General features: G+C 63.8%; 54 protein-coding genes (2 of these 54 cut by a window edge). 36 read left to right on the top strand and 18 right to left on the bottom strand.

Annotation, left to right across the window (positions count from 1 at the left end):
- From SINAR_RS0125870 to hemC, 3 genes are all read right to left on the bottom strand, one after another.
- Window positions 1-1,187 carry the 5' portion of a COG4223 family protein gene (locus tag SINAR_RS0125870; RefSeq protein ID WP_028001773.1) on the bottom strand. It extends 109 nt beyond the left edge of the window, so the window shows 1,187 of its 1,296 coding nt (coding positions 1-1,187); the start codon lies at window positions 1,185-1,187; the stop codon falls past the left edge of the window.
- 236 nt (window positions 1,188-1,423) lie between these two features.
- Window positions 1,424-2,131 carry a uroporphyrinogen-III synthase gene (locus SINAR_RS0125865; RefSeq protein WP_028001772.1) on the bottom strand — a complete coding sequence of 236 codons (708 nt, stop codon included), beginning with the start codon at window positions 2,129-2,131 and terminating at the stop codon, window positions 1,424-1,426.
- A 4-nt stretch (window positions 2,132-2,135) separates the two neighbouring features.
- Window positions 2,136-3,065: a hydroxymethylbilane synthase gene (gene hemC, locus SINAR_RS0125860; RefSeq protein WP_028001771.1), complete on the bottom strand. Its 930-nt coding sequence runs from the start codon at window positions 3,063-3,065 to the stop codon at window positions 2,136-2,138.
- Window positions 3,066-3,234: 169 nt separating this feature from the next.
- Here hemC and tsaD point away from each other — a divergent pair, with 169 nt between their 5' ends.
- The 5 genes from tsaD (at window position 3,235) to SINAR_RS0125835 (ending at window position 6,834) form a co-directional block, all read left to right on the top strand.
- The gene (gene tsaD / locus SINAR_RS0125855) at window positions 3,235-4,332 is read left to right on the top strand and encodes a tRNA (adenosine(37)-N6)-threonylcarbamoyltransferase complex transferase subunit TsaD (RefSeq protein WP_028001770.1); all 1,098 of its coding nucleotides are present in this window, start codon (window positions 3,235-3,237) and stop codon (window positions 4,330-4,332) included.
- 10 nt (window positions 4,333-4,342) lie between these two features.
- Entirely contained in the window at window positions 4,343-5,341 is a 999-nt protein-coding gene (locus tag SINAR_RS0125850; protein WP_028001769.1) for an NAD(P)H-dependent glycerol-3-phosphate dehydrogenase, read from the top strand.
- Window positions 5,342-5,378: 37 nt separating this feature from the next.
- Window positions 5,379-5,672: a YciI-like protein gene (locus tag SINAR_RS0125845; RefSeq protein ID WP_028001768.1), complete on the top strand. Its 294-nt coding sequence runs from the start codon at window positions 5,379-5,381 to the stop codon at window positions 5,670-5,672.
- A gap of 6 nt (window positions 5,673-5,678) precedes the next feature.
- Window positions 5,679-6,110: an EVE domain-containing protein gene (locus SINAR_RS0125840; RefSeq protein ID WP_028001767.1), complete on the top strand. Its 432-nt coding sequence runs from the start codon at window positions 5,679-5,681 to the stop codon at window positions 6,108-6,110.
- A 67-nt stretch (window positions 6,111-6,177) separates the two neighbouring features.
- Complete coding sequence (locus SINAR_RS0125835; RefSeq protein WP_028001766.1) at window positions 6,178-6,834, top strand: class I SAM-dependent methyltransferase; 657 nt, start codon at window positions 6,178-6,180, stop codon at window positions 6,832-6,834.
- A gap of 69 nt (window positions 6,835-6,903) precedes the next feature.
- Here SINAR_RS0125835 and SINAR_RS0125830 read toward each other — a convergent pair whose 3' ends face one another.
- The gene (locus tag SINAR_RS0125830) at window positions 6,904-7,563 is read right to left on the bottom strand and encodes a hypothetical protein (RefSeq protein ID WP_028001765.1); all 660 of its coding nucleotides are present in this window, start codon (window positions 7,561-7,563) and stop codon (window positions 6,904-6,906) included.
- A 304-nt stretch (window positions 7,564-7,867) separates the two neighbouring features.
- Here SINAR_RS0125830 and sdhC point away from each other — a divergent pair, with 304 nt between their 5' ends.
- The 5 genes from sdhC (at window position 7,868) to msrA (ending at window position 12,044) form a co-directional block, all read left to right on the top strand.
- Window positions 7,868-8,260: a succinate dehydrogenase, cytochrome b556 subunit gene (gene sdhC, locus SINAR_RS0125825; protein WP_028001764.1), complete on the top strand. Its 393-nt coding sequence runs from the start codon at window positions 7,868-7,870 to the stop codon at window positions 8,258-8,260.
- A 10-nt stretch (window positions 8,261-8,270) separates the two neighbouring features.
- Complete coding sequence (gene sdhD, locus SINAR_RS0125820) at window positions 8,271-8,651, top strand: succinate dehydrogenase, hydrophobic membrane anchor protein (RefSeq protein ID WP_028001763.1); 381 nt, start codon at window positions 8,271-8,273, stop codon at window positions 8,649-8,651.
- Window positions 8,652-8,658: 7 nt separating this feature from the next.
- Window positions 8,659-10,500 carry a succinate dehydrogenase flavoprotein subunit gene (sdhA, locus tag SINAR_RS0125815; protein WP_028001762.1) on the top strand — a complete coding sequence of 614 codons (1,842 nt, stop codon included), beginning with the start codon at window positions 8,659-8,661 and terminating at the stop codon, window positions 10,498-10,500.
- Between the two features lie 18 nt (window positions 10,501-10,518).
- Complete coding sequence (locus tag SINAR_RS0125810) at window positions 10,519-11,298, top strand: succinate dehydrogenase iron-sulfur subunit (protein ID WP_028001761.1); 780 nt, start codon at window positions 10,519-10,521, stop codon at window positions 11,296-11,298.
- A 149-nt stretch (window positions 11,299-11,447) separates the two neighbouring features.
- Window positions 11,448-12,044, top strand: a complete 597-nt coding sequence (gene msrA / locus SINAR_RS0125805; RefSeq protein WP_028001760.1) for a peptide-methionine (S)-S-oxide reductase MsrA — start codon at window positions 11,448-11,450, stop codon at window positions 12,042-12,044.
- Between the two features lie 76 nt (window positions 12,045-12,120).
- Here the strand turns inward: msrA and SINAR_RS0125800 are convergent, their stop codons facing one another.
- Genes SINAR_RS0125800 through SINAR_RS0125790 form a run of 3 tightly spaced genes read right to left on the bottom strand, consistent with a single transcriptional unit; the run spans window position 12,121 to window position 15,131 of the window.
- Window positions 12,121-12,762 carry a ThuA domain-containing protein gene (locus SINAR_RS0125800; protein ID WP_028001759.1) on the bottom strand — a complete coding sequence of 214 codons (642 nt, stop codon included), beginning with the start codon at window positions 12,760-12,762 and terminating at the stop codon, window positions 12,121-12,123.
- A 21-nt stretch (window positions 12,763-12,783) separates the two neighbouring features.
- The gene (locus SINAR_RS0125795; protein WP_028001758.1) at window positions 12,784-13,884 is read right to left on the bottom strand and encodes a Gfo/Idh/MocA family protein; all 1,101 of its coding nucleotides are present in this window, start codon (window positions 13,882-13,884) and stop codon (window positions 12,784-12,786) included.
- A gap of 41 nt (window positions 13,885-13,925) precedes the next feature.
- Window positions 13,926-15,131, bottom strand: coding sequence for an ROK family transcriptional regulator (locus SINAR_RS0125790; protein ID WP_028001757.1), 1,206 nt, complete (start codon window positions 15,129-15,131; stop codon window positions 13,926-13,928).
- A 231-nt stretch (window positions 15,132-15,362) separates the two neighbouring features.
- On the opposite strand from SINAR_RS0125790, the gene SINAR_RS0125785 reads away from it, so the two are divergent.
- From SINAR_RS0125785 to lpdA, 15 genes are all read left to right on the top strand, one after another.
- Entirely contained in the window at window positions 15,363-16,664 is a 1,302-nt protein-coding gene (locus SINAR_RS0125785) for an ABC transporter substrate-binding protein (RefSeq protein WP_028001756.1), read from the top strand.
- A gap of 78 nt (window positions 16,665-16,742) precedes the next feature.
- A complete protein-coding gene (locus SINAR_RS0125780) occupies window positions 16,743-17,681 on the top strand; it encodes a carbohydrate ABC transporter permease (RefSeq protein ID WP_028001755.1) in 939 nt (312 codons plus the stop codon).
- Window positions 17,674-18,522, top strand: a complete 849-nt coding sequence (locus tag SINAR_RS0125775; RefSeq protein ID WP_028001754.1) for a carbohydrate ABC transporter permease — start codon at window positions 17,674-17,676, stop codon at window positions 18,520-18,522. Before SINAR_RS0125780 ends, SINAR_RS0125775 begins: the two co-directional genes overlap by 8 nt.
- A gap of 38 nt (window positions 18,523-18,560) precedes the next feature.
- Window positions 18,561-19,631: an ABC transporter ATP-binding protein gene (locus tag SINAR_RS0125770; RefSeq protein WP_028001753.1), complete on the top strand. Its 1,071-nt coding sequence runs from the start codon at window positions 18,561-18,563 to the stop codon at window positions 19,629-19,631.
- A 141-nt stretch (window positions 19,632-19,772) separates the two neighbouring features.
- Window positions 19,773-20,312 (top strand): protease inhibitor Inh/omp19 family protein, encoded by a 540-nt coding sequence (locus SINAR_RS0125765; protein WP_028001752.1) that lies wholly within the window; start codon window positions 19,773-19,775, stop codon window positions 20,310-20,312.
- Window positions 20,313-20,426: 114 nt separating this feature from the next.
- Window positions 20,427-21,581, top strand: coding sequence for a cell division protein ZapE (gene zapE / locus SINAR_RS0125760; RefSeq protein ID WP_028001751.1), 1,155 nt, complete (start codon window positions 20,427-20,429; stop codon window positions 21,579-21,581).
- Between the two features lie 182 nt (window positions 21,582-21,763).
- Window positions 21,764-22,726, top strand: coding sequence for a malate dehydrogenase (gene mdh / locus SINAR_RS0125755; RefSeq protein ID WP_028001750.1), 963 nt, complete (start codon window positions 21,764-21,766; stop codon window positions 22,724-22,726).
- A gap of 33 nt (window positions 22,727-22,759) precedes the next feature.
- A complete protein-coding gene (gene sucC / locus SINAR_RS0125750; RefSeq protein ID WP_028001749.1) occupies window positions 22,760-23,956 on the top strand; it encodes an ADP-forming succinate--CoA ligase subunit beta in 1,197 nt (398 codons plus the stop codon).
- A gap of 6 nt (window positions 23,957-23,962) precedes the next feature.
- Window positions 23,963-24,865: a succinate--CoA ligase subunit alpha gene (gene sucD / locus SINAR_RS0125745; RefSeq protein WP_028001748.1), complete on the top strand. Its 903-nt coding sequence runs from the start codon at window positions 23,963-23,965 to the stop codon at window positions 24,863-24,865.
- 273 nt (window positions 24,866-25,138) lie between these two features.
- Window positions 25,139-28,135, top strand: coding sequence for a 2-oxoglutarate dehydrogenase E1 component (locus SINAR_RS0125740; RefSeq protein ID WP_028001747.1), 2,997 nt, complete (start codon window positions 25,139-25,141; stop codon window positions 28,133-28,135).
- Between the two features lie 120 nt (window positions 28,136-28,255).
- Window positions 28,256-29,503, top strand: coding sequence for a 2-oxoglutarate dehydrogenase complex dihydrolipoyllysine-residue succinyltransferase (odhB, locus tag SINAR_RS0125735; RefSeq protein ID WP_028001746.1), 1,248 nt, complete (start codon window positions 28,256-28,258; stop codon window positions 29,501-29,503).
- Window positions 29,504-29,666: 163 nt separating this feature from the next.
- Window positions 29,667-30,311 (top strand): LysE family transporter, encoded by a 645-nt coding sequence (locus tag SINAR_RS0125730; RefSeq protein WP_028001745.1) that lies wholly within the window; start codon window positions 29,667-29,669, stop codon window positions 30,309-30,311.
- Entirely contained in the window at window positions 30,311-30,811 is a 501-nt protein-coding gene (locus tag SINAR_RS0125725) for a hypothetical protein (RefSeq protein ID WP_028001744.1), read from the top strand. Before SINAR_RS0125730 ends, SINAR_RS0125725 begins: the two co-directional genes overlap by 1 nt.
- Window positions 30,808-31,560, top strand: a complete 753-nt coding sequence (locus tag SINAR_RS0125720; protein WP_028001743.1) for an SDR family oxidoreductase — start codon at window positions 30,808-30,810, stop codon at window positions 31,558-31,560. Before SINAR_RS0125725 ends, SINAR_RS0125720 begins: the two co-directional genes overlap by 4 nt.
- A gap of 36 nt (window positions 31,561-31,596) precedes the next feature.
- Window positions 31,597-33,003 (top strand): dihydrolipoyl dehydrogenase, encoded by a 1,407-nt coding sequence (gene lpdA / locus SINAR_RS0125715; RefSeq protein ID WP_028001742.1) that lies wholly within the window; start codon window positions 31,597-31,599, stop codon window positions 33,001-33,003.
- 44 nt (window positions 33,004-33,047) lie between these two features.
- Here lpdA and SINAR_RS0125710 read toward each other — a convergent pair whose 3' ends face one another.
- A complete protein-coding gene (locus tag SINAR_RS0125710) occupies window positions 33,048-34,124 on the bottom strand; it encodes a TraB/GumN family protein (protein WP_028001741.1) in 1,077 nt (358 codons plus the stop codon).
- Window positions 34,125-34,260: 136 nt separating this feature from the next.
- Window positions 34,261-35,196: a tyrosine recombinase XerC gene (locus SINAR_RS0125705; protein WP_028001740.1), complete on the bottom strand. Its 936-nt coding sequence runs from the start codon at window positions 35,194-35,196 to the stop codon at window positions 34,261-34,263.
- Between the two features lie 176 nt (window positions 35,197-35,372).
- Here SINAR_RS0125705 and SINAR_RS0125700 point away from each other — a divergent pair, with 176 nt between their 5' ends.
- Window positions 35,373-36,296 (top strand): GNAT family N-acetyltransferase, encoded by a 924-nt coding sequence (locus SINAR_RS0125700; RefSeq protein ID WP_028001739.1) that lies wholly within the window; start codon window positions 35,373-35,375, stop codon window positions 36,294-36,296.
- Window positions 36,297-36,575: 279 nt separating this feature from the next.
- A complete protein-coding gene (locus tag SINAR_RS0125695; protein WP_028001738.1) occupies window positions 36,576-37,709 on the top strand; it encodes an AAA family ATPase in 1,134 nt (377 codons plus the stop codon).
- Between the two features lie 225 nt (window positions 37,710-37,934).
- Here the strand turns inward: SINAR_RS0125695 and fsa are convergent, their stop codons facing one another.
- Entirely contained in the window at window positions 37,935-38,588 is a 654-nt protein-coding gene (fsa, locus tag SINAR_RS0125690; protein ID WP_028001737.1) for a fructose-6-phosphate aldolase, read from the bottom strand.
- A 176-nt stretch (window positions 38,589-38,764) separates the two neighbouring features.
- On the opposite strand from fsa, the gene SINAR_RS0125685 reads away from it, so the two are divergent.
- The 7 genes from SINAR_RS0125685 to SINAR_RS0125655 all read left to right on the top strand — a co-directional run bounded on the left by SINAR_RS0125685 (window position 38,765) and on the right by SINAR_RS0125655 (window position 46,789).
- The gene (locus SINAR_RS0125685) at window positions 38,765-40,969 is read left to right on the top strand and encodes a primosomal protein N' (RefSeq protein ID WP_028001736.1); all 2,205 of its coding nucleotides are present in this window, start codon (window positions 38,765-38,767) and stop codon (window positions 40,967-40,969) included.
- A 120-nt stretch (window positions 40,970-41,089) separates the two neighbouring features.
- A complete protein-coding gene (locus SINAR_RS0125680) occupies window positions 41,090-41,476 on the top strand; it encodes an AGROH133_08824 family phage infection protein (protein WP_028001735.1) in 387 nt (128 codons plus the stop codon).
- A gap of 238 nt (window positions 41,477-41,714) precedes the next feature.
- Window positions 41,715-42,281 carry a F0F1 ATP synthase subunit delta gene (locus tag SINAR_RS0125675; protein ID WP_028001734.1) on the top strand — a complete coding sequence of 189 codons (567 nt, stop codon included), beginning with the start codon at window positions 41,715-41,717 and terminating at the stop codon, window positions 42,279-42,281.
- Window positions 42,281-43,810 carry a F0F1 ATP synthase subunit alpha gene (gene atpA / locus SINAR_RS0125670; RefSeq protein WP_028001733.1) on the top strand — a complete coding sequence of 510 codons (1,530 nt, stop codon included), beginning with the start codon at window positions 42,281-42,283 and terminating at the stop codon, window positions 43,808-43,810. Before SINAR_RS0125675 ends, atpA begins: the two co-directional genes overlap by 1 nt.
- A 27-nt stretch (window positions 43,811-43,837) precedes the next feature.
- Complete coding sequence (locus SINAR_RS0125665; RefSeq protein WP_028001732.1) at window positions 43,838-44,722, top strand: F0F1 ATP synthase subunit gamma; 885 nt, start codon at window positions 43,838-43,840, stop codon at window positions 44,720-44,722.
- 24 nt (window positions 44,723-44,746) lie between these two features.
- Window positions 44,747-46,261 carry a F0F1 ATP synthase subunit beta gene (gene atpD / locus SINAR_RS0125660; RefSeq protein ID WP_028001731.1) on the top strand — a complete coding sequence of 505 codons (1,515 nt, stop codon included), beginning with the start codon at window positions 44,747-44,749 and terminating at the stop codon, window positions 46,259-46,261.
- A gap of 123 nt (window positions 46,262-46,384) precedes the next feature.
- Window positions 46,385-46,789, top strand: coding sequence for a F0F1 ATP synthase subunit epsilon (locus tag SINAR_RS0125655; protein ID WP_028001730.1), 405 nt, complete (start codon window positions 46,385-46,387; stop codon window positions 46,787-46,789).
- A 287-nt stretch (window positions 46,790-47,076) separates the two neighbouring features.
- Here SINAR_RS0125655 and SINAR_RS0125650 read toward each other — a convergent pair whose 3' ends face one another.
- Window positions 47,077-48,180: a saccharopine dehydrogenase family protein gene (locus SINAR_RS0125650; protein WP_028001729.1), complete on the bottom strand. Its 1,104-nt coding sequence runs from the start codon at window positions 48,178-48,180 to the stop codon at window positions 47,077-47,079.
- Window positions 48,181-48,304: 124 nt separating this feature from the next.
- On the opposite strand from SINAR_RS0125650, the gene SINAR_RS0125645 reads away from it, so the two are divergent.
- Entirely contained in the window at window positions 48,305-48,736 is a 432-nt protein-coding gene (locus SINAR_RS0125645; protein WP_028001728.1) for an Lrp/AsnC family transcriptional regulator, read from the top strand.
- A 12-nt stretch (window positions 48,737-48,748) separates the two neighbouring features.
- Here SINAR_RS0125645 and SINAR_RS0125640 read toward each other — a convergent pair whose 3' ends face one another.
- From SINAR_RS0125640 to SINAR_RS0125620, 5 genes are all read right to left on the bottom strand, one after another.
- Window positions 48,749-49,633, bottom strand: coding sequence for a DUF6030 family protein (locus tag SINAR_RS0125640; protein ID WP_028001727.1), 885 nt, complete (start codon window positions 49,631-49,633; stop codon window positions 48,749-48,751).
- Between the two features lie 118 nt (window positions 49,634-49,751).
- Entirely contained in the window at window positions 49,752-50,603 is an 852-nt protein-coding gene (locus SINAR_RS0125635) for a metal ABC transporter permease (RefSeq protein ID WP_028001726.1), read from the bottom strand.
- A complete protein-coding gene (locus SINAR_RS0125630; RefSeq protein WP_028001725.1) occupies window positions 50,600-51,460 on the bottom strand; it encodes a metal ABC transporter permease in 861 nt (286 codons plus the stop codon). The genes SINAR_RS0125635 and SINAR_RS0125630 overlap by 4 nt, the downstream gene beginning before the upstream one ends.
- Window positions 51,457-52,392 (bottom strand): manganese/iron ABC transporter ATP-binding protein, encoded by a 936-nt coding sequence (locus tag SINAR_RS0125625; protein WP_028001724.1) that lies wholly within the window; start codon window positions 52,390-52,392, stop codon window positions 51,457-51,459. Before SINAR_RS0125625 ends, SINAR_RS0125630 begins: the two co-directional genes overlap by 4 nt.
- Complete coding sequence (locus SINAR_RS0125620; protein WP_028001723.1) at window positions 52,389-53,294, bottom strand: metal ABC transporter substrate-binding protein; 906 nt, start codon at window positions 53,292-53,294, stop codon at window positions 52,389-52,391. Before SINAR_RS0125620 ends, SINAR_RS0125625 begins: the two co-directional genes overlap by 4 nt.
- Window positions 53,295-53,414: 120 nt before the next feature.
- Between SINAR_RS0125620 and SINAR_RS0125615 the strand changes: the two genes are divergently transcribed.
- On the top strand, window positions 53,415-53,843 hold the full coding sequence (locus SINAR_RS0125615) for a Fur family transcriptional regulator (protein ID WP_028001722.1): 429 nt from the start codon (window positions 53,415-53,417) through the stop codon (window positions 53,841-53,843).
- Window positions 53,844-53,907: 64 nt separating this feature from the next.
- On the opposite strand, the gene SINAR_RS0125610 is transcribed toward SINAR_RS0125615, so the two are convergent.
- Complete coding sequence (locus SINAR_RS0125610; RefSeq protein ID WP_028001721.1) at window positions 53,908-54,825, bottom strand: DMT family transporter; 918 nt, start codon at window positions 54,823-54,825, stop codon at window positions 53,908-53,910.
- A 182-nt stretch (window positions 54,826-55,007) separates the two neighbouring features.
- Window positions 55,008-55,035, bottom strand: partial view of a nucleobase:cation symporter-2 family protein gene (locus tag SINAR_RS0125605; RefSeq protein ID WP_028001720.1) — the final stretch only. The gene runs 1,457 nt beyond the window's last position; only the last 28 of its 1,485 coding nucleotides appear in the window; the start codon falls outside the window, past its right edge; its stop codon occupies window positions 55,008-55,010.

The raw sequence follows: 55,035 nt of genomic DNA, 5'->3' as shown, positions 1-55,035 counted from the left end.
CTCGCAGCCTCAGGGAGGCTGTCCCATTCGAGCGATGCGCCCTTGAGATCGCCGTTATCGAGCTTGTCTTCGATGCGGGCGATTACCGCTTCCGGCGTGTCGCCCTCTACACTGCCGACCGGCCGCACGCGAATGCCCGACATGGCGCTGGAGACGAGACGATCGAAAATGCCCTGGTTGGGATCGGGCTGATGCAGCGCGTCCAGCATCGCGTCCGCCGCCGGCCGGAAGCTGTCCTTGAGTTCAGTCCGCGTGGCGACGCCGGTCGCGGCGACATCGGCCAGTTCCTTGACCGCCGGGTCCTCGGGCGCAATGCTGCGCAAGGCGTCCAGTTCGGCGAGGAACGGCCCGCCGCGATCGATCGCCGTCTTCAGCGCGGTGACGGCTACGGCCTTCGCCATCTCGATATCATTCGCAGGCTCGTTCAGCTTCTGCTCCGCCTGGTCGATACGGCCGGAAAGTTCCGCCTTGGCGGCATCCGCCGCCTGGCGCGTTTCGGCAAGCTCGGTTTTCAGGGCGGCCATTTCGTTCGTCAGGTTGGCGACTTCGGCTTCGAGCGCCTTGACCTCAGGTGCGGCTGCGGCCGCGCCGGGCTCTCGGGCTGCCTGTTCCAGGGCAGCAAGACGGTTTTCCAGTGGGACGACGTCCACGGCTGCCGCCGGGGTCCGGGCCTGAAGCTCGGCCTTGATCGCTTCGATCTCGCCCGCAAGGTTCGGCTCGCCGCCCGTCCGCTCCGGCCCGGGTGCCGGAACGTAACCGGCATATTGCAGCACGCCGGCACCTGCCAGCGCTATGAGGCCGCCGAGGATGCCGGCCGCAAGCGCGCCTGCGCCCGTTCCTTGCCTCTTCTTCGGCTCGGCCATTTCGCCATTGCTCCCATGCGGAAGCTCCGCATCGAAGGCGGCCGCGGCCGCGTCGGCGCGCGCTTCCTCGGTCTCTTTCTCCTCTTGTCGCGGATCGTCCCCCGGCGATCGAGGTTCGCCGATGCCGGTCTCGTTGTTTTCGACTTCGCCGATCCTCACTTCGCCGGTTTCCGCCGCCTCGACTGCCGATACATCCGCCGGCTTGTCCGATCCAGCTTCCCCGTCGGCGGCGGCCGCGGACTCCGCAGTCTTCTCCGCATCGAGATCGATCGTCAGCGGTTCTTTCCCGGATTTCGGGCGGCGCGGCGGCTTTTCCGATGCCATGGTCACCTCTTACCGTTTCATTGCCTTTCAGGCCGTTTCCTTGCCATCGGGCTCTCCGGAGCGGATCTGCGGCAGGAGCTCCCGCAGCTTTCCTCACCTGTTTCTAACGCAAACCTAGTCAGCGAGGATGACGAGGGAAAGCCCCAGACTATGGTTTTTGACGGAAATGCCCCAGATGACCCGAGCAAGGTACGGAATGCAGGCGAAAAACCGGCGTTAAGTTTGCTGATGTGGCCTCAAAGAAGCGTGAAGAGGCTTTCCTCGTCGGGCGCCGCTGCAATCTCGCAGGCAAGGTCGGCCGGCAGGATCTCTCTGATCGGCCAGCTCAGGCACAGGAAGCGGGCCGCAAGGTCCGCGGGTTCAAGTCCGCTCTCCCGCAATCCTGCGACCAAGCGTCGCGCGGTCTCGCGGGAATAGAGCAGCACCGCATCGAAAGGGCCTGCGCGGACGAGCCCGGGCAGGGTCTCCGCAGGATAGTGGACCGGCGTCATCCTGTAGCATTCGACGGTCCTGTGGCCGATCCGCCGCCCGTGCAGTGATCGCTCGAAACCGTCGGTCCGCGGCGAACCGGCGAGATAGGCCAGCGTTCCGCCGAGGGGGAGGTGGGCAGCCACCGTCTCCGCGAGGCCCTCGCCGGTTCCCGGACCGATGCGGATATCGGTAAATCCGAGATCGCCTGCGGCGCGCGCCGTCGCTTCGCCCACGGCGAAGAGCGGTGTGGCAAGGTGCTGCTCCAGCCCGGATCCAAGCGAGCCGAGGACGCGGACCGCCTCCGCACTGGTGACGGCGATCGCCTGGTGGGGCTCACTCAATGCGGCCCGAACCGCCCCGGCGAGATGCTGCGCCTGCATCAGCGGCAGGATGACTGCTTCATGGCCCATGGAACCAAGCCTTGCTGCCGTCCTTTCGGCGGTCGGACGTGGCCGGGTCACGAGCACGCGCATCGGTTCAGCTCCAGCTGGAGAAAAAACCCGGCCCAGCCTTGGCGCGGATCCGCTCGCCTGCCTCCTGCCCAAGCCTCGCCGCGTCCGCCGCTCTGCCGTCGATTTCGATCTGATGGCAGGTGGTGCCGTCGGGCGTCAGGATCATGCCGGCAAAACGGATATGCGTGCCGTCCGATTGGGCGTAGCCGGCGATCGGCGTGCGGCAGGAGCCGTCGAGCGTCGCCAGGAAGCCGCGCTCGCAGGAAACCGCCTCGCGGGTGCGCGGATCGTCGATTGCCGCAAGCAGCGCGTTGGTACGGTCGTCGCCGATCCGGGCCTCGACGCAGATCGCGCCCTGAGCGGGCGCCGGCGGAAATTCCTGCGGATCCAGCAGCTCCGTCGGCACATCCTCCATGCCGAGGCGCTTCAGACCGGCGAAGGCCAGAAGCGTGCCGTCGACCTGCCCTTCGGCAAGCTTGCGCAAACGCGTCTCGACCTGGCCGCGATAGGTGATCACGTCGACATCGGGCCGAAGCCTTCGGATCAGCGCCTGACGGCGCAGCGACGACGAGCCGACGGTGGCGCCTTGCGGAAGATCGATAAGCCTTGCGGCCGAACGGCCGACAAAGGCGTCACGGATGTCCTCACGCGGCAGGAAGGCGGAAAGGAAAAGCCCGTCGGGCAGCTTCGTCGGCATGTCCTTCGACGAATGCACGGCGAAATCGAGGTCCCCTGACAGAAGCTGCTGTTCGAGCTCCTCGGTGAACAGGCCCTTGCCGCCGATCTCCGCAAGCGGCCGGTCTGTGATCCGGTCGCCCTTCGTGGAAAGAATGACGATCTCGAACATTTCCGGCGGCAGACCATGGGCGGCCGCGAGCCGGTCGCGCGTTTCATGCGTCTGAGCCAGCGCCAGCGGGCTGCCGCGCGTGCCGATGCGGAAAGGTTTTGTTTGCATCCTTCGCCATCCGTTGTTACTGCATGGGTTCCTTAGCCGGTACCGGTTTAGGGACAAAACCATGCAGTTCAAAGCGTTACAGCGTCCTTTGTGCGTCTGAAGACGCACGGCGCTGCGTGAGTTCCGTGTAGCCACCTTTCACTGCGACCGCAATCATTGAGTATAGCACGTGACGTCCCCGCCTCTGCGCATCCTCGGTATTGAGACAAGCTGCGACGAAACCGCGGCTTCGGTCGTTCTGCGCGATGAAGAGGGCCGCGGCCGGATTCTGGGCGATGTCGTGTTGAGCCAGCTCGAAGAGCACAGCGCCTATGGCGGCGTCGTTCCCGAGATCGCGGCGCGCGCCCATGTCGAGGCGCTCGACACGCTGATCGAGGAAGCGCTCTTACGCGCCGGCGTGAAGCTGCAGGACATCGATGCGATCGCTGCGACAAGCGGCCCCGGCCTGATCGGCGGGCTCATCGTCGGGCTGATGACCGGAAAAGCGATCGCACGAGCGACGGGCAAACCGCTCTATGCGATCAATCACCTCGAAGGACACGCGCTGACGGCGCGGCTGACCGACGGCCTTTCCTTTCCCTATCTGATGCTGCTCGTCTCGGGCGGCCACACGCAGCTGATCCTCGTCAAGGGCGTCGGCGACTATCAGCGCTGGGGCACGACGATCGACGATGCGCTCGGCGAGGCCTTCGACAAGACGGCCAAGCTGCTCGGTCTTCCCTATCCGGGCGGGCCGGCCGTCGAGCGGGCGGCACAAACCGGCGATCCGCAGCGCTTCGATTTCCCCCGGCCGCTCGTCGGCGACGCCAGGCTCGACTTCTCCTTTTCCGGCCTGAAGACGGCGGTCCGCCAGGCGGCGCAGGCGCTGGAACCGGTGACGGACCGGGACATCGCCGACGTCTGCGCCTCTTTCCAGCGCGCCATTTCCCGCACGCTCAGGGATCGGGTCGGGCGCGGCCTGAAGCGGTTCCGGGGGGACTTCGCTTCGGTGGAGCAACCGGCCCTCGTCGTCGCCGGCGGGGTCGCCGCAAACCAGACATTGCGCCGGACGCTGCAATCGCTCTGCGACGAGCACGGTTTCCGTTTCGTCGCACCGCCGCTGCAGCTTTGCACCGATAACGCCGCGATGATCGCCTGGGCCGGTGCGGAGCGCCTGGCGGCGGGCGTGTCGGCGGACCCTCTCGACGTGGCCCCGCGTTCGCGCTGGCCGCTCGACGCCGAAGCAAAGGCCTTGATCGGCTCGGGCAGACGCGGCGCCAAGGCATGATGGATCGAAGATGACCGGCAGATCGAAAAGCGTGCAAGAGATCGTCATTGTCGGTGCTGGTGCCTTCGGGACGGCGCTTGCGGCCGTTGCTGCAGCCAAGGAAACGGCGAAGGTCACGCTGCTCGCACGCCGGCCGGAGGTGGCCGACGAATGCCGCCGAACCGGTCGAAACGAAGCAGTCCTTCCTGGCGTTTCTCTTCCCGCCGGACTTGCCTTTTCTTCCGAGGCCGCCGTGCTTTCGGATGCCGATATCGTCCTTTTTGCCATGCCGTCGCAGGAGCAGCGAGCGGGTGCCCGCAGCTATGGCACCCGGATCAGGACCGATGCGACGATCGTCACCTGCGCCAAGGGTATGGAGCAATCGACCGGCCGGCTGCTGACCGATGTGCTCGGCGAGGAACTGCCGGGACACAGGATCGGCGTGCTGTCGGGCCCGGGCTTTGCTGCCGACATCGCCAAAGGCCTGCCGACGGCGATGGTCATCGCCGCGCCGGATGGCGTCGCGACCGAACTCGCCGGCGCGCTGTCCGGACCGACCTTTAGGCTTTACCCGTCGGAGGACCGGATCGGCGTACAGCTCGGCGGAGCCTTGAAGAACGTGCTGGCGATCGCCTGCGGCATCGTCGAAGGCGCGGGGCTCGGCGATTCTGCCCGCGCGGCGCTGATCTCCCGCGGCCTTGCGGAAATGTCCCGCTTCATCGTGGCGAAGGGCGGCGAGCCCGATACGGTACACGGGCTTTCCGGGCTCGGCGATCTCGTGCTGACCGCGACGAGCCACCAGTCGCGCAACCTGCGCTTCGGGATAGCGCTCGGCAGGAGCGGTCGCGCCGGGGGCGAGCGCGGCGAACTCGTCGAAGGTGCGTTCGCCGCCTCGGTGGCTGCCCGCGTCGCCCGCGATCTCGGCATCGAAATGCCGGTCACCGAGGCGGTCGCCGCCATCATCGACGGCAAGCTCGACGTCCGAACCGCGCTTGAGCAGTTGATGTCGCGCCCGATAACTCAGGAATGACCTGCCAAACACTCCAGCCAACTCTCCAGGAGGAATGATGCTTTTCGCACTGCTCTGCACGGACAAGCCCGGCGCGCTGCAACTCAGGCTCGACACGCGGCCCGACCATCTCGCCTATCTCGACGACCTCAATGCCCGGGGCATTCTTAAGATCGCCGGCCCGTTTCTCGGAGGCGACGGCAAGCCGACGGGTAGTCTTGTGATCGTCAGGGCCGACACGATCGAAGAGGCGAAGGCGGTCGCCGAGGCCGATCCCTATGCGAAGGCGGGTCTTTTCTCAAATGTCGAGATCAAGGCCTATAACTGGGTGTTCAACAATCCGGAGGCTTGAGGAGCGATGGCGTTCTGGCTCTATAAATCCGAACCGGCCAAATGGTCCTGGCAGATGCAGAAGGATGCGGGCGAGAAGGGTACCGAGTGGACCGGCGTGCGCAACTATCTGGCGCGCAACAACATGCGGGCGATGAAGATCGGCGACAAGGGCTTCTTCTATCATTCCAACGAGGGGCTGGAGATCGTCGGGATCACCGAGGTCTGCGCGCTTTCGCATCCGGATTCGACGGCCGAGGGCGATGCCCGTTGGGATTGCGTCGACATCCGCGCGGTGATGGACATGCCGCGGCCCGTCACCTTGAAGGAGATCAAGGAAAACCCGAAGCTCGCGAAGATGTCGCTCGTTACTTCGATGCGCCTTTCGGTGCAGCCGGTGACGGAAGACGAGTGGATCGAGGTCTGCCGCATGGGCGGACTCGAGAACCCGCCCCGATAGCTTGGGGTTTCAGCGTGACGTGTCCGAACATCGGTCCCAGATCCTCGGATCCCGCTGGGAGACAGTCGTGAAGACCGATCCGGAAAGCTTCATTCGCGCCAACACCGACATTCTTACGCCGCCGCATGTGCCGGAAATCCGCCTGCACCTTGCGGGTGAGGCGCATGAATTGTGGCTGAAGACCGAGGACGAGCTGGAGCAGATCGGCCTGCCGCCACCCTTCTGGGCCTTTGCCTGGGCGGGCGGGCAGGGGCTCGCCCGCTATATCCTCGAACACCCCGAGACGGTGCGTGGCCGCCGAGTCATCGATTTCGCCTCCGGTTCCGGGCTCGTCGCCATCGCGGCGAAGATGGCCGGTGCGAATGAAGTCGTCGCCGCCGATATAGACCCGTGGTCCGGGACGGCCGCGCGGCTGAACGCCGAGCTCAACGGGGTATCGATAGCCTTCACGGGAACCGATATCGTCGGCTCGGAACGGGCCGCCGACATTTACCTTGCCGGCGACGTCTTCTACGACAAGAGCTTCGCCGATCTGCTCCTTCCCTGGTTCGACGCGCTCGAACGTGCCGGTGCCGTCGTGCTGGTCGGCGATCCGGGGCGGTCCTATTGTCCGCGCGCGCGGATGACGGCGCTTGCCACCTACGAGGTGCCGGTGACGCGGGCGCTCGAAGACAGTGAGGTGAAGCGCACGACGGTCTGGCGGTTCGGCACCCTCACGGGGTGACTGCGATTCGCAGGGAATCTCCTCCCCAACCCATTCCCTTGCGGGGACGGGTGGTCCGCAGCGCAAACCCTACGGTCTGACGACGCAGACGCCGTGCTCCCACGAGCATGCGCTGGCATTGACCTGCGGCGAGACGACGATGATCTTCGCACGTTTCGAAGTCGGGCCGGCTGCGACGGTATCCCCGGCAAGATAGGAGTAACCGCCGTCCCGGCTGAAATAGATGCCGTTGCCTTCATCGCGGTAAGCCGAAAGACCGCCGGCATAGGTGCCGATATCCGGAATAGGTGTGGGGAAGTCGTAATTCCCATAGCTGTCGTAACCGGCGGAAGGATATCCGCCCCGACTGATGATCACCACGGGTCCATGGTCCCGCCCGCGACGGGTGTGGCGATGCCTGGGATATCCCGGCCAGGGATATCTCGGACGCACATGACGGGTGCGAGTCTGAACATCGGGCAGGCCCCTGGAAGCAGCGGACGAAAAACCGTCGGCATGCGTCGCGGAGCGGTGACGGCGTCGGTTGCTGAAATGGAAGCCATGGCGGCCATGCCCCTTACCCCAGGCGTGATGCGGCACCCGGTGTTTGAACCGGACATGGCGGGTACGGGTCTCCGCATTAGCGAAACCGTCGCTTTCGGCCGCCCTCACGGGCAGACCGGAGGGCATCGCAAGTGCGAGGGCCAGGACTAGAACTTTGGTCGCACGGACCATTCGAGAGATGTCCATTCCGCGCTGCCTCCGGATCGTCGTTAACAAAGCGTTAAGGCGCATCCTGCGGCAGCCGCCGCGAAATGTCACGGATTCGGTTGGGTTTTTTCGTGCATATCGTTAAAACGCCCGATGTCTCTGCAAGGCCTGAAAATGCCGCTTTCCGTCAAATCGATTAAATTGATTTTGCACTGCAAACACACTTGTCGTGAAGCATTATGGTGATTAAAGGTCCGGATGACTGAATTGCGCACAATCGGTGCGATACCGGACGAAATGAGTCCAGTTTTGGACGCAGATCCGGTCATCCCGCGAGGTTCCGATGACGAATGTCACAAGAAGCCGGCCGCTCTCGCCGCATCTTCAAATCTACAAGCCGATCCCCACCATGGTCATGTCGATCATGCACCGCATCACCGGCGGCGCGCTCTATTTCGGCACGCTCCTGGTTGCCTGGTGGCTGATCGCAGCGGCCTCGGGCGCTGCCTATTACGACTGGGTGAACTGGTTTTTCGGCACGCTCATCGGCAAGGTCGTTCTCTTCGGCTATACCTGGGCCCTGATGCACCATCTGCTGGGCGGCATCCGCCACCTCGCCTGGGATCTCGGTTACGGCTATGAGAAACACTTCGCGACGAGGATGGCGAAGGCCATGATCGTCGCATCGGTGACGCTGACGCTCGTCATCTGGATCGTCGGCTATCTCGCGCGTTAAGGGACTCGACATGAACATGCGCACACCTCTCGGCAAGGTCCGGGGTCTCGGTTCGGCAAAGGAAGGCACGGATCACTTCTGGCGGCAGCGCCTCACGGCCGTAGCCAGCATACCGCTCACGATCTTCTTCATCGTCTTCCTCGCCCATTACGCGGGAGCGCCGCATGCGGAACTGGTGGCGGCACTTTCGAATCCGTTCGTGGCGGTAATCATGGGGCTGATGGTCGTCGCCGGTCTCGTTCACATGAAGATCGGCATGCAGGTCATCATCGAGGACTACGTCCATGGGGAGGGCGCCAAGATAGCGCTTCTCATGCTCAACATATTCTTCACGATCGCAGTCGGCGGGCTCTGTCTTTTCGCCGTCCTGAAGATCGCTTTTGCAGGGTAATTTCGTCATGGCATCGATCAGTTCGCCCGCTGCAAACGGCAAGGCATATCAATATGTCGACCACTCCTTCGACGTCGTCGTCGTCGGCGCCGGCGGGGCGGGCCTGCGCGCGACCCTCGGCATGGCTGAGCAGGGCCTGAGGACGGCCTGCATCACCAAGGTTTTCCCGACGCGTTCGCATACGGTCGCGGCACAGGGCGGCATCGCCGCTTCGCTGCAGAACATGACGCCCGACTGCTGGCAGTGGCACCTCTACGATACGGTCAAAGGTTCCGACTGGCTCGGCGATGTCGACGCCATGCAGTATCTCGCCATGGAGGCGCCGAAAGCGGTTTACGAACTCGAGCACTATGGCGTCCCCTTCTCGCGCAACGAGGAGGGCAAGATCTATCAGCGCCCCTTCGGCGGCCACATGCAGAACTACGGCGAAGGGCCGCCGGTGCAGCGTACCTGCGCTGCCGCCGACCGCACCGGCCACGCGATCCTGCATACGCTCTACGGCCAGTCGCTCCGGAACAATGCCGAATTCTTCATCGAATATTTCGCCATCGACCTGATCATGGCGGATGACGGTCGCTGCACCGGCGTCGTCGCCTGGAACCTCGACGACGGAACGATCCACCGCTTCGCGGCCAAGATGGTGGTGCTGGCGACCGGCGGCTACGGCCGCGCCTATTTCTCCGCGACCTCGGCGCATACCTGCACGGGCGACGGCGGCGGCATGATCGCGCGCGCGGGACTGCCGCTTCAGGACATGGAATTCGTGCAGTTCCATCCGACCGGCATCTACGGCGCAGGCTGCCTGATCACCGAAGGCGCCCGCGGCGAGGGCGGCTATCTCGTCAATTCCGAAGGCGAGCGCTTCATGGAGCGCTACGCGCCGTCGGCCAAGGACCTTGCCTCGCGCGACGTCGTTTCCCGCTGCATGACGATGGAAATCCGCGAAGGTCGCGGCGTCGGCAAGAACAAGGATCACATCTTCCTGCATCTCGACCACCTCGATCCCGCGGTGCTGCATGAGCGCCTGCCGGGCATTTCGGAATCGGCGAAGATCTTCGCCGGCGTCGACGTAACGCGCGAACCGATTCCGGTGCTGCCGACCGTCCACTACAATATGGGCGGCGTGCCGACCAATTACTGGGGCGAGGTGCTGAACGCGGACAGCCAGAACCCGGAGCGCATCGCGCCTGGCCTGATGGCCGTCGGCGAAGCCGGCTGCGCTTCGGTGCACGGCGCAAACCGGCTCGGCTCGAACTCGCTGATCGACCTCGTCGTCTTCGGCCGGGCGGCTGCGATCCGCGCCGGCCAGATCATCGACCGCAACGAGGCGGTGCCGGAGGTCGATACCGCCGCCTGCGATCGCATCATGGAGCGTTTCGACCGGCTGCGGCACGCCAATGGCGCCACGCCGACGGCCGTGCTGCGCGACAAGATGCAGCGCGCCATGCAGGAAGACGCGGCCGTGTTCCGCACGCAGGAGTCGCTCGAATCCGGCTGCCGGCGCCTGTCGGCGATCTGGAAAGAACTGCCGGATGTCAGGGTTACCGACCGCTCGATGATCTGGAACTCGGATCTCGTCGAGACGCTGGAGCTCGAAAATCTGATGGCCAATGCCATCACCACCGTTTACGGCGCCGAGGCGCGCAAGGAAAGCCGCGGCGCGCATGCGCGGGAGGACTACAAGGACGGCCCGCTCGGCGGCCGCGACGACGTCAACTGGCGCAAGCACACGCTTGCCTGGGTCAACGACGCGGGCGACGTCCGGCTCGATTTCCGTCCGGTTCACACCGAGCTGATCGCCGAAGGCATCGATCCCCATAAGATCGAGCCCAAGGCGCGCGTCTACTGATCTCGAGGACTAAGGCACATGGTTGAACTCGCTCTCCCCAAGAACTCGCAGATCACCGAAGGCAAGGTGTGGCCGAAACCGGTAGGCGCGGCGAACCTGCGCGAATACCGGGTCTATCGCTGGAATCCGGACGATGGCAAGAACCCGAGAATCGACACCTATTACATCGATATCGACGATTGCGGGCCTATGGTTCTGGACGGTCTGCTCTATATCAAGAACAAGATCGATCCGACGCTGACGCTGCGACGGTCCTGCCGCGAAGGCATCTGCGGCTCCTGCGCGATGAATATCGACGGTACCAACACGCTCGCCTGCACCAAGGGCATGGATGAGGTGAAGGGCGCCGTGAAGGTGTATCCGCTGCCGCATATGCCCGTTGTGAAGGACCTCGTGCCTGACCTCACCAACTTCTATGCCCAGCACCGTTCGATCGAGCCCTGGCTGAAGACGGTTTCGCCGACGCCGGCCAAGGAATGGCGGCAGAGCCACGAGGATCGCCTGAAGCTCGACGGGCTCTATGAGTGCATTCTCTGCGCTTGCTGCTCGACCTCCTGTCCGAGCTATTGGTGGAACGGCGACCGCTATCTCGGCCCCGCCGTCCTCCTGCAGGCCTATCGCTGGCTGATCGATTCCAGGGACGAGGCGACCGGCGAGCGTCTCGACAATCTGGAAGATCCGTTCCGGCTCTATCGTTGCCATACGATCATGAACTGCGCCCAGGCCTGTCCGAAGGGGTTGAACCCAGCCAAGGCGATCGGCGAGATCAAGAAGATGCTGGTCGAGCGGCGGTTCTGACCTTCCGACCTGCAGATGTTTTCAGCAGCGTTTCAACGGCGGGCCACGGCTCGCCGTTTGCTTTCACGTCCGTCACATCGACGTGTTGCTAAGTGATTTGAAACGCGCGGCGAGGCGGTTAGGTAATAGCCGAGGATGGAGGGCCGCCGATGCTTCGCCTGCTGCTCGGTTTTCTCGTCACTTGTTTCCTGCTGCTGCCGGCGCGGGCGGCTGAGCCGCAATATGCGATCTTCGCCGGCGGCTGCTTCTGGTGCGTCGAGAGCGACTTCGACGCCGTGCCCGGCGTTCTCGAAACGATCTCCGGCTATGCCGGCGGCAAGAGCGCGAACCCCACTTATGAAGATTATGCGAGGAGTGGACACCGCGAGGTGGTGCGCGTGAAGTTCGATCCAGACCGGGTCTCCTATGCGGAGCTCGTCGGCATTCTGTTCCGCACGACGGATCCGACGGATGGGGACGGCCAGTTCTGCGATCGGGGCTTTGCCTATACGACCGCGATCTATGCGCTGAACGAGAGGCAGGCGATGGACGCGAAGGCGGAAAAGATCAAGGCCGAGGCGGAGCTCGGCCGGCCGATCGTCACGCCCGTCGAGGGCGCGGCGAAATTCTGGCCGGCGGAAGACTACCATCAGGATTTCGGCAAGCGGAACCCCATCCGCTACTGGTACTACCGCAACGGTTGCGGCAGGAACCGGACGGTCGAGAAGCTCTGGGGCGATCGCGCCTATGCGGGCGTCGATCATTGATCCGGTTGAGGGCATTCCGACGCTCGGCATTCCCTCGAACCGTCAGGTCCGCAAAGGGGCGACCCGCTGTTTCCTTTCAGCGCGCAGCCCAATTCGCGCCGCGGCGGAAGATCGTGCGCATCTCGGGCACCTCGAACTCTTTCGCCACATGGCCGAGCGAGGAGTAGAAGACCCGGCCCTTTCCATGCCTGCGCTTCCAGACCACCGGCATCACGACGCCTTCGATCCATGAGGCATGCTCGCCGGAGAAGGTCGTCGTCGCCAGCACCTCGTTCGACGGGTCGACATGCATGTAATATTGCTCCGAGGTGTAGGGGAAATCGGAGATGCCTTCCATCAGCGGGTCGTCGGGCCGGGAGATGTTCACGCGATAGTCGATGATGTTCCCCGGGTGGGCCACCCACTGCCCGCCGATGATGAACTGGTATTCGACGCTCTCGCGGAAGGCATCGCCGGCACCGCCGTGATAGCCGGCGATACCGACGCCTCCCTCGACGGCCGCGGCGAGATTCTTTACCTCTTCCTTCTCGATCTTCGACATCGTCATGATCGGAACGATCAGCGACAGGTCGTGGATCGACGGATCGGCGAAGGCTTCGGTCGTGTGTTCCAGATAGACCTTGAACCCGTCCTCCTGCAGTATGTCGCGGATGATATGGGCGCATTCCTGCGGCTCGTGCCCGCTCCAGCCGCCCCAGACGATCAGTGCCTCGCGCATTCTCATTCCTCCTCAACTGGACTAGCGGCCGATGCGGCCGTCGACGAGCGATTCCGACAGAGGTGCCGGCCGCTCGGCCTTCGTGCTGATGCTGATGGTGGTGCCGGTATCGGCCGCCTTGTGGAACGCTTCCATGACCTCCAGCACGTGCAAGGCGAGGTCTCCGTTTGCCCGGTGCTGCCGGCCCGAGCGGATGGCGTGTGCCATGTCGGCCACCCCGATCGAGCGGTAATTGCCGTCGGCATAGGGCTCGTTCGTCGCAGTCTGCTCGAAGGCGCCGCCCTTTTTCAGTAGCTCGATCTGACCGCCGAAATGGTTCGGATCCGGGACGATCAGCGTGCCCTCGGTTCCATAGAGTTCGAGGGGCACATGCCTGTGCCCCGCCACATCGAAGCTCATGCCGATCTGCACGACGGCCCCGTTCTCGAAGGCCATGATGCCGGCGACATGGGTCGGCACGCGGACGGGGATGCGTTCGCCGTTGCGCGCTTCGCTGGTGATGGTCCGCTCCTTCCGTGCCGCCGTGGCAAAGCCGGCAACCTTGGCGACCGGGCCGAGGAGGTTGACGAGGTCGGTGATGTAGTAGGGACCCATGTCGAGCATCGGCCCGCCGCCGACGTCGTAATAGAAGTCCGGATTGGGATGCCAGCGCTCGTGGCCCGGGCACATGAAGGTGGCGGTGCCGCCGACGGGCGTGCCGAGCACGCCGGAATCGACGATTGCGCGTGCCGTCTGATGCGAGCCGCCGAGGAAGGTGTCCGGGGCGGCGCCGATCCGCAGGCCCTTCTCGCGAGCCAGCGCCACCAGCTTGCGTCCGTCAGCCAAGTCGGTGGCGAGCGGCTTTTCGGAATAGGTGTGCTTGCCGGCATCGAGCGCCTGCATGGCGACCGTCGCGTGCGCCTTCGGCACGGTCAGGTTGACGATGAGCTCGATCGACGGGTCCGCGAGGAGATCGGCGATGTCGCGGGCCTTAACGTTGAACTCTGCGGCGCGCTGTTCGGCGAGACTGCGGTTCAGGTCAGCAATGCCGCGGATGTCAAGGATCGGAAAGGCTGCCATCGCCTTCAAATAGGCCGACGAGATGTTGCCGCAGCCGATGATGCCGATACCGAGTTTTTCCATCAGTCTCCTCCCGAAATGATAGGTAAGTTCGGCGCGGGGCATCAAAGCGCCGGCGCCGGTCCGGTCGTCCCCCAGGGGGACTCGTAAAGTTCGCAGAGCGCCACGACGGCCGCCCCCTGGGCCCAGGTCTCGTCGGCCGATTCGTCGAAGACGAGTTCGGCGACCGTCGAGATCGAGGGCGGGATCGCATTCTGAAAGGACCGGCGGATGCTCTCGACGAAAACGGTGCCGAGCGACAGGCTCGAACCGACGATGACGACGCGCGGCGGTCCGAACAGCGTCACGATGTTGGCGACGGCGAGCCCGATCGCCTCTCCGGCCCGCGAGGCGGCCGCGATCAGTGCGTCATCCTCCGCCGCGATCAGCGTCTGCGCATGCGTCATGCCCCGTCCGAGGCGCACCGCTTCGGCGAACCTCCCGTCCATCGGGTGGTCGCCGAGAATAGCGTTCTCCCCAGCGAGCGTCGAAAGGCGGACGGTCCGGCTCTCGCCGACCGCGAGCACGAGATCGCCGAGATTATGGCTCAGACCTCCCGCGCCGCGGAAAAGCTGGCCGCCATGCAGCACGCCGAGACCGAGCGTCTGCTCGAGCGAAACGAGCACCATGTCGTCGAGGTCGCGGGCGTGCCCGAACCAGTGGTGGGCAAGCGTGATGGCATGCGCATCGCTCTCGACGATCGTCGCGACGTTGAGCCTGCTCGTCATCTCGCTCGCGAAATCGACGTCCGTTTCCCGGAAGATCGGGCTGGAGCGGACATGACCGGTGCGGTGTTCGACCACGCCCGGCAGGCCGATGCAGATCGAATCGATATCGTCGAGCGAAAGATCGGCGTCGACCACGCAGCGGCGCACGCCGTCCTCGATCAGATCGGCGATGACGGCGATCGGCTGGCGGTCGACCCGGATCGGCAAAGTCAGATCGGAGAGCACCTCGCCGCGGAAGTTGGTGACGGCGAAAACCATACGGTTGGCGGCGATCTTGGCGCCCACGACCCGGGCGGCCTCCGGGTCGAGCTCCAGCATGACGCGCGGGCGGCCCCTTGCGGCAGCATTGCGGATATCGCCCTCGTGCCGGGTCAGGATGAGGCCGTCGTCAAGCAGCGACGCGGTGATCGCGGAAACGGTGGTCGTGGACAGTTCGGTGCGCTCGCTGATCTCGACGCGTGAAATAGGGCCGTGCCGGCGGATCGTGTCGAGCACGTTGAAGCGATTTATCGCGCGCATCAGTTCGGGATCGGCGGTCTTCATCGGTCTGCAGGATGCTCGCGTGCTCGATTGGCTGGCTGGGCGGGTCAAATCATTTAGCAGGAATACGAATTAAATAACGGGCAATTAGCGCCTCCTGTCAAGCGGAGCGCCCGAAATATTCGCGGCGGCTGTTGACATTTGGCGGCATCTCCTCTGAATTAATCCGCATCGGGGACAAAATGAAGAGGACGTTTTGCCCCCTTCCGGAGGAGATATGGGAGGAGAATGATGATGATGCTTGAACGCGGGTCGGCGTCTCTGCGCGCGACCAGACTTTCCGCGCTTGCTGCCGTAGCCGCCATGGCCCTCTTCGATGCGAGCCACGCATCCGCCGATACGGTGGTCAAGTGGCTTCATCTGGAGACTGTTCCGGCCTATGTAAAAATGTGGGAGGACATCGCTGCAAAGCACGAATCGGAACATGCGGGCGTCGACATTCAGCTCCAGTTCCTGGAAAACGAGGCATTCAAGGCGAAGCTGCCGACGCTTCTGCAATCGGACGACGCGCCGCATTTCTTCTATAGCTGGGGCGGCGGCGTGCTGAAACAGCAATCCGAGACCGGCGCGCTCATGGATCTGACGGAGGCGATGCGCGCCGACGGCGGAGCCTGGGAGAAGAGCTACAATCCGGCTGCGCTCAAGGGCTTCACCTTCGACGACAGAATTTATGCGGTTCCCTTCAAAATGGGAACGATCAGCTTCTTCTACAACAAGGAGCTGTTTCAGAAGGGCGGCGTCAAGGCCGAGGACATCAAGACCTGGGACGACTTCCTCACGGCGGTGAAGACGCTGAAGGAGGCCGGCATCACGCCGATCGCCGGCGGCGGCGGCGACAAGTGGCCGCTGCATTTCTACTGGAGCTATCTCGTCATGCGCAACGGGGGCCAGCAGGTCTTCGAGGATGCCAAGAACAACGAGGGCGAAGGCTTCCTGCAGCCCGCGATCATCAAGGCCGGCGAGCAGCTCGCCGAACTTGGCAAGCTCGAGCCGTTCCAGGGCGGCTATCTCGGGGCGAACTGGCCGCAGACGCTTGGCCTCTTCGGCGACGGCAAGGCGGCGATGATCCTGAGTTTCGAGAATACCGAGGCCACCCAGCGCGCCAATTCCGGCGACGGCAAGGGCCTCGCAGCCGAGAATATCGGCCGCTTTCCCTTCCCCGCCGTCGAGGGCGGGGCGGGTGCCGCCACCGACACGCTTGGCGGCCTCAATGGTTGGGCGGTGAGCAAGAATGCTCCGCCCGAAGCGCTCGATTTCCTGCGTTACCTGACCAATGCGGAAAACGAGCGGCTGATGGCGAGCATCGGCATGATCGTCCCGGCGGCGGCAGGCGCCGAGGATGGCGTCACCAACCCGCTTGTGCGGGCTTCGGCCGACCAGCTCGCGGCCTCGACCTGGCATCAGAACTATTTCGACCAGGATCTCGGCCCCTCCGTCGGCCGCGTCGTGAACGACGTTTCCGTCGAGATCGTCTCCGGACAGATGTCCTCGGAAGAGGGCGCCCGGATGATCCAGGATGCACGCGAGCTCGAATGAGTGCGTAAGCGAGGGCGGCGGGGGATCCCGTCGCCCGGCCTTCCTTCGACCATTCGGAACGACCTTTGCGAGGACCAGATGACCGACGCGACTGCGACGATGAACGCGGTGCCGGCCACGGCAAGCCGCAAGAACGTGCGGTACAGGAGCCCGACCGTGCGCGGGCGCCTGCCGGTGCTCATCCTCTTCCTGCCGCCGGCCCTGCTGCTCTTCACCGTGTTCGTCATCCTGCCGATGGGGGAGGCGGCCTGGTACAGCCTCTATCGCTGGAACGGCTACGGTACCCCGACGCAGTTCGTGGGCTTGCGCAATTTCGAGGTGCTGTTCAACAACGCGGCCTTCTCGCGTGCGCTGATCAACAACGGCATCATCATTCTCGTTTCGGTGCTCCTGCAGATTCCGCTCGCCCTCTGGCTTGCGATGATGCTCGCGCACAGGATCGCCGGCGTCGTCGCCTTCCGTCTGATCTTCTTTCTGCCCTACGTGTTGGCGGATGTCGCAGCCGGGCTCATTTGGCGTTTCGTCTATGATGGCGACTACGGTCTCGTTGCGGCGCTCGCCGGCTTCTTCGGCGTGGCCACCCCTTACGTGCTCGCCGACCGCAGCCTTGCCATCTATGCGGTGCTTGCCGTCATCATCTGGAAATATTTCGGCTTCCACATGATGCTGTTCATCGCCGGCCTGCAGGCGGTCGACCGGAGCGTGCTCGAAGCTGCCGAGATCGACGGGGCGACAGGCTGGCAGAAATTCCGCTACGTGACCCTGCCGCTCCTCGGCTCGACCGTCCGGCTTTCGATCTTCTTCGCCGTCATCGGATCGCTGCAACTCTTCGACCTGATCATGCCGCTCACCGGCGGCGGGCCGTCGAACTCGACGCAGACCATGGTGACCTTCCTCTACACCTACGGCGTCACCCGCATGCAGGTGGGGCTCGGAAGCGCGGTCGGCGTGGTCCTCTTCGTCATCTGCGTCACCCTCGCCTTCGGCTACAAACGGATATTCATGCGCCATGACTGACACGACTTCTTCCGTTCGCATGACCGCAGCCAGCCGCCTCTATCTCTATGTGTCGCTGTCACTGGTGGCGGTGCTGGTCTTGCTGCCCCTGGTCACCACGGCGCTTGGCGGCTTCAAGTCGCTCGGCGACCTGCGCGTCAATCCTTTCGGCCTGCCTTCCGAATGGCTGTGGTCGAACTATCTCGATATCCTTTTCGGCGACCGCTACTGGCGGCAGATGCTGAACTCGCTGTTCATCGCCGCCGCAACGGTGGTGCTGACCGTCATCGTTTCGGCCATGGCCGCCTTCACCTTCGCCCATGTCAGGTTCTTCGGCTCGAACCATTTGCTGAACTACTTCCTGATCGGACTCATGTTCCCGGCGGCAACGGCTATCCTGCCGCTCTTCATCCGCATCCGCGATCTCGGTCTGCTCGACACCTATTGGGGCGTGATCCTGCCCCAGGTCGCCTTCGGCCTCGGCATGAGCATCCTGCTTTTCCGCAATTATTTCAGGAACCTGCCGGAAGAACTCTTCCAGGCCGCCTTCGTCGACGGCTGCGGCTACATCCGCTTCTTCTGGTACATTTCCCTGCCGCTATCGCGCCCCATCGTCTCGACAGTCGGCATCATCACCTTCGTGCACAGCTGGAACAGCTACATCCTGCCGCTGATCATGCTGAACACGGAGACGAAATATCCCTGGCCGCTCGGCATCATGGTCTATCGCGGCGAGTTCGGGACCGATTGGCAGCTCGTGCTCGCCTTCATCACGCTGACGATCCTGCCGACGGTCATCGTCTTCTTTCTCGCCCAGAAGCACATCATCGCCGGGCTTACGGCCGGCGCGGTGAAATCCTGAGCCCCTTCCCCGACCCATCGTTCCAAGGAGAAAAGCATATGGCATCGGTCGAACTCAGGGACATCCGCAAGAGCTATGCTGCGCTCGAGGTGGTCCACGGTGTATCTCTCTCGATCGCGGAGGGTGAATTCATCGCGCTCGTCGGTCCCTCCGGCTGCGGCAAATCCACCTTGCTGCGCATGATCGCCGGATTGGAGGAGATCAGCGACGGCGAGGTGCTGATCGGCGGCACGGTGGTCAATCCGCTGACGCCGCGCGAGCGCAACATCGCCATGGTCTTCCAGTCCTACGCGCTCTACCCGCACATGTCGGTCGCCGAGAACATGGGCTTCAACCTCAAGCTCTCCGGTCTCTCCCGTCCCGAGATCGACAAAAAGGTGGGCGAGGCGGCCCGCATGCTGGCGCTGACGGAGCTTCTCGATCGCAAGCCGAGCCAGCTTTCCGGCGGCCAGCGCCAGCGCGTGGCGATGGGCCGCGCGATCGTCCGTGACCCGGCCGTCTTCCTGTTCGACGAGCCGCTCTCCAATCTCGATGCCAAGCTCCGGGTGCAGATGCGCACCGAGATCAAGGCTTTGCACCAGAAGGTCGCCACCACCTCGATCTACGTGACCCATGACCAGATCGAGGCGATGACGCTCGCCGACCGCATCGTCGTCTTGAACGGCGGCAGGATTGAGCAGGTGGGCACGCCGCTGGAGCTCTACCGCACGCCCGCCAACCTCTTCGTCGCGGGTTTCATCGGCTCCCCGGCCATGAACGTCCTCGACGGAACGGTCGATGCCGAGGACGGGGAGCCGGCGGTGCGCCTCAGCGACGGATCGGCGATCCGCATCGCGCCGGAACGCAAGGTGCGCATCGGCCAAGCGGTCCGGATCGGGTTGCGCCCGGAACATTTCATCGCGGGCGGGGAGGGCAATGCCATTGCCGGCCAGACGCTGCTGGTCGAGCCGACCGGTGCCCAGACGCATGTCCTCTTCGAATTCGCCGGGGAACAGGTAACCGCCGTCGTCGACGGCGACCACCCGGCCCGCCATGGAACACTCTTCAAGGCGGCAATGGACCGCAGCCAGGTTTATGTCTTCGACCGGCAGACGGGCGCGGCCCTCTGAACGGCGGATTCGACGGGCGTCTCAATCCTGCAACTACCGGGCGCCAAAAGGCTTGCCTTGATTTGAAAGGTGGTTTTGCTGTAATTCGGCCTATATTATCGCGTTGCATCATGGTTCGCGGACAATATCGGGGGTGAAGATATGCGGGTTTCACATGCGGCGGTCGGGTTGGCGGTTGTACTTGCGCTGACCGGATGCCAGCGGACGTCCTTCGGTGGTTTCGGTTCTCAGGATGTTTCTCGCGCTCCCGCTCCCCTGCAGGCGCAACCAGTACCTACCGTCTCGACGGGGCAATTGCCGCCTCCGGCCGGTGCGTCGCAGTTCCCGGCCGCGCCGACGGGAGGCACCGCCGCGCCCGGCGCGTCGGCCGGTACGGAAGTGGCCGCAGCCAGCAATGCGCTCGATGTGACGAAAGAGTCCATGGTCGGCAACTGGCGGGTTTCGAGCGCCGGCAGTTCCTGCGACATGTTCCTGACGCTCACCAATCTCGGCAGCGGTTCGCGCGGCGGCACCCGCGGCTGCGCCGGCGAGCTGACGACCATGGGATCGTGGGAAGTGGCGGGCAAGCAGGTCGTTCTCAAGGACCGCAGCGGCAATCCGATCGCTCGGCTCTACAAGACCGCCGATGCGCGCTTCGACGGTTCGACCAACGGCGGGCAGCCGGTCAGCCTCAGCCGCTAACGACCAACTCACGGCCGGTCTTGCGGCCGGACAAGGGGCGGGATGCGGCAGAGCGCCTTCCGCCGCCGCGGCCGCCATCCTCCTCCAAACGGCCATGGCGGCCCTGGACGCATCGTGCTCAACCCTGACGACAGCATCATCCACAAGCTCGAGGCGCTCGTCGCAGCCGGCGAGCGGCAGCGCGACCCCGCTCAGCTCGCAATCGCGAGGAGGCTCGACCGCCTGACGGCGGATCTCCTGGCAAGCCGCCCCTCGCGCAAGACCAATGCGCTCGGCTGGCTCTTTGCGGCGCGCAGGAAGGACCAGCCGGCTGTCAAGGGCCTCTATATCCACGGCGGCGTGGGGCGCGGCAAGACCATGCTGATGGACATGTTCTTCGACGCGGTGCCGATCCAGCGCAAGCGCCGCGCCCATTTCCACGAATTCATGGCCGATGTGCACGAGCGCATCTACAGGCATCGGCAGAAGCTCAAGAACGGCGAGACGAAGCAGGCCGATCCGATCCCGCCGGTCGCCTCCGATCTCTTCGGCGAAGCGCGGCTTCTGTGTTTCGACGAGTTCACCGTTACCGACATCGCCGATGCGATGATCCTGGCGCGGCTCTTCGGCGAACTGTTCGCCAAGGGCTGCGTGCTTGTGGCGACCTCCAACGTCGAGCCGGACAATCTCTATCGCGACGGTCTCAATCGCGGTCTCTTCACGCCGTTCATCGATCTCCTGAAGGCGAATGCCGAGATCGTCTCGCTCGATACGGAAACGGACTACCGTCTCGGCAAGACCGATGGGACGCCCGTGTGGCTGTCGCCGCTAGGCCCGGAAACGGAAGCCGCGATGGACCGCGCCTGGTATCGGGAGACGAGCGGAGCGCCGGTCGCCCCGGCCGAGATCGGCCGCAAGGGGCGAACGATCCGCGTGCCGGCGGCCGCCGGCCAGGCCGCGCGGTTCACCTTTGCCGACCTGTGCGCGCAACCTCTCGGTGCCGCCGACTATCTTGCGATCGTCGCGCAGTACAGCACCATCTTCCTCGACCACGTTCCGCATCTCGGGCCGCACCTGCGCAACGAGACGAAGCGCTTCATCATCCTGGTCGACGCCCTCTATGACCAGGGCGCCCGCCTGTTCGCCTCGGCCGTCGCCGAACCGCAGCATCTGCTGACCGCCAGGAAGGGTACGGAAGGCTTCGAGTTCGACCGCACCGTTTCGCGTCTCATCGAGATGCAGAGCCGGGAATATGCTGCGGCACATCCGGCAAAAACACCGGCGGAATGACGGTCCGCTATCGCAAACTATTACGTTTACGTAAGAATTTTACGATCTAACCGATTGAAATTGTTCCGCCAAAAAGTATCGATTGATATTTTTCCCTTTGCCGTTTAAGGGCTTTCGCGAAGGTTTGGCGTTTGCCGCGTTTCAGGCCTTGACCATTTTGGGATCACAAAGGAAGCACTTTCATGGCGCGCAACAAGATCGCACTTATCGGTTCGGGGATGATTGGTGGCACGCTGGCGCATCTCGCCGGCCTGAAGGAACTGGGCGACATCGTCCTTTTCGACATTGCCGACGGCATTCCCCAGGGCAAGGGCCTCGACATCGCGCAGTCTTCTCCGGTCGAGGGCTTCGATGCGTCGCTCACCGGTGCGAGCGATTATTCCGCCATCGAGGGCGCCGACGTCTGCATCGTCACGGCCGGCGTGCCGCGCAAGCCCGGCATGAGCCGCGACGATCTGCTCGGCATCAACCTCAAGGTCATGGAACAGGTCGGCGCCGGCATCAAGAAATACGCTCCGAACGCCTTCGTCATCTGCATCACCAACCCGCTCGACGCGATGGTCTGGGCGCTGCAGAAGTTCTCCGGCCTGCCGAAGAACAAGGTCGTCGGCATGGCCGGCGTGCTCGATTCCTCGCGCTTCCGGCTCTTCCTCGCCGAGGAGTTCAACGTGTCGGTCAAGGACATCACCGCTTTCGTGCTCGGCGGCCATGGCGACACGATGGTGCCGCTCGCCCGCTATTCGACCGTCGCCGGCATCCCGCTTCCCGATCTCATCCAGATGGGCTGGACCACCAGGGAAAAGCTCGACCAGATCATCCAGCGCACCCGTGACGGCGGCGCCGAGATCGTCGGCCTTCTGAAGACCGGCTCGGCCTATTATGCGCCGGCAGCGTCGGCGATCGAGATGGCCGAAGCTTATCTCAAGGACAAGAAGCGTGTGCTGCCTTGCGCCGCTCATCTCTCCGGCCAGTACGGCGTCAAGGACATGTATGTCGGCGTGCCCACCGTGATCGGTGCCGGCGGCGTCGAGCGCATCATCGAGATCGACCTCAACAAGGGCGAGAAGGAAGCCTTCGACAAGTCGGTCGCGGCCGTCGCCGGCCTTTGCGAAGCCTGCATCAATATCGCACCCAGCCTGAAGTAACCGCCATCCGGCCTATCAGACAGGAAAGAACCCATGAACATCCATGAATACCAGGCCAAGGCTCTGTTGAAGAGCTATGGCGCGCCGGTCGCGGAAGGCGTCGCGATCTTCTCCGCCGACGAAGCCGAAGCGGCTGCCAAGAAGCTGCCGGGACCGCTTTACGTGGTGAAGAGCCAGATCCATGCCGGTGGTCGCGGCAAGGGCAAGTTCAAGGAACTCGGCGCCGATTCCAAGGGCGGCGTACGCCTGGCCAAGTCGGTCGACGAAGTCGTCGCCAATGCCAGGGAAATGCTCGGCAACACGCTGGTGACCAAGCAGACCGGCCCGGCCGGCAAACAGGTCAACCGCCTCTATATCGAGGACGGCGCCGATATCGAGCGCGAGCTCTACCTCTCGATCCTCGTCGATCGCTCCGTCGGTCGCGTGGCCTTCGTCGTTTCGACCGAGGGCGGCATGGACATCGAAGCGGTCGCCGAACATACGCCGGAGAAGATCGTCACCGTCGCGATCGACCCGGACAAGGGTGTGACCGCAGAAGATCTGAAAACGCTGACCGACGCGCTGAAACTCGAAGGCGAAGCGCGTGCCGACGCCGAGAAGCTCTTCCCGATCCTCTACAAGGCCTTCGTTGAAAAGGACATGAGCCTGCTGGAGGTCAATCCGCTGATCGTCATGAAGAACGGCCGCATGCGCGTCCTCGACGCCAAGGTCTCCTTCGACGGCAATGCGCTCTTCCGCCATGAGGATGTGGTCGCGCTGCGCGACACGACGGAAGAGGACGAGAAGGAAATCGAAGCGTCGAAATACGACCTCGCCTATGTCGCCCTCGACGGAAATATCGGCTGTATGGTCAACGGCGCCGGCCTCGCCATGGCGACGATGGACATCATCAAGCTCTACGGCGCCGAGCCCGCCAACTTCCTCGACGTCGGCGGCGGCGCCTCGAAGGAGAAGGTCACGCAGGCCTTCAAGATCATTACTGCCGATCCGGCGGTCAAGGGCATCCTCGTCAACATCTTCGGCGGCATCATGAAATGCGATGTCATCGCCGAAGGCGTGCTTGCAGCGGTCAAGGAAGTCGGCCTCAAGGTGCCGCTCGTCGTGCGCCTGGAAGGCACCAATGTCGAGCTCGGCAAGAAGATCATCAACGAATCGGGCCTCAACGTGATTTCCGCCGATGATCTGGACGATGCCGCCCAGAAGATCGTTGCAGCCGTGAAGGGAGCCTGAGGTTTCATGTCCATCCTGATCAACAAAGACACCAAGGTTCTCGTTCAGGGCCTAACCGGCAAGACCGGTACCTTCCACACCGAACAGGCACTTGCCTACAACGGCACCAAGATGGTCGGCGGCATCCACCCGAAGAAGGGCGGCGAGACCTGGGCCGGCGCCAAGGGCGAGCAACTGCCGATCTTCGCTACCGTTGCCGAAGGGCGCGACGCGACCGGCGCCAACGCTTCCGTGATCTATGTTCCGCCGGCCGGCGCCGCGGCGGCGATCATCGAGGCCATCGACGCCGAAATCCCGCTCATCGTCTGCATCACCGAGGGTATTCCGGTCGCCGACATGGTGAAGGTCAAGGCGCGGCTCGAAAGGTCGTCTTCGCGCCTCATCGGTCCGAACTGCCCGGGCGTTCTGACGCCCGACGAGTGCAAGATCGGCATCATGCCCGGCAACATCTTCCGCAAGGGTTCGGTCGGCGTGCTTTCGCGCTCCGGCACGCTCACCTACGAGGCGGTGTTCCAGACCACCAATGAAGGCCTCGGCCAGACGACGGCAGTCGGCATCGGCGGCGACCCGGTCAAGGGCACCGAGTTCATCGACGTGCTGGAAATGTTCCTTGCCGACGACGAGACGAAGTCGATCATCATGATCGGCGAGATCGGCGGCTCGGCGGAAGAGGAAGCGGCGCAGTTCCTGAAGGACGAGGCAAAGCGCGGCCGCAAGAAGCCGATGGTCGGCTTCATTGCGGGCCGCACGGCTCCTCCCGGCCGCACCATGGGCCATGCCGGTGCCGTCATCTCCGGCGGCAAGGGCGGCGCGGAAGACAAGATCGCGGCGATGGAATCGGCCGGGATCCGTGTTTCGCCGTCGCCTGCCCGCCTCGGCAAGACGCTGGTCGAAGTCCTGAAGGGCTGACGAACTCTCCTGCAGCGCCGCGCGTCCTCCGGGACGCGCAAAGGTCGCTGTGGCACCTTGCAATGGGGCGGTCGGCCAAGCCGCCCCATTGGAGCCACGAAAGATACGATGATGAGCGCCGGGCGCGGCGCAGATGGCGACCAGCCCGAACCGTGCCCGACGCAGCCGGAACGATGCGCCCGACCGTTGAAAAAACGCAGAAGGCAAACATGACCGGGACAAACCCGGCACACCAACTTAAGTCAGGAGGCGGGCGGAAGCCCGCGAGAGACCATGACAAGGCAAGAGGCCAACGAGCAATTCCAGCTCACATCCTTTCTGGACGGCGCCAATGCCGCCTATATCGAGCAGCTCCATGCGCGCTATGAAGCGGACCCCTCATCCGTTTCGGCCGAGTGGCAGTCTTTTTTCAAGGCGCTTGCCGATCGGCCCGAAGATGTGGTGAGAGCGGCCAAGGGCGCCTCCTGGAAGAAGCAGAACTGGCCGATTCCCGCCAATGGTGAACTCGTCTCGGCCCTCGACGGCGACTGGGGCACGGTCGAAAAGGTCATCGAAAAGAAGGTCAAGGCGAAGGCCGAGGAGGTCGCTGCCGCAGCCGGCGTCCCCCTCAGCGAGGCCGAGGTGCATCAGTCGACGCGCGATTCCGTCCGCGCGATCATGATGATCCGCGCTTACCGCATGCGCGGTCACCTGCACGCCAAGCTCGACCCGCTCGGCCTTGCCGACCCGGTCGAGGATTACGACGAACTCTCTCCGAAGACCTACGGCTTCGAAGAGAAGGACTACGACCGCAAGATCTTCATCGACAACGTGCTCGGCCTCGAATACGCGACCGTGCGCGAGATGGTCGAGATCCTCGAGCGGACCTATTGCTCGACCATCGGCGTCGAATTCATGCATATGTCCAACCCGGAAGAGAAGGCCTGGATACAGGAACGCATCGAAGGGCCGGACAAGGGCGTCGAATTCACCCCCGAGGGCAAGAAGGCGATCCTGCAGAAGCTCATCGAGGCGGAAGGCTTCGAGCAGTTCATCGACGTCAAGTACAAGGGCACGAAGCGCTTCGGCGTCGACGGCGGCGAATCGCTGATCCCGGCGCTTGAGCAGATCATCAAGCGCGGCGGCCAGCTCGGTCTCAAGGAGATCGTGCTTGGCATGGCGCATCGCGGCCGCCTCAACGTTCTCTCCCAGGTCATGGCCAAGCCGCACCGCGCCATCTTTCACGAGTTCAAGGGCGGCTCCTACACCCCCGATGACGTGGAAGGTTCCGGCGACGTCAAGTATCACCTCGGCGCTTCCTCGGACCGCGAGTTCGACGGCAATAAGGTGCACCTGTCGCTGACGGCAAACCCGTCGCATCTCGAGATCGTCAATCCGGTCGTCATGGGCAAGGCGCGCGCCAAGCAGGACCAGATAGCGACCGTATTCGAAGGCGACATCATTCCGCTGCGCGAACGCGTCAAGGTCATGCCGCTGATTCTGCATGGCGACGCGGCTTTTGCCGGCCAGGGTGTGGTCGCCGAAATTCTCGGGCTCTCGGGCCTGCGCGGGCATCGTGTCGGCGGCACGGTGCACTTCATCATCAACAACCAGATCGGCTTCACGACGAACCCGGCCTTCTCGCGCTCCTCGCCCTATCCGTCTGATGTGGCGAAGATGATCGAGGCGCCGATCTTCCACGTGAACGGTGACGATCCGGAAGCCGTCGTCTATGCCGCCAAGGTCGCGACCGAGTTCCGGATGAAATTCCACAAGCCGGTCGTCATCGACATGTTCTGCTACCGCCGCTTCGGTCATAACGAGGGCGACGAGCCGGCGTTCACGCAGCCGAAGATGTACAAGGCGATCCGCGCGCACAAGACCGTCGTCCAGCTCTATTCGGACCGGCTGATCGCCGAGGGCCTGATCAGCGAAGGCGAAGTCGAGAAGATGAAGGCCGATTGGCGCGCCCATCTCGAACAGGAATTCGAGGCCGGCCAGTCCTACAAGCCGAACAAGGCCGACTGGCTCGACGGTGCCTGGTCGGGTCTGCGTACGGCCGACAATCAGGATGAGCAGCGCCGCGGACGGACCTCGGTGCCGATGAAGCAGCTGAAGGAGGTCGGCCGCAAGCTGTCCGAAATTCCGGCCGGCTTCAACGCGCATCGCACCATCCAGCGCTTCATGGAAAACCGCGCCAACATGATCCAGACCGGCGAGGGCATCGACTGGGCGATGGCCGAAGCGCTCGCCTTCGGTACTCTCGTCACCGAGGGCACCAAAATCCGTCTGTCCGGTCAGGATTGCGAGCGCGGCACCTTCTCGCAGCGTCATTCAGTCCTCTACGATCAGGAGACGGAAGAGCGCTACATTCCGCTCGCCAACCTGTCGGCGACGCAGGCGCGTTACGAGGTCATCAACTCCATGCTCTCGGAAGAAGCCGTTCTCGGCTTCGAATACGGCTATTCGCTCGCCCGTCCGAACGCACTGACGCTGTGGGAAGCCCAGTTCGGCGACTTCGCCAACGGCGCACAGGTGGTCTTCGACCAGTTCATCTCGTCGGGCGAGCGCAAGTGGCTGCGCATGTCGGGTCTCGTCTGCCTGCTGCCGCACGGCTATGAAGGTCAGGGACCGGAGCATTCCTCCGCCCGCCTGGAACGCTTCCTGCAGCTTTGCGCGGAAGACAACATGCAGGTCGCCAACGTCACGACACCGGCGAACTACTTCCACATCCTGCGCCGCCAGGTGAAGCGCGACTTCCGCAAGCCGTTAATCCTGATGACGCCGAAGTCGCTGCTGCGTCACAAGCGGGCGGTCTCCAGCCTGTCGGAAATGGCCGGCGAGAGCTCGTTCCACCGTCTCCTCTGGGACGATGCCGAGGTCATCAAGGACGGTCCGATCAAGCTGCAGAAGGATTCGAAGATCCGCCGCGTCGTCATGTGCTCAGGCAAGGTCTACTACGACCTTCTGGAGGAGCGCGAGAAGCGCGGCATCGACGACATCTACCTGCTGCGCGTCGAACAGCTCTATCCGTTCCCGGCCAAGGCTCTCATCAACGAGCTCAGCCGCTTCCGCAATGCGGAGATGGTCTGGTGCCAGGAAGAGCCGAAGAACATGGGCGCCTGGTCGTTCATCGATCCCTATCTGGAATGGGTGCTTGCCCATATCGATGCCAAGTACCAGCGGGTGCGTTATACCGGCCGTCCGGCCGCCGCTTCGCCGGCAACCGGCCTGATGTCCAAGCATCTGGCGCAGCTTGCCGCCTTCCTCGAGGACGCGCTGGGGGGCTGACGAAGTCCCCCACGATCTGCCGATCGCCGAGCACTTCCCAGGAAAGTTTGAACGATTTTCCGACCGGAGTGTGTAGTTTCAAAGAACTAGAACAGAAATCTGATCAACGGAACAAAACTCATGGCAACAGAAATCCGCGTTCCCACCCTTGGCGAATCCGTCAGCGAAGCGACCGTCGGCACCTGGTTCAAAAAGGTCGGCGACGCGATCAAGGCCGACGAGCCTATCCTCGAGCTCGAGACCGACAAGGTGACGATCGAAGTTCCGGCGCCGGCCGCCGGCACGCTCAGCGAAATCGTCGCGCAGGCCGGCGAAACCGTCGGCCTCGGTGCGCTCCTTGGTCAGATCGCCGAGGGCGCGGGCGCTGCCGCTGCTGCACCGGCTGCGGCCGAGAAAAAGCCCGAACCCGCTGCCGCTCCGGCTGCCCCGGCTGCCCAGCCGGCCGCCGCTGCCGCGCCGCAGGCGCCCACGTCGATGCCGCCGGCACCGGCCGCCGCCAAGCTCATCGCCGAGAACAGTCTTTCCGCCGATCAGATCGACGGATCGGGCAAGCGCGGTCAGGTGCTGAAGGGCGATGTGCTCGCGGCTGTCGCCAAGGGCATTTCGGCGCCGGCTGCAGCCGAACCCGCCAAGGTCCAGGCCCGCGCGCCGGCACCGGCGGAAGATGCCGCCCGCGAAGAGCGCGTGAAGATGACCCGCCTGCGCCAGACGATTGCCCGGCGCTTGAAGGACGCGCAGAACACCGCGGCGATGCTCACCACCTATAACGAGGTGGACATGAGCGCCGTCATGAGCCTGCGCTCGAAGTACAAGGACATCTTCGAGAAGAAGCACGGCGTGAAGCTCGGCTTCATGGGCTTCTTCACCAAGGCCGTGACGCATGCGCTGAAGGAGTTGCCGGCTGTCAATGCCGAGATCGACGGCACCGAGATCATCTACAAGAACTTCTGCCATGTCGGCGTCGCCGTCGGCACCGACAAGGGTCTCGTCGTGCCGGTCGTGCGCGATGCCGACCAGATGTCGATTGCCGAGATCGAGAAGGAGATCGGCCGTCTCGGCAAGGCAGCGCGTGATGGAACGCTGTCCATGGCCGACATGCAGGGCGGCACCTTCACCATCTCCAACGGCGGCGTCTACGGCTCGCTGATGTCCTCGCCGATCCTCAACGCCCCGCAATCGGGCATCCTCGGCATGCACAAGATCCAGGACCGCCCGGTCGCGATCGGCGGTCAGGTCGTCATCCGGCCGATGATGTATCTGGCGCTGTCCTACGATCACCGCATCGTCGACGGCAAGGAAGCGGTGACCTTCCTCGTGCGCGTCAAGGAAAGCCTCGAAGACCCGGAACGTCTGGTTCTGGATCTCTAAGGAATGGCGGGGGCCGCGTGCCCCCGTTTCCATCTCCACCGATGCCTGTGCCGGGACGCGCGTCTGACGGGCATCGACAGCCACGGAACCAAAGGTTAGGTTTCCGTGGCACGCTATGCGCGCATTCCGGACAGTTGGGTATCGTAAGCACCGGACGCAAACCATGATGAGCTATCTGATCGAACTCGCTTCACTAATGGCGATCTTCTCTTTCGCCATCGTTTCGCCCGGCGCCGACCTCGCGATGGTGCTGCGCCAGTCGCTGGTGCACGGGCGCCGCTCGGCTGTCATCACCTCCTTCGGCATCGGCGCGTCGCTGATGTTCCACGTGACCTACACCGTTCTCGGCCTCGGGCTGATCATTTCGCAGTCGATCTACCTCTTCAACGTCGTCAAATGGTGCGGCGTCGCCTACCTCATCTATATCGGCGTAAAGGCCCTTCGCGCCGGCCAGACGGAAATCGCGGTCGAAGACGCGCCGGAAACCGGCGAAGCCCGTCGGCACCAGTCGGCGCTGAAGGCCTTCGGCCTCGGCTTTGCCGCCAACGCGCTCAACCCCAAGGCGGTCTTCTTCTTCCTGTCGATCTTTTCGACGGTCGTGAGCGCCCATACGCCGATGACGGTCAAGTTCGGCTACGGCCTCGTCATGGCGAGCGCGCTGATCCTCTGGTTCGTCGGGGTCAGCCTGTTCATGACGACGCCGCGGATGCGGGCGGCCTTCACGCGTGCGAGCAAATGGATCGACCGGGCAAGTGGCATGGTTTTCATCGCACTCGGACTGAAGCTGGCGACGGAGAAGGCCGCGTGATGATCTGCGGCCGCAACGTTCTCCTCCTTTCGCTTGTGCTCTCGGCAGGACCGGCGCTTGCAGGCGAATGCACCCAGGCGCAGGCGGTCTATGCCGATCCGGCCGGGACCTATGAGCTGCGCTTCGAGCCCGTCGGATCGGCGGCAGCCGTCACCAGCAATCACTTCAAGGTCAAGATCGGGGACACCGGGCTTTTGCTCGATGGCGTCGTGATGCAGTCGGGCGAACCGCTGAGGGCGAACGGGATCGTCATGAACGACTGCCCGACCGGCGACGTGACGGGCGCGGAACTCGAGGCCTGCACCGTGTGGCAGGGCCCGATCTATACGGTCGACAAGGCCGGCCAGATCGGACTGCTTCAGCCGGAGGACGCGCCCGCTGCCGTCCAGATCCTGCTTCCGGATTTCGGACCGTCGCTGCGCGAATCGAGCGCCTGGGGCGAGGGCAAGGGCAGCACCGACAGCTCCGATGTCTTCCAGTTCAAGGGGTGTGGATCATGAGCGACCGGCCTGTGCTCCTCGTCACCGGGGGCAGCCGCGGCATCGGCGCCGCGGTTGCGCTTGCGGCGGCTGGCGAAGGCTGGAGGGTCGCCGTCAACTATGCGTCCCATCGCGAGGCGGCCGAGGACGTGGTCCGCCGCATCGCGGAGGCCGGCGGCACGGCCGTTTCCGTCCAGGGTGACGTGGGCAGGGAAGAGGGGGTTAAGGACATCTTTGCGGCTGTCGACTCCGCCTTCGGCCGTCTCGACGGCCTCGTCAACAATGCCGGGATCATCGGCCCGCCACAGCGCGTAGACGAGATTTCGCCCGAGCGGATCGAGCGGCTGTTCCGCATCAACGTGACGGGCTCCATCCGTTGCGCCGCCGAGGCGGTGCTCCGGATGTCGACGCGCCACGGCGGACGGGGCGGCTCGATCGTCAATCTCTCCTCCATCGCCGCCGTGCTTGGTGCGCCCGGACAATATGTCGACTACGCCGCAACAAAGGGCGCGGTCGACAGCTTCACGGTCGGGCTGGCGCGCGAAGTTGCCACCGAGGGCATACGCGTGAACGCGGTTCGGCCCGGCATCATCGATACGGAAATTCATGCCTCCGGCGGGCTGCCCGACCGAGCCCGCGAGCTCGCGCCCGCGATCCCGATGCAGCGGCCCGGAACGGCCGCCGAGGTCGCCGATGCAATTCTCTACCTCCTGTCCGACAAGGCGACTTACGTGACGGGAACCATTCTCACTGTCAGCGGCGGGCGGTAGCCCTCCCAAGACCGTCCTCCCAAGAAGGATTATCAAATGGCCTATGATCTCATCGTTATCGGAAGCGGACCCGGCGGCTATGTCTGCGCCATCAAGGCGGCGCAGCTGGGCATGAAGGTTGCCGTGGTCGAGAAGCGCAGCACCTATGGCGGCACATGCCTGAATGTCGGCTGCATCCCCTCCAAGGCGCTGCTGCATGCTTCCGAAATGTTCCATCAGGCTCAGCACGGCCTGGAGGCGCTGGGTGTCGAGGTCGCAAGCCCGAAGCTGAACCTTCAGAAGATGATGGCCCACAAGGACGCGACCGTTAAGTCCAATGTCGACGGCGTCTCCTTCCTCTTCAAGAAAAACAAGATCGACGGCTTCCAGGGCATCGGCAAGGTTCTCGGCCAGGGCAAGGTCTCGGTCACGAACGAAAAGGGTGAGGAGCAGGTGCTCGAGGCGAAGAACGTCGTCATCGCCACCGGCTCGGATGTCGCCGGCATCCCGGGCGTGGAGGTCGCGTTCGACGAAAAGACCATCATCTCCTCGACCGGGGCGCTCGCGCTGGAGAAGGTCCCCGCGAGCATGATCGTCGTCGGCGGCGGCGTGATCGGTCTTGAGCTCGGCTCGGTCTGGGCGCGCCTCGGCGCCAAGGTGACCGTGGTCGAATTTCTCGACACGATCCTCGGCGGCATGGACGGCGAAGTCGCCAAGCAGCTGCAGCGGATGCTCACCAAGCAAGGCATCGACTTCAAGCTCGGTGCCAAGGTGACCGGCGTCGTGAAATCGGACGACGGTGCGACGGTCACCTTCGAGCCGGTGAAGGGCGGCGAGGCCACTACGCTCGATGCCGAGGTCGTGCTCATTGCTACCGGACGCAAACCCTCGACGGACGGCTTGGGTCTCGCCAAGGCGGGTGTGGTCCTCGATTCGCGCGGCCGCGTCGAGATCGACCGCCATTTCCACACAAGCATCACCGGCGTCTACGCCATCGGCGATGTCGTTCGCGGGCCGATGTTGGCACACAAGGCCGAGGACGAAGGTGTCGCCGTGGCGGAGATCATCGCGGGCCAGGCGGGCCACGTGAACTACGACGTCATTCCGGGCGTCGTCTACACCCAGCCCGAGGTCGCCTCCGTCGGCAAGACGGAGGAAGAGCTGAAGGCCGCGGGCGTTGCCTACAAGGTCGGCAAGTTTCCCTTCACGGCCAATGGCCGCGCCCGCGCCATGCTGCAGACGGACGGTTTCGTGAAGATCCTCGCGGACAAGGAAACCGACCGCGTGCTCGGCGGGCACATCATCGGCTTCGGCGCCGGCGAAATGATCCACGAGATCGCGGTGCTGATGGAATTCGGCGGATCGTCGGAAGACCTCGGCCGCACCTGCCACGCCCACCCGACGATGTCCGAGGCGGTGAAGGAAGCGGCGCTTTCCACCTTCTTCAGGCCGATCCATATGTGATTATTGGAGGGCGGCCGTGCCCCCCATCGGGTTTGGCCGGCCGATCATTCCACCCGCGTTACCGTGAACCCCTGCCGACGCAGGAGTTCGACGAGGCCTTCCCTGCCGGGAAGGTGCAGCGCGCCCACGGCCATGAAGGCGCCGCCACCCTTCAGGAGGGGCGCGGCGCGATCGGCCATGATCCTGTTGCGATCGATGATGATGCGCTGCTCGAATTCCGCATACCCGGCATCGTCGGACGACAGCCCGGCGGAGACGAGTTTCATCATCGGCATGATCGTGCCCGTCTCGCCGGAGAGGTAGAGATCGGTGGTCGTCGTGAGCACGTCGTCCATCGTCTTGCCGAGGGCAAGCGTTTCGATCAGTGCCTTGAGATGCATTTCGACCGGCAGCGAATCCATCGCCGAAAGCTGTTCGACCAGCGTTTCGAGACCCTTGAGCGTCTTGCCCTCCCTCACCGCGTCCTCGGCGAGCTTCTTGTCGAGAAAGGAGGCCCCGGCCGCCTTGCGCGAGAATTCGCAGGCCGGCAGGGCCACGAAGCTGGCGATCATCCAGGGTTTCATCTTGGTGACGAGCGGCAGGGGGATGCCGCGCGCCTTGAGCCCGCTTTCGAGAAGCGCGCGGTCCTCCGGCTTCAGGAAATCGTTGATCGTCTTGTCGCCGGTGAACATGGTCAGTTCCGGCTGCATCATGATCGCGGCGGTTGCTCTGTTCTGGTCGACGATCTCGTCCGACTCGACGATGACGGTCTCAGCCTTTGCGAAGGCTTCCGTCGCGCCGCCGGGCATCGCCAGCACACGAGGGTCGGTGACATGCATGGTGCCGAGCAGGAAGGAGGGCGCCCGTCCGTGGCTTTCGATCTTCCAAAGCAGGCCCTTTCCGTTGGGCACCGCCGCCGCTTCCGCGCGCAGCGCCGCCAGGCGGGCCGGGTCCGAACGTTCGAGGCCGGCCAAGATGTTACTGCCGGCGCAATCGACTTCCTCCGCGCGTGCATTCGACACATAGAGGAGGGCGGCAAGGAGGCTTGCTGCCGTCAGTGCATTCAACAGCGCGATCAGCCACAGGAGGCCGTCTGCCGCCTTGGCCGCGATATCGCGGACCGTCCCGGTAAAAGTGCTCATGGGTGCCCCCGGCATTTAGAACGGGATGGGGCGGAAAAGCGCAGGCAGTTTTCCTCATCCCGCTATAGCGGAACCCTACTTCCCCACGGTCACGGGTTCCTTAACGCGTTTGGTTAACGGTCAAGGACGTCAGATTTTAGGCGCGCGGGTGGGCACGGTCGTAGATTTCCAGGAGCCGCGCCGAATCGACGCCGGTATAGACCTGCGTCGTCGACAGGCTGGCGTGGCCGAGCAGTTCCTGAATGGTGCGGAGATCCCCTCCGCCCGCCAGAAGATGCGTCGCGAAAGAATGGCGCAGCGCGTGCGGTGTCGCCGAATCGGGCAGGCCGAGTGCGGCGCGCAGCTTCTGCATCTCGCGCTGGATGATTGCCGGCTGAAGCTTCGCGCCGCGAGCGCCGCGGAAAATCGGCTCTCCGGGCTCGATATGGTAGGGGCAGAGTTTCCGATAGGTCTCGACCGCTTCCGCGGCGGCCGCGATCATCGGCACGATCCGTGTCTTGCCGCCTTTTCCGGTGACCCTGAGCGACGTGACCGGGCCTGAGAAATCGGCGGGGGTCAGGTCCAGCGCCTCCGCTATCCGCAGGCCGCAGCCATAGAGCAGCGTCAGCACTGCGGCATTGCGCGCTGCGATCCAGGGTTCCTCGGCCAATTGGGCATCCGCGGTGACGACCTTCAGGGCCTCCCGGTCGGTCAATGCCTTGGGGAGGGACTTCGGCTGTTTCGGGGAACGCACTGCCCCTGCGCCCGCCGCATTGGCGAGCCCGTTTCTCTCGAGATAGCGCAGAAAGGAACGCAGACCTGCCAGCCCGCGGCCGAGCGTGCGCGCGCCGGCGCCGCCCTTGCGGCGCTGCGCCAGGAAGCCGCGCAGATCCGCGGGGCGCAGGGTGCGAATATCCGAGAGCCGCGGTGGCCCCGCGAGGTGCCGTGTCAGAAAGGTCAGGAACTGCCGCGTGTCGCGCTCGTAGGCGTCGACCGTCTTTTCGGACAATCGGCGCTCCTCGGCGAGGCTCGCAAGCCAGCGCCTTCGTTCCGCCATCACTTCGGGATGGCCTATCGCAAGAAGTTCGTTCATCATCGGCCCGGCGGGTTCATCAGCGCGGTGAGCTCACTGATCCAGGCTCGGAGCATCGCATCGGGCGTGTTATGTTTTTGCTAACGTGTTGAAGTTTGCTGCGGCGGCCTCTTGGAATTTGTCATTGTTCGATCATATTGAACTGCAATGTTCAGCCAGCAACAGCGGATGGGACAATGTCGAGACGTGATTCGGCGAGCGCTCTGGCGCACTTTGCAGAGGCAGTTGCGCTGATCTCGCAAGGGCGTCCCGGCCACATTGTCGATACGCTGATAGCGGAGCGCGGCCAGAAGATCGTCCGCCATCCCCTGTGGCCTGCCATGCGGCCCTTTCTCTACACGCTGCTCAACTACCGCAAGGCGATCGAATTCGCCAATGCCGTCGCCAACATGCCGGGTTTCCAGGCCTTCGAGCATCTGAGTTCACTTCTCGCCCTCGATATCCGGGCCGACAGGCCGGAGCGTATCCCCCAGAAGGGCGGATTCCTGCTCGTCAGCAACCACCCGACGGGGATCGCCGACGGTATCGCCGTCTTCGACCTGTTGAAGGGCCGGCGGCCGGACATGATGTTCTTTGCGAACCGCGACGCCATCCGCGTCAATCCACGTTTTGTCGAAATGGTCATCCCGGTCGAATGGCGGGAGGAGTACAAGAGCAAGCTGAAGGCGCGCGAAACGCTGCAGGTCACGAACAGGGCCATCGAGGAGGGCAAGGCAACCGTGCTCTTCCCCTCCGGCCGCATCGCCTATTGGGCCGAAGGGCGGCTCAACGAGCGGCCCTGGAAAAGCTCGGCCGTCGGCTTCGCACGCAAATACGGCTTGCCGGTCCTGCCGGTGCATATGAGTGCCCGCAATTCCGGCCTCTTCTACTGGTTCGCGAAATGGTCGACGGAACTGCGCGACATGACTGTGTTCCACGAACTCCTGAACAAGAAGGGCGACCGCTTCGACTTCCGGATCGGCAATCTCATTCCGGCGGACGCGCTCGACGGCGATCCCATGGAAGTCACCCGCGCACTCGAGCGCCATACGGTACACGCACTGGCTGCCGACAGCGACGCGGCGTTCGAGCTGTCTGCCAGAGCGGTTGTAGCGGGCTAGGACCTGTGGACACTTATGGATAGGGATTTGACGGCCCAAATTGCGAGGGACTTTCGTGGAAAATCCGGCGCTGCAGGCCGTCCGCCTGCAAGCCGGATTTTTCGCGACAAGGCACCGCAATATGGTCCGCCCGAAGGGTTTTGCACAAATCGCCCACTGCCGGCGGCTTTTCCCTTGCAAAGGGGGCAACCCTTTGCTGCGGAAAAACCCTTGGCATTGACCGATTTGTGCAAAATCAAACCCCTATCCATAAGTGTCCACAGGTCCTAAGCCGCCACCATGATGCTTCGCTCGATGTTCGCCGAGCACTATCGGTCGCTGCGCTCGATCCGCATGGATCTGGCCGGCGTCAATCTGTTCATCGGCGAGAACGGTGTCGGGAAGTCCAATCTCTATCGTGCCCTGCAGCTGGTTCAGGCTGCTGTGCGAGGCCAGCTCGCCCGCGAGATCGCCGAAGAAGGCGGCATGGCGTCGGCCATCTGGAGCGGCCCGCAACGCGTCGGCAAGCCGGCGCGCATCCGCCTGGACGCCGAACTGATCGACGAAGAGCGAGCGATCACCTTCCGCTACCGGATCGAGGCGGGGTTCCGCCCGCCAAAGGCGGCGGCTGGTTTCGCCCATGAGCCGCAGGTCAAGGAGGAGGAGCTCACGATCGAGACGGGCCGGCGCCCCGTTCCGGTAATGAAGCGTACCGGCCCCGGTATCCTCGTGCGCGGCGAGGGCGGCCGGATGGTAGATTATCCGGAACAGGCGATGACATCGGAGACGGCCATTTCGTTGCTGGGCGACGCCGGCCACTATCCGGAGATCGGGAATTTCCGCCGGGCGGTCGACCAATGGCGGTTCTTTCACGGCTTTCGCACCGACCGCGAATCGCCGCTGCGAATGCCCTGTCTTGCGATCACCGCGCCGCTGCTCGACGAGACCGGCTTCAACATGGCCGCCGTGTTCGCGACGCTTCGGCACACGAGACAGGATACGGTCGATCTCGATCGGGCGGTTGCCGACGCCTTCGCAGGCGCCTATCTGGAGGTTCCCGAACCCGGTCAGTTCGCCGAGTTCTCGCTCGTCTTTCCGGATTTTCCGCGCCGGCCGTTCTCGCCCCGCGAGCTTTCGGACGGGCAGATGCGCTTTCTGGCGCTGGCGGCTGCGCTGTTATCCTATCGCCGTCCCCGGTTCATCGCGCTGAACGAGCCGGAGACGAGTCTTCATCCAGATATGCTGCCGGCCCTGGCCGCCATGATCGCCAGCGCCGCGCGCGAGAGCCAGATCTGGATCGTCACCCATTCCGAACCGCTGGCGGCGCTCGTTCAGGAGCGGTGCGGCGTCCGACCCCGCCGGGTGATCCGCAGGGACGGGGCCACCTGGATCGAGGGTATGCGGCTTACCGGCATGATCGACGACGACGAATGAACAACCTCTTATTCGCCCTGGCGGTCACGCCGCAGGCGAGGCGAAGGGATTCATGACAGCCGGGGAATCGAAAGGGCCCCGCATCGCTGCGAGGCCCCAATATCTCATTCCGTGCCCTGCAGCGCCGCGCGTCTTATCGAGCGGGCAAAGGTCGCTGCAGCACTTTGATCTGCTGCATGTCCTTTTCCTTTAATCGGCTGCGATCAAAGGAAACATGCAGCAGGATCAGGCGATCTTCTGGCCGGTCTTGGCCCAGTCGGCGAGGAACATTTCGAGGCCTTTGTCGGTCAGCGGGTGCTTGACCAGGGCCTTCAGCGTCGCTGGCGGCGCGGTTACCACGTCGGCGCCGATAAGGGCGGCTTCCTTGACGTGGTTGACCGTGCGCACCGAGGCGGCGAGAATCTCGGTCTCGTAGCCGTAATTGTCGAAGATGTGGCGGATTTCGCGGATCAGATCCATGCCGTCGAAGGCGATGTCATCGAGGCGGCCGATGAACGGCGAGACGAAGGTCGCGCCGGCCTTGGCGGCCAGCAGCGCCTGGTTTGCCGAGAAGCACAGCGTCACGTTGGTCTGGTGGCCGTCCGAGGTCAGCGCCTTGCAGGCCTTGAGGCCGTCGAGCGTCAGCGGCAGCTTGATGCAGATATTGTCGGCGATCTTCGAAAGCGCGGCCGCTTCCTTCATCATCTCGCTGTATTCGGTCGCGGTCACTTCGGCCGAAACCGGCCCTTCAACGATCGAGCAGATTTCCTTGGTAACCTCGACGATGTCGCGGCCCGCCTTCAGGATCAATGACGGATTGGTGGTGACGCCGTCGAGCAGGCCGAGATCGTTCAGTTCCCGGATGTCCTTCACATCGGCGGTATCAACGAAAAATTTCATCGGAGTCTTCCTTTGGCACTCAGCCGTTTCGGGCGCATCACCGCAGCAGGAAATTCCGTGGCGGATATCGCGCGCGTTGAAACTCGGTCGGAACCGTGACAAACCCTGCTCTCTGCAAGGCAGCGGTTCGCTGCGAAGTTTTCTTTAACTGAAAGCGGTGGCAAGGTCACGGCAAAATGACTCTTGATTCAACCGATTTATTCGGCCCCGTTCTCGACCGCCGCGTGGTGCCTGTCCTGCTGCCCATGCCGGCGCCGAGAGCCTATTCCTACGCCGTGCCGGACGGCATGGCGGTCGAGCCGGGATCGATCGTGCAGGTGCCGCTCGGCCCCCGTTTCGTCGTCGGCGTCGTCTGGGACGGCGAAGACGAGGGCGGCGTCGATCCGAAGAAGTTGAAGCAGATCGAGAAGGTCTTCGACTGTCCGCCGCTCGGCCCGGACATGCGCTCCTTTCTCGATTGGGTGGCTGCCTATACGCTGACGCCGCCGGGCCTCGTCGCCCGGATGGCGCTTCGGGCGCCGACCGCGTTCGATCCGGAGCCCATGGTGGAAGCGCTGCGCCTGACCGAGATGCGGCCGGAACGGATGACTGCGGCGCGCGAGCGCGTCCTCGCCACGGCGGGCGACGGGCTCTCCTGGACCCGCTCGGGGCTTGCCCATGCCGCGGGGGTCTCCTCCAGCGTCATCGACGGCCTGACATCGCAGGGCGTATTCGAAACCGTCTTCATGCCGCCGCCGCCCGTCGTCGCCGCGCCGGATCCGGCTTTCGCCGGACCGCGCCTCGAAGGACCGCAGAGGCAGGCGGCTGCCGACCTGCTGGCCGCCGTCGAGGAGCGGAAATTCTCGGTGTCGCTGATCGACGGCATCACCGGTTCCGGCAAGACGGAGGTCTATTTCGAGGCGATCGCGGCGACGTTGCGCGCCGGCAAGCAGGTCCTGATCCTGCTGCCGGAAATCGCGCTGACCGCAAGCTTCCTCGAACGCTTCCAGGACCGCTTCGGAGCCAAGCCTGCAGAGTGGCACTCCGACCTCGCGCCGCGCATGCGGGAAAAGGTCTGGCGGCAGGTGACGACCGGCCAGGTGCGCGTCGTCGCCGGCGCCCGCTCGGCACTGTTCCTGCCCTTCGAGGACCTCGGCCTCATCGTCGTCGACGAGGAGCACGACCCCGCCTACAAGCAGGAGGACCGCGTCTTCTATAATGCGCGCGACATGGCTGTGGTGCGCGGGCGGATCGGCAACTTTCCGGTCGTGCTGGTCTCCGCCACGCCTTCGGTCGAGAGCCGGGTGAACGGCGAGGTGGGGCGCTACCGGCCGATCCATCTGCCGACCCGCTTCGGCGATGCGGCGCTCCCCGATCTCGGCATAATCGATATGCGCCGTCATCCGCCGGAACGCGGCGGCTTTCTCTCGCCGGTGCTCGTGAAACAGATCGGCAAGACGATCGGCCGCCGTGAGCAGGCGCTCCTGTTCCTGAACCGACGCGGCTATGCGCCGCTGACGCTCTGCCGCGTCTGCGGCCATCGCTTCCAGTGCCCGGACTGCTCGAGCTGGCTGGTCGAGCATCGCTTCCGCGGGCAGATCCAGTGCCATCATTGCGGCTATTCGGAGAGGACCCCGGAAGCCTGCCCGGAATGCGGCACGCTCGATCATCTCGTTGCCTGCGGCCCCGGGGTCGAGCGTATCGCCGAAGAGGTCGAGCGGCATTTTCCCGACGCGCGCACCATCGTGCTCTCTTCCGACCTGATGGGGGTCAAGCGGCTGCGGCTGGAGCTCGAGGCGATCGCCCGCGGCGAAGCGGATATCGTCATAGGCACGCAACTGGTCGCCAAGGGACACAATTTCCCGAACATGACGCTGGTCGGCATCGTCGATGCCGATCTGGGGCTCGCCAATGGCGACCCGCGCGCTGCGGAACGGACGTTTCAGCTCCTTTCTCAGGTGACCGGACGTGCAGGCCGGACGGGCCTAAAGAGCCTCGGCCTGCTACAGACCTATCAGCCGCAGCATCCGGTCATGCAGGCGATCGTGTCGGGCGATTCCGACGCCTTCTACGAGCGCGAAATCCATGAGCGGGAAAAGGCGGTGCTGCCGCCCTTCGGCCGGCTCGCCTCGATCATCGTTTCGGCCGACAACCGTGGCGATGCAGAGGGCCATGCCCGCGGATTGCGCAATGCCGCGCCGCGCGTCGACGGCATCGCGATCCTCGGACCGGCGGAAGCGCCGCTTGCGCTCATCCGCGGCCGGCACCGCTTCCGGCTGCTCGTACACGGGCGGCGCAACAGCGACATGCAGTCTTTCGTGCGGGCGATGATCGCCGCCGGGCCAAAGGAGCGCGGATCGGTCAGCGTCCAGCTCGACATCGATCCGCAGAGTTTTCTGTGATCACCGTCCGTTCTTCGTCCGTCAGCCGATTCACATCCGGGAGGACTTAGGCTAGACCTCTTCCAAGCACTGCGCCGCTCGGCGCGAGGCGAGGGTCCACAGCAACAGGCGGGGACGGCGATGGAGTTCTACATACCGACGGAAACGGGGGAACTCCTGGCCTTTTGTGCGGCGGCGCTTGCGGCGCTGATCGGCCTCGTCATGCTCTTTGCGCCGCGCCTGACCTTTCGTGCCGCCGGGATCGGAATCGCCGAGGGGCGACGGGGAGGGCTGGCGGAGGCCCGCTCCACCATGGGCGGCATGCATCTCGGGCTGGGGCTCGGGGCTATCCTGCTTGCTCAGCCGATGGTCTATCTCGCCGTCGGTGCGGCTTTCGCGCTCGCGGCCTTCGGTCGCATCCTGTCGATCATGAGCGACAACGGCGCGACCCTCTTCAACTGGCTCGCGCTCCTCGTCCAGGCGTCGCTTGCGATCCTCCCTCTTGCCTATGTTTTCGGGCTGATCTGACCGCCGACAAGGGCCTGCGACACTATTTACGGCAAAATTCGGCCGAACAGGCCGGGTAATGCCGCATTCCTGCCGTTGGCGTGTTGCGAGTCCAAACATCCTATGCTAGACGAACCGCGAACTGCGGGGGAAGTGGGTCTGACGGCCTCGATATCCTGCGAGTTATTGCAGCAAATTCAAGAAGTTAGGTCTTAGGTTCGCCAGGTCTGACATTCCTGGATGATTTTGAGAGAAGCTTGTGCCCGTGGCAGACACATCCCAGCTCATTTCCGGTGTTGCAGAAAGATATGCCTCTTCGCTTTTCGAGCTCGCTCTGGAAGCCGGATCGATCGAGGCGGTCGGTGCCGACCTGACGCGCATCCAGGCGCTGATCGACGGGAGCGAGGATCTGAAGCGGCTGATCGTAAGTCCGGTCTTTTCTGCCGACGACCAGTTCAAGGCGATTTCCGCCCTCGTCGAGAAGTTCGGCTTCTCCGGGCTGGTCGGAAACTTTCTCAAGGTCGTCGCCCGCAATCGCCGTCTCTTCGTGCTGCCGGGCATCATCAAGGCATTCCGCCTGCTCGCTGCCCGCCACAAAGGCGAAATCACAGCCGACGTCACGTCGGCGCATGCGCTGACCCCGGCGCAGGAAACCGAATTGAAGGCGACGCTGAAAGGCGTCACCGGCAAAGACGTGGCGGTAAACGTCACCGTCGACCCGTCTATTCTTGGAGGTCTGATCGTCAAGGTCGGGTCCCGCCAGATTGACACCTCCCTTCGCACCAAACTCTCTACCCTTAAGCTTGCACTGAAAGAGGTCGGCTGATGGATATCCGCGCCGCGGAAATTTCCGCAATTCTTAAAGATCAGATCAAAAATTTCGGCCAGGAAGCGGAGGTTTCCGAGGTCGGCCAGGTGCTTTCCGTCGGTGACGGTATTGCCCGCGTCTACGGCCTCGACAACGTTCAGGCAGGTGAGATGGTCGAATTCCCGGGCGGAATTCGCGGCATGGCGCTGAACCTGGAAGCCGACAATGTCGGTGTGGTTATCTTCGGCTCCGACCGCGACATCAAGGAAGGCGACACCGTCAAGCGGACCGGCGCCATCGTGGACGTTCCGGTTGGTCCGGAGCTGCTCGGCCGCGTCGTCGACGCGCTCGGCAACCCGATCGACGGCAAAGGGCCGATCAACGCCAAGCAGCGCGCACGCGTCGACGTCAAGGCGCCCGGCATCATTCCGCGCAAGTCGGTCCACGAGCCTATGTCGACCGGCCTCAAGGCCATCGACGCCCTGATCCCGGTCGGCCGCGGCCAGCGCGAGCTCGTCATCGGCGACCGTCAGACCGGCAAGACCGCGATCATCCTCGACACCTTCCTGAACCAGAAGCCGATTCACGACAACGGCCCGGAGCAGGACAAGCTCTATTGCGTCTATGTCGCCATCGGCCAGAAGCGTTCGACGGTTGCGCAGTTCGTCAAGGTTCTCGAAGAGCGCGGAGCGCTGCAGTACTCGATCATCGTCGCTGCGACCGCTTCCGACCCGGCTCCGATGCAGTATCTCGCTCCCTTCGCCGGCTGCGCGATGGGCGAATACTTCCGCGACAACGGCAAGCATGCGCTGATCGGCTATGACGATCTTTCCAAGCAGGCCGTCGCCTACCGCCAGATGTCGCTGCTCCTGCGTCGCCCGCCGGGCCGCGAAGCCTATCCGGGCGACGTCTTCTACCTGCATTCGCGCCTCCTGGAGCGCGCCGCCAAGCTCTCCGACGAGCGTGGCGCCGGTTCGCTGACGGCTCTGCCGGTCATCGAGACGCAGGGCAACGACGTGTCGGCGTTCATTCCGACCAACGTGATTTCGATCACCGACGGTCAGATCTTCCTTGAGACCGACCTGTTCTATCAGGGTATCCGCCCGGCCGTTAACGTCGGTCTGTCGGTCTCGCGCGTCGGCTCGTCCGCCCAGATCAAGGCGATGAAGCAGGTCGCCGGCTCGATCAAGGGCGAGCTCGCCCAGTACCGCGAAATGGCGGCCTTCGCCCAGTTCGGTTCGGACCTCGACGCCGCGACACAGCGCCTGCTCAACCGCGGCGCCCGCCTGACGGAACTTTTGAAGCAGCCGCAGTTCTCGCCGCTGAAGACGGAAGAGCAGGTCGCGGTCATCTTCGCCGGCGTCAACGGCTACCTCGACAAGCTGCCGGTCAGCGACGTCGGCAAGTTCGAGCAGGGTCTCCTTTCCTATCTGCGTTCGGAAGGTAAGGCCGTTCTGGATGCCATCCGCACGGAAAAGGCGATCTCGGACGACACCAAGGCCAAGCTGAAGGCCGCAATCGACAGCTTCGCCAAGTCTTTCGCCTGAGCGGACCTCAATTAGGACGGACAACGGATGCCTTCACTTAAGGATCTGAAGAACCGGATCGCCTCCGTCAAGGCGACGCAGAAGATCACCAAGGCGATGAAAATGGTCGCTGCGGCGAAACTTCGGCGTGCCCAGGAGGCGGCCGAGGCCGCCCGGCCCTATTCGCAGCGCATGGCTGCCGTTCTTGCCAATATCGCTCAGGCGGTCGGTGCGGACGACAGTGCGCCGCGGCTGATGACGGGGACCGGCAAGGACGACACGCATCTCCTGATCGTGTGCACGGCCGAACGTGGGCTTTGCGGCGGCTTCAACTCGCAGATCGCCCGCTTTGCCCGCGACCATGTGCGCAAACTGCTCGCGCAGGGCAAGACGGTCAAGATCATCTGCGTCGGCAAGAAGGGATTCGATATTCTGCGGCGAGAATTCGCGTCGCTGATCATCGACCGCGTCGATCTGCGTGAAGTCAAGAAGATCGGCTTCGAAAATGCGGATCGGATCGGGCACAAGGTCATCGAGCTCTTTGAAAAGGGCGAGTTCGACGTGTGCACCCTGTTCTATTCCGAGTTCAAGTCCGTCATTTCCCAGATCCCGACGGCCCAGCAGCTCATCCCGGCATCGGCCGGCGAAGTGGCTGCTGCCGAGGGCGAGAGCGCATCGGCCATCTACGAATACGAGCCGGAAGCAGGCGCGATCCTCGCCGATCTCATTCCGCGCAACATCTCCGTGCAGATCTTCCGGGCCCTGCTCGAGAACGTCGCGGGTGAAATGGGCGCGAAGATGAGTGCCATGGACAATGCGACGCGCAATGCGGGTGAGATGATCAACAAGCTGACGCTCAACTACAACCGTCAGCGGCAGGCGCAGATCACCAAGGAACTCATTGAAATCATCTCTGGCGCGGAAGCGCTCTAAGGTTACGAGAAGAGGGTAAGAATTATGGCTAAGGCAGCTACCCCGAAAGAAACCGCAGCGGCGAAGAAGCCGGCTGCTCCGAAGAAGGCAGCTTCCGCCAAGACAGTCGTTGCGGCTACCGGTGCTGTCGGCCGCGTGACGCAGGTCATCGGCGCCGTCGTCGACGTCGCCTTCGAAGAAGGCCAGCTCCCGCAGATCCTGAACGCGCTGGAAACCGACAACAACGGCAACCGCCTCGTTCTCGAAGTCGCGCAGCATCTCGGAGAGAACTCCGTCCGCACGATCGCCATGGACTCGACCGAAGGTCTCGTCCGCGGTCAGAAGGTCACCGACACGGGTGGCCCGATCGCGGTTCCGGTCGGCAAGGAAACGCTCGGCCGCATCATGAACGTCATCGGCGAGCCGGTCGACGAAGCCGGTCCGGTCGTGACCAAGGCCCGCCGCGCGATCCACCAGGACGCCCCGGCCTATGTCGAACAGTCGACGGAAGCGCAGATCCTCGTCACCGGCATCAAGGTCGTCGACCTGCTTGCTCCTTATGCAAAGGGCGGCAAGATCGGCCTCTTCGGCGGCGCCGGCGTCGGCAAGACCGTTCTGATCATGGAACTGATCAACAACGTCGCCAAGGCGCACGGCGGTTACTCGGTCTTCGCAGGCGTCGGCGAGCGTACGCGTGAAGGCAACGACCTCTATCACGAAATGATCGAATCGGGCGTGAACAAGCTCGGCGGCGGCGAAGGGTCCAAGGCTGCGCTGGTTTACGGTCAGATGAACGAACCGCCGGGTGCCCGCGCTCGCGTGGCACTGACCGGCTTGACGGTCGCCGAGCACTTCCGCGACGAAGGTCAGGACGTTCTCTTCTTCGTCGACAACATCTTCCGCTTCACTCAGGCAGGTTCGGAAGTGTCCGCTCTGCTCGGCCGCATTCCGTCGGCCGTGGGCTATCAGCCGACGCTCGCGACCGACATGGGCGCGATGCAGGAGCGCATCACCACCACCACCAAAGGCTCGATCACCTCGGTTCAGGCGATCTACGTTCCTGCTGACGACTTGACCGACCCGGCGCCGGCGACCTCGTTCGCCCACCTCGATGCGACGACCGTTCTTTCGCGCTCGATCGCCGAGAAGGGCATCTATCCGGCCGTGGACCCGCTCGACTCGACCTCGCGCATGCTCGACCCGATGATCGTCGGCGAAGAGCACTACGAAGTCTCGCGCAAGGTGCAGTCGACCCTGCAGCGCTATAAGGCGCTCCAGGACATCATCGCGATTCTCGGCATGGACGAACTTTCCGAAGAGGACAAGCTCGCCGTTGCCCGCGCCCGCAAGATCGAGCGCTTCCTGTCGCAGCCGTTCTTCGTCGCCGAAGTCTTCACCGGTTCTCCGGGCAAGCTCGTCGCCCTCGAAGATACGATCAAGGGCTTCAAAGGCCTGGTCAACGGCGAGTACGACCACCTGCCGGAAGCCGCCTTCTACATGGTGGGCTCCATCGAGGAAGCCATCGAGAAGGCCAAGAAGCTGGCTGCCGAGGCCGCCTAACCTGCATTGTGAACCGTGGCGCGGACTTCTCGCGCCACGGATTTCATGCCGCCGCGACGAGTGGTGGCGGAGAACGTGCACAGCCCGCCGACCCTGCGGCGCGCTCACCGGAAGTGAATGGTCATGGCCGAAAGTTTCAATTTTGAGCTTGTTTCCCCCGAGCGCCTCCTGGTCTCGGAGAAGGTAACGGAAGTCGTCATTCCGGCGACCGAGGGCGAGATGACCGTGATGGCCAATCACGCGCCGACCATGACGACCGTCAAGCCTGGCGTCGTGGCTCTGAAAACGGCTGCCGGAAAGACCGAGCGCTACGCCGTGTTCGGCGGCTTCGCCGATATCCTGCCTTCGGGCTGCACGCTGCTGGCCGAATCCGCCGTCCACGTCGACGAACTGGATAGCACGGTTCTCGAGAACCGCATCGAAGCGGCACGCGCCGAACTCGAAGGCGCCAGCGACGAGAAGAAGACGCGTCTGGAACAATTCATCGCCGAGCTGACGAAACTCGGGGAGATCGTGATTCCGGCCTGAAAGGGACATCCCGATCAGGGATAATGCCTATCCGAACCCCGCCTCGAGCGGGGTTTTTTGCGATTTGACAGAACCGGCGAAAATGAGCCCCTCATCCCGCTGCCGCGACCTTCTCCCCGCAGGCGGGGAGACGGGGCAAGCCGCGCGCTCCCGGAGCAGGACGGCGCCGCTTGTCCCTTCGCCCCGCTTGCGGAAGGTACCGGCAGGCGGATGAGGGGCATTCCAGGCACGAATCAGAAATGCCCGGACTCGGTCCGGGCATTCCGATTCTCGAGCTGAATTCGAACTCAGCTCGCCGCGCGTTCCGTCTCGTGCTTCTGGGCGTAGTAGTGGCCGAAGCGGTTGGCGAGGAAGGCGTCGAGCGCGATATCTTCCTGGCGGACGAAGCCCTTCGTGGGGATCTTGCCGTCGGCGAGCATGTCGAGAACGGCGCAGATGCTGCCGGCGGTCGTGATCTGGATGCCGCTCTGCATGCGTCCCGCGACGACTCCGCTATAGACCTTGTTGGCGTAGGTCTCCTGGACCAGGCGTCCCTCGCGGAAGCCCGAGACGGTGACGAAGATCACCACCACGTCCTGGGTCGTCGTCGGCAGCGCGTTTTCGAGAATGTCCTTCAGCACTTCCCGACGATGACGCAGGCCGAGGTCGTTCAGGAGCGCCTTGAAGATCGCGGCATGGCCGGGATAGCGGATCGTCTTGTAGTTGAGGGTCCGGACCTTGCCCTTGAGCGTTTCGCAAAGCGTGCCGAGGCCGCCGGAGGTGTTGAAGGCCTCGTAGGTTACGCCGTCGAGCGAAAACTCCTCGCGCTCTTCCATAGCGGGAACCTCGATCAGCGAGCCCTCGACGATCGCCTCGCAGGGCTCGATATATTCGTTGATGACGCCGTCGGTGCTCCAGGTGAGATTATAGTTCAGAGCGTTCGACGGATATTGCGGCAAGGCGCCGACGCGCATGCGGACGCTTTCGAGCGTATCGAAATGCCGGGTAAGATCATTGGCGACGATCGAGATGAAGCCCGGCGCAAGGCCGCATTGCGGGATGAAGGCGGTCTTGGCTTCAGCGGCGATCGCCTTGACCTGGCGGGTCGATTCGACGTCCTCCGTCAGGTCGAGATAGTGGATCTCCGCCTCTGCTGCAGCTTCGGCGATCGCGACTGTCAGATGAAACGGCGCGGCGCTGAGCACGGCGAACTTGCCGGAGAGCAGGGTGACCAGCGCCTTCCTGTCGGTGATATCGATGACGGCGGTCGAGACCGCATCGTGCTTCTCGACCTGCTGCAACTGCTCGGCGCTGCGATCGGCGACGCAGACGCGATAGTCGCCGCTATGTGCCAGCATGCGCGCGATTGTGGAGCCGATCTTACCGGCGCCGATGACGACGATGTCTTTCATTTTATATCCCCGGGGTATGAGCCTTTTTCACCCCCATTGTCTCGCGGCCGGATGTTGATTTGAAGCCGCGATATGGCTAAATCGTCGGTTGATATTCGGCATTTCGCCGATGAAAGACGACGATATGCATGTTTCCGACAAGGACCGTGAACTCCTCGCCATCTTGAGCGAGAACGCCCGCATGCCGACGGCGACAATTGCGCGTCGGCTCGGCCTGTCGCGCTCGACCGTGCAGGCGCGCATCGAGCGGCTGGAGCGCGAGGGCGTGATCGCAGGCTATGGCGTGCGCCTGTCGGAAAGCTATGAGAAGGGCCTGGTGCGGGCGCATGTCCTGATCACGATCGCACCGCGGGCGCTGAGCCGGGTCACGCCCGAACTTGCCGCCATCCGCGAAATCCGCATGCTGCACTCGGTCAGCGGCAGCTTCGACCTGATCGCGGTCGTCGCTGCGGCTTCGATCAGCGAGCTGGACTTGTTGATCGACCGCATCGGCGAAATCGAAGGCGTCGAAAGGACCCTGTCGTCGATCATCCTTTCGACACGCATCGACCGCTGACGGTCCGGTCCCTTACCGCTCGGGAGTTGCTGCCCGGTTGCCTGGCTGCCGCGCGGCGGCCTGCGGTTCTGCCGGCGGGGCTGGCCGTGCCCAGGCGCTCGGGCCCCGGACGAAGGACACGATCGTTCCGTCGCCCGGTGCGAGCCATTTTTCGCGGTCGAAATAGAGCTCGGCGATGCTCTTCGGCCGCGTTTGCGCCTCCTGGCTGGCCAGGAAATTGTAGCGGGGCGTGTCTCCCATCTCCCGTTTGAACTGGATGCGGCTGCCGAACCGCTTGAGGTCGAACTCCTGCAGGCCCTGGATGCTGAGGGCTATGCTTGCGCTGCCGGCCCAACGAACCTCGCTCAAGAAGACGGAAGCTGCCTTGGCCGCAGCGCTGGTGACAACGGGCGTGTCCCCATTGTGCTCGATATTGAGCTTCACGCGAAAGGAGGTGATCTCCTCCTCTCCGCGGCCTTTGACCAGGATGAAGATGGACGAGCTCGTTTCCTGGCCGGGGCGGGCGAAGGGAACGAGCGATGAGCATTCCCAGCGGCCGCTTTCGGCGGATTTCCATTCGAGGTCGCGGAAGCCGGCCTCGCGCAGCCCTTCGCACAGGGCGCGCGGATCGCTGCGGATCTGGCGGATGAACTGCTGCTCCGGCGTCCGAAGATCGGTGAATATGTAGGGGGGCAGGAGCACCTTTGCCGGTTCGGCCTTTCGACGCGGACCGGGGGCAGCCTCCGGCTGTTGCTCCACTTGCGGCGGCGGCATCGCGAAGCCCAGGTTCGCAAGCAGCCGCTTCAGGTGACGCTGCTCGTTGGCCAGGAGCACAGTAGCGGCGATCGCCGTGAAGATGAGGCCCACGGCAGCGAAGAAGAAAGCGATGCCGGAACGGCCTTTCTGCTTCTTCTCCATCTTGCGTCGTTGCTCCGCCACGGAAGGATCACGGCCTACCCCGGATCGCTCCAAACCTTCAGTCGTGGCGCACCATAAGGGAACATGGCGCCGGCGTCCAAACTCCTGTGGCTTCCTTCTATTCCACGCTTGTCCGCTGCGCTTCGGCGCGGGCCGTCCTCCAGCTGGAATAGGCGAAGGCGAGGAGGAATATCGCCGTCATCAGGAGGACGATGGTGGGTGCCGGAGCGCTGTCGATGAAGAAGGAGAGATAGACGCCGCAGAAGGAGGCGGCGACGGCGACCAATACGGCGACCGCAAGCATGGCGCCGAATGTCCGCGTGACGAGATAGGCGATCGCGCCAGGGGCAATCAGCATGGCGATGGCCAGGATCAGGCCGACCGCCTTGAGTGCGCCGACGATCGTCAAGGAGAGGATCGCAAGCAGTCCGTAGTGCAACCAACCGACCCTGAGGCCGATGGCGCGCGCCTGCGCTGGATCGAAGGCATGGAGCAGCAGGTCGCGCCACTTCAGGCTGAGGATGCCGGCGGCGAGAAGCGCGATGAGGCCCGTCTCCAGGATGTCGCCCCAGCCGATGCCGAGCATGTCGCCGAAAAGGATGTGATCGAGATGCACGTCGCTCTGGATCTTGGTGTAGAGCACAAGGCCAAGGCCGAACATGCCGGAAAAGACGACGCCCATCACCGTGTCCTGCTTGATGCGGCTGTTTTCCTTCAGGTAGCCGGTCAAAAGCGCGCAGCACATGCCGGCGGCAAAGGCGCCGACGGCGAGAGGCAGGCCGACGATGTAGGAGACCACGACGCCGGGGAACACCGCGTGAGAGATCGCGTCGCCCATCAGCGACCAGCCCTTGAGGACCAGGAAGCAGGAGAGCATTGCCGTCGGAATCGCGACCAGGGCCGAGATCAGCAACGCGTTCCGCATGAACTCGAACTCGAAGACGGCAAGGAGCATGTCGAAGGACATCATTGCGCGACCTCCAGTGCCTGCGCGGCGCGGCGGCGGGCCGCGAGAAGTCCGTGCTTCGGGGCAAGGATGAAAGCGGAAAGAAAGATGAGCGTCTGCAGCACGATGATGATGCCGCCGGTTGCGCCGTCGAGGAAGTAGCTCGCATAGGCGCCGGCGAAACTCGTCAGGGCCCCGATTGCGATGCTGATCATGATCAGCCGCGGAAAACGGTCGGTCAGGAGATAGGCGGTCGCGCCGGGTGTCACGACCATGGCGATGACGAGGAATGCGCCGACCGTCTGCAGCGCCGCCACCGTGCAGGCCGACAGCAGCGTGAAGAAGAGCACCTTCAGGAAGGTGGTGTTGATGCCGATGGAACGGGCGTGGCTTTCATCGAAGAAGGTCACCATCAGGTCCTTCCACTTGGCGGACAGGACCAGCAGCGAGACGACACCGATGATGGCGAGCTGCAACGTGTCGGCCGGAGTGATGGCGAGAATGTTACCGAGCACGATCGTCTGGATGTTCACCGAGGTCGGCGACAGAGAGACCATGAACAGGCCGAGGCCGAAGAAGGAGGTGAAGATCAGGCCGATAATCGTGTCCTCTTTGAGCCGCGTGCGCTGGTTGAGGAACACCATGGCGGCCGCGGCGAGCGCACCGGAAAAGAAGGCGCCGAGCGAAAAGGGAAGCCCGAGCATATAGGCGCCGGCGACACCCGGCACGATCGAGTGGGAGAGCGCATCGCCGATCAGCGACCAGCCTTTCAGCATGAGATAGGCCGACAGGAACGCGCAGACCGCGCCGACAAGCGCACTGACCCACATGGCATTCACCATGTAGCTATAGGCGAACGGTTCGCTGAGCGTGGAGATCATTCGGAGTCCGCCTCGGATTCTGACTCCGGCTTGGCCGGCTGGGCAACCATGCGGTCGCGGGCGCCATACATGACGAGCGGGCGCTCGTCGTCACTGATGACCGAGAGCTGGCGTGGGTCGGCATCATCATGGAGGTTCTCGCCGCCAAGCACGAAGTGACGCAGCACGCCCCCGAAGGCGAGCTCCAGATTTTCACGCGTGAAGGTGGTTTCCGTCGGGCCGTAGGCGAGCACCGTGTTCTTCAGGAGGATCGTGCGGTCGCAGAATTCCGGCACGCTTCCGAGATTGTGGGTGGAGACGAGCATCACACGCCCCTCTTCGCGAAGTGCGACGAGCAGGCGGATGATCGCGTCCTCCGTCTTCACGTCGACACCGGTGAAAGGCTCGTCGAGCAGGATGACGCGGCCGTTCTGAGCAAGCGCCCGTGCCAGGAAGACCCGCTTCTTCTGGCCGCCGGAAAGCTCCCCGATCTGACGCTTGCGGAACTCGCTCATGCCGACCCGCGCCAGTGCCGCCTCGACCGCGTCGCGGTCGGCCTTTTTCGGGATGCGAAGCATTTTCATGTGGCCGTAACGGCCCATCATCACCACGTCTTCGACGAGAACCGGAAAATTCCAGTCGACCTCTTCGGCCTGGGGCACATAGGCGACGAGGTTCTGTCTGAGAGCCTGCGGCACGGTGAGCCCAAGGATCGAGATGTCGCCCTTTGCCAGCCGGACGAATCCCATGATCGCCTTGAACAGCGTCGACTTGCCGCTGCCGTTGACGCCGACAAGGGCCGCGATGGTGCCCGTAGGGATTTCGAAGGAGGCGTCACGCAGCGCCCGGTGGCCATTGCGGTAGGTCACCGTGGCGCCGCTGACACGAATGCCCCTGCCCCCCTCTTGCGGGGCCGCTCCCGGATAGGCGCGAGCCTTTTCCTGAAGGTTCATTGCGACAAGCCTTTCGCGATCGTTTCCGATGTAACGCGCAGCAGATCGATATAGGTCGGAACGGGACCGTCGGCCTCGCTCAAGGAGTCGACATAGAGCACGCCCCCGTATTTTGCACCCGTCTCCCGCGCGACCTGCTCAGCCGGGTCAGGCGAAATGGTGCTCTCGGAAAAGACCACGGGAATCCGATTGGCCCGAACCACGTCGATCACCTTGCGTACCTGCTGCGGCGTGCCTTGCTGGTCGGCATTGATCGGCCAAAGATAAAGCTCCTTCATGCCGAAATCGCGGGCGAGATAGCTGAAGGCACCCTCGCTCGACACCAGCCATCGCCTTTCCGCCGGGATCCTTTCGAGCTCGGCGCGGATGGGTGCGACCGCCGCCTCGATCTTCTTCTTGTAGGCTTCGGCATTGGCCTTGTAGATCTCGGCATTCGCCGGATCGTACTTCACGAAGGCGTTCAGGATATTGTCGACATAAATCAGGGCGGCCGATGGGGACATCCAGGCATGCGGATTCGGCTTGCCGGTGTAGGGCCCTTCGGCGATTCCCATCGGCTCCACTCCCTCGGAGACGACGACGCCCGGAATGTCGTCGAAATTCTGGAAGAACTTTTCGAACCAGAGCTCCAGGTTCAGCCCGTTCCACAGGATGAGATCGGCGTCATGCGCCTTGAGGATGTCGCGCGGAGTGGGCTGGTAATTGTGGATCTCCGCCCCGGGCTTGGTAATCGATTCGACGATTGCCGCCTCGCCGGCGACGTTCTCAGCCATATCGGCAATGACGGTGAACGTGGTGACGGCCTTGAACTTTTCGGCCGCCGCGGCCGCCCCTGGAACGATCGAAACGGCAAGCGCCGCCGCTGCCGCCGTCAATATCATGCGCCTCGTTGACTGAATCATCCGGCTCTCCTTGGTGCGAACTCCCTATGGGTAGGCGAATGGTCTGCATAAGTCAATGCAAATGAGAACCATTTGCAACTGGCTATTTTCAAAGGAGGTGCCCTTGGCTAGTGTCGCCGGATGACACGGAACAAGAATCGGCTCGAGGAACTGGAGGGAATCCTGCGCGAAGGCGGCGTGCGCGTCACGCGGCAACGGGCAGCGATCCTGAAGATCCTGGCGGAGGCCGAAGACCACCCGGATGCCAGCGAACTTCATCGGCGCGCGAAGGAAATCGACGCGACCGTGTCGCTCTCGACCGTCTACCGGACGCTATCCGCTTTGGAGCAGCAGGGGGTGGTGCAGCGGCATGCCTTCGAGAATGCCACCGCCCGCTTCGAGACCGCGGACGCCCCCCATCACGACCACCTGATCGATATCGAGACCGGGGACGTGATCGAGTTCCGCTCCGACAAGATCGAGCAGCTTCAGGCGGAAATCGCCGCAGAACTTGGCTATGAGCTGGTCCGCCACCGCCTGGAGCTCTATTGCCGCAAGCGCAAGGGCTGACCCGGGATCACCCCTCGGCGGCGACGGCTGCGGCCGGCAGCCTCCAGCAGCTCAAAGTGCTGCGCTACAGTGACCTTTGCGCGTTCGGCAGGACGCGCGGCGCTGTCGCCGGGATCGTCATTGCCGCGACGCCGGCGACGACGCAGCCGAGCCCGAGCCACGCGGTCGCCGAAAGCGTCTCCCCGAGAAACATCACGCCGATGGCGACGCCGATCGGAACGCGCACATAGGCCTGTGCCGTTGCGCCGACGGAGCCGAGCGTGTGGATTAACCGGAAATAGATGACGAATGCCAGGGCCGTCGAGAAGACGGACAGGCAGACGAGTGCGATCAGCGATTCCGGCGAGGGGGCGAGCGTCCACGGCCGATCCGCGACAAGGCTTACCGGCAGGAGCAGGGCCGCACCCGCGAGAAGCGATCCTGCGGCGGGGATCATCGGGTCGAGGCCCTTGAAACCCTTCCCGAAGATCGCTGCCCCGGCGTAGCAAACAGTCGCCAGCACGACGGCAAGTTGCGGGACAAGCTGATCGCCGATGCCGCGGAAGGCTTCGAGGCCGATGATCAGCCCGATGCCTGTGATCCCCGCAAGGACGCCCAGGAACTTGCGCGCCGTAACCGGCTCGTGCCGGGTGATCAGCGCCGTCAGGAGGAAGGCGAAGATCGGCGTGGTGGAGTTGAGGATGGCCGCCACACCGGCATCGATCGTGCGCTCCGACCAGGCGATCAGGGTGAAGGGGACGACGCTGTTGAGGCAGGCCTGGAACAGGAAGCGCCACCACATCGCCCCGCCGCGCGGCAGTGTCAGGCCGCGCCATGCGATCAGCGCAAGAAGAACCGTGCCGGCAATCAGCGTTCGCGCGGCAATCAGCGTCACCGGTGGAATGGTCTCGACGCCGATCTTGATGAAGGTGTAGGAGGCGCCCCAGAGCGTTGCGAGGGCGACAAGCAGAAGCAGTTCGAGAGCGAGATGCGGCCTGTCCATGAATGTGGTCCTTGTGAATCGTGGTTCATCGGACCATTCCTAGCGTCCGGAGCCGCTGCGATGCTTCGATGCTGATCGAAGCATGCGATGTTCAGCTCAAAGTCTGATCCGGCATACGAACGCGGAGCGGCACCCCCTCCGGCCTGCCGGGCAGAGGGGGCAGTTCGCCGCGATGCCTCAGTCTAATGGCCGTCTGCCAGCCGCGCGGCC

The organism is Sinorhizobium arboris LMG 14919, from assembly GCF_000427465.1.
Taxonomy (GTDB): domain Bacteria; phylum Pseudomonadota; class Alphaproteobacteria; order Rhizobiales; family Rhizobiaceae; genus Sinorhizobium; species Sinorhizobium arboris.
The sequence above is the reverse complement of the archived record's forward strand: the minus strand, read 5'-3'. Positions and strand labels throughout refer to the sequence as shown.

What these genes read in the sequence shown, in the direction of transcription:
- SINAR_RS0125865 (WP_028001772.1), bottom strand. Translation starts at nt 2,131, where the DNA reads ATGCGCGTGCTCGTGACCCGGCCACGTCCGACCGCCGAAAGGACGGCA.
- hemC (WP_028001771.1), bottom strand. Translation starts at nt 3,065, where the DNA reads ATGCAAACAAAACCTTTCCGCATCGGCACGCGCGGCAGCCCGCTGGCG.
- SINAR_RS0125850 (WP_028001769.1), top strand. Translation starts at nt 4,343, where the DNA reads ATGACCGGCAGATCGAAAAGCGTGCAAGAGATCGTCATTGTCGGTGCT.
- SINAR_RS0125845 (WP_028001768.1), top strand. Translation starts at nt 5,379, where the DNA reads ATGCTTTTCGCACTGCTCTGCACGGACAAGCCCGGCGCGCTGCAACTC.
- SINAR_RS0125840 (WP_028001767.1), top strand. Translation starts at nt 5,679, where the DNA reads ATGGCGTTCTGGCTCTATAAATCCGAACCGGCCAAATGGTCCTGGCAG.
- SINAR_RS0125830 (WP_028001765.1), bottom strand. Translation starts at nt 7,563, where the DNA reads ATGGACATCTCTCGAATGGTCCGTGCGACCAAAGTTCTAGTCCTGGCC.
- sdhC (WP_028001764.1), top strand. Translation starts at nt 7,868, where the DNA reads ATGACGAATGTCACAAGAAGCCGGCCGCTCTCGCCGCATCTTCAAATC.
- sdhD (WP_028001763.1), top strand. Translation starts at nt 8,271, where the DNA reads ATGAACATGCGCACACCTCTCGGCAAGGTCCGGGGTCTCGGTTCGGCA.
- sdhA (WP_028001762.1), top strand. Translation starts at nt 8,659, where the DNA reads ATGGCATCGATCAGTTCGCCCGCTGCAAACGGCAAGGCATATCAATAT.
- SINAR_RS0125810 (WP_028001761.1), top strand. Translation starts at nt 10,519, where the DNA reads ATGGTTGAACTCGCTCTCCCCAAGAACTCGCAGATCACCGAAGGCAAG.
- msrA (WP_028001760.1), top strand. Translation starts at nt 11,448, where the DNA reads ATGCTTCGCCTGCTGCTCGGTTTTCTCGTCACTTGTTTCCTGCTGCTG.
- SINAR_RS0125800 (WP_028001759.1), bottom strand. Translation starts at nt 12,762, where the DNA reads ATGCGCGAGGCACTGATCGTCTGGGGCGGCTGGAGCGGGCACGAGCCG.
- SINAR_RS0125795 (WP_028001758.1), bottom strand. Translation starts at nt 13,884, where the DNA reads ATGGAAAAACTCGGTATCGGCATCATCGGCTGCGGCAACATCTCGTCG.
- SINAR_RS0125790 (WP_028001757.1), bottom strand. Translation starts at nt 15,131, where the DNA reads ATGAAGACCGCCGATCCCGAACTGATGCGCGCGATAAATCGCTTCAAC.
- SINAR_RS0125785 (WP_028001756.1), top strand. Translation starts at nt 15,363, where the DNA reads ATGATGCTTGAACGCGGGTCGGCGTCTCTGCGCGCGACCAGACTTTCC.
- SINAR_RS0125780 (WP_028001755.1), top strand. Translation starts at nt 16,743, where the DNA reads ATGACCGACGCGACTGCGACGATGAACGCGGTGCCGGCCACGGCAAGC.
- SINAR_RS0125775 (WP_028001754.1), top strand. Translation starts at nt 17,674, where the DNA reads ATGACTGACACGACTTCTTCCGTTCGCATGACCGCAGCCAGCCGCCTC.
- SINAR_RS0125770 (WP_028001753.1), top strand. Translation starts at nt 18,561, where the DNA reads ATGGCATCGGTCGAACTCAGGGACATCCGCAAGAGCTATGCTGCGCTC.
- SINAR_RS0125765 (WP_028001752.1), top strand. Translation starts at nt 19,773, where the DNA reads ATGCGGGTTTCACATGCGGCGGTCGGGTTGGCGGTTGTACTTGCGCTG.
- mdh (WP_028001750.1), top strand. Translation starts at nt 21,764, where the DNA reads ATGGCGCGCAACAAGATCGCACTTATCGGTTCGGGGATGATTGGTGGC.
- sucC (WP_028001749.1), top strand. Translation starts at nt 22,760, where the DNA reads ATGAACATCCATGAATACCAGGCCAAGGCTCTGTTGAAGAGCTATGGC.
- sucD (WP_028001748.1), top strand. Translation starts at nt 23,963, where the DNA reads ATGTCCATCCTGATCAACAAAGACACCAAGGTTCTCGTTCAGGGCCTA.
- SINAR_RS0125740 (WP_028001747.1), top strand. Translation starts at nt 25,139, where the DNA reads ATGACAAGGCAAGAGGCCAACGAGCAATTCCAGCTCACATCCTTTCTG.
- odhB (WP_028001746.1), top strand. Translation starts at nt 28,256, where the DNA reads ATGGCAACAGAAATCCGCGTTCCCACCCTTGGCGAATCCGTCAGCGAA.
- SINAR_RS0125730 (WP_028001745.1), top strand. Translation starts at nt 29,667, where the DNA reads ATGATGAGCTATCTGATCGAACTCGCTTCACTAATGGCGATCTTCTCT.
- SINAR_RS0125725 (WP_028001744.1), top strand. Translation starts at nt 30,311, where the DNA reads ATGATCTGCGGCCGCAACGTTCTCCTCCTTTCGCTTGTGCTCTCGGCA.
- SINAR_RS0125720 (WP_028001743.1), top strand. Translation starts at nt 30,808, where the DNA reads ATGAGCGACCGGCCTGTGCTCCTCGTCACCGGGGGCAGCCGCGGCATC.
- lpdA (WP_028001742.1), top strand. Translation starts at nt 31,597, where the DNA reads ATGGCCTATGATCTCATCGTTATCGGAAGCGGACCCGGCGGCTATGTC.
- SINAR_RS0125710 (WP_028001741.1), bottom strand. Translation starts at nt 34,124, where the DNA reads ATGAGCACTTTTACCGGGACGGTCCGCGATATCGCGGCCAAGGCGGCA.
- SINAR_RS0125705 (WP_028001740.1), bottom strand. Translation starts at nt 35,196, where the DNA reads ATGAACGAACTTCTTGCGATAGGCCATCCCGAAGTGATGGCGGAACGA.
- SINAR_RS0125700 (WP_028001739.1), top strand. Translation starts at nt 35,373, where the DNA reads ATGTCGAGACGTGATTCGGCGAGCGCTCTGGCGCACTTTGCAGAGGCA.
- SINAR_RS0125695 (WP_028001738.1), top strand. Translation starts at nt 36,576, where the DNA reads ATGATGCTTCGCTCGATGTTCGCCGAGCACTATCGGTCGCTGCGCTCG.
- fsa (WP_028001737.1), bottom strand. Translation starts at nt 38,588, where the DNA reads ATGAAATTTTTCGTTGATACCGCCGATGTGAAGGACATCCGGGAACTG.
- SINAR_RS0125685 (WP_028001736.1), top strand. Translation starts at nt 38,765, where the DNA reads ATGACTCTTGATTCAACCGATTTATTCGGCCCCGTTCTCGACCGCCGC.
- SINAR_RS0125680 (WP_028001735.1), top strand. Translation starts at nt 41,090, where the DNA reads ATGGAGTTCTACATACCGACGGAAACGGGGGAACTCCTGGCCTTTTGT.
- atpA (WP_028001733.1), top strand. Translation starts at nt 42,281, where the DNA reads ATGGATATCCGCGCCGCGGAAATTTCCGCAATTCTTAAAGATCAGATC.
- SINAR_RS0125665 (WP_028001732.1), top strand. Translation starts at nt 43,838, where the DNA reads ATGCCTTCACTTAAGGATCTGAAGAACCGGATCGCCTCCGTCAAGGCG.
- atpD (WP_028001731.1), top strand. Translation starts at nt 44,747, where the DNA reads ATGGCTAAGGCAGCTACCCCGAAAGAAACCGCAGCGGCGAAGAAGCCG.
- SINAR_RS0125655 (WP_028001730.1), top strand. Translation starts at nt 46,385, where the DNA reads ATGGCCGAAAGTTTCAATTTTGAGCTTGTTTCCCCCGAGCGCCTCCTG.
- SINAR_RS0125650 (WP_028001729.1), bottom strand. Translation starts at nt 48,180, where the DNA reads ATGAAAGACATCGTCGTCATCGGCGCCGGTAAGATCGGCTCCACAATC.
- SINAR_RS0125645 (WP_028001728.1), top strand. Translation starts at nt 48,305, where the DNA reads ATGCATGTTTCCGACAAGGACCGTGAACTCCTCGCCATCTTGAGCGAG.
- SINAR_RS0125640 (WP_028001727.1), bottom strand. Translation starts at nt 49,633, where the DNA reads ATGGAGAAGAAGCAGAAAGGCCGTTCCGGCATCGCTTTCTTCTTCGCT.
- SINAR_RS0125635 (WP_028001726.1), bottom strand. Translation starts at nt 50,603, where the DNA reads ATGATGTCCTTCGACATGCTCCTTGCCGTCTTCGAGTTCGAGTTCATG.
- SINAR_RS0125630 (WP_028001725.1), bottom strand. Translation starts at nt 51,460, where the DNA reads ATGATCTCCACGCTCAGCGAACCGTTCGCCTATAGCTACATGGTGAAT.
- SINAR_RS0125625 (WP_028001724.1), bottom strand. Translation starts at nt 52,392, where the DNA reads ATGAACCTTCAGGAAAAGGCTCGCGCCTATCCGGGAGCGGCCCCGCAA.
- SINAR_RS0125620 (WP_028001723.1), bottom strand. Translation starts at nt 53,294, where the DNA reads ATGATTCAGTCAACGAGGCGCATGATATTGACGGCGGCAGCGGCGGCG.
- SINAR_RS0125615 (WP_028001722.1), top strand. Translation starts at nt 53,415, where the DNA reads ATGACACGGAACAAGAATCGGCTCGAGGAACTGGAGGGAATCCTGCGC.
- SINAR_RS0125610 (WP_028001721.1), bottom strand. Translation starts at nt 54,825, where the DNA reads ATGGACAGGCCGCATCTCGCTCTCGAACTGCTTCTGCTTGTCGCCCTC.